Source organism: Cryptosporangium aurantiacum, from assembly GCF_900143005.1.
Lineage (GTDB): Bacteria > Actinomycetota > Actinomycetes > Mycobacteriales > Cryptosporangiaceae > Cryptosporangium > Cryptosporangium aurantiacum.
Genome location: NZ_FRCS01000005.1, coordinates 337,014 through 392,351, shown reverse-complemented (window position 1 = coordinate 392,351; position 55,338 = coordinate 337,014). Strand labels below are relative to the sequence as shown.

61 protein-coding genes (1 of these 61 cut by a window edge) are annotated in these 55,338 nt (G+C 70.0%); 38 read left to right on the top strand and 23 right to left on the bottom strand.

Features of this window, described 5'->3' with window-relative positions:
- The 8 genes from BUB75_RS19475 to efeB form a co-directional block, all read left to right on the top strand.
- Nucleotides 1–471: the 3' portion of a MerR family transcriptional regulator gene (locus BUB75_RS19475; protein WP_084741492.1), read on the top strand. It extends 54 nt beyond the left edge of the window; only the last 471 of its 525 coding nucleotides appear in the window; the start codon falls outside the window, past its left edge; it ends in the stop codon at nt 469–471.
- Nucleotides 468–1,931, top strand: a complete 1,464-nt coding sequence (ahcY, locus tag BUB75_RS19470; RefSeq protein WP_073258955.1) for an adenosylhomocysteinase — start codon at nt 468–470, stop codon at nt 1,929–1,931. Before BUB75_RS19475 ends, ahcY begins: the two co-directional genes overlap by 4 nt.
- Nucleotides 1,932–2,152: 221 nt before the next feature.
- Nucleotides 2,153–3,844 carry a DUF2142 domain-containing protein gene (locus BUB75_RS19465; protein ID WP_073258954.1) on the top strand — a complete coding sequence of 564 codons (1,692 nt, stop codon included), beginning with the start codon at nt 2,153–2,155 and terminating at the stop codon, nt 3,842–3,844.
- A 141-nt stretch (nt 3,845–3,985) separates the two neighbouring features.
- Nucleotides 3,986–5,794: a DUF2142 domain-containing protein gene (locus BUB75_RS19460; protein WP_143175304.1), complete on the top strand. Its 1,809-nt coding sequence runs from the start codon at nt 3,986–3,988 to the stop codon at nt 5,792–5,794.
- On the top strand, nt 5,791–7,062 hold the full coding sequence (locus BUB75_RS19455; protein WP_073258952.1) for an adenosylhomocysteinase: 1,272 nt from the start codon (nt 5,791–5,793) through the stop codon (nt 7,060–7,062). The genes BUB75_RS19460 and BUB75_RS19455 overlap by 4 nt, the downstream gene beginning before the upstream one ends.
- A 132-nt stretch (nt 7,063–7,194) precedes the next feature.
- Entirely contained in the window at nt 7,195–8,061 is an 867-nt protein-coding gene (gene efeU, locus BUB75_RS19450) for an iron uptake transporter permease EfeU (protein WP_218617638.1), read from the top strand.
- Between the two features lie 89 nt (nt 8,062–8,150).
- Entirely contained in the window at nt 8,151–9,293 is a 1,143-nt protein-coding gene (efeO, locus tag BUB75_RS19445; RefSeq protein WP_073258951.1) for an iron uptake system protein EfeO, read from the top strand.
- 45 nt (nt 9,294–9,338) lie between these two features.
- Complete coding sequence (gene efeB, locus BUB75_RS19440; protein WP_084741490.1) at nt 9,339–10,682, top strand: iron uptake transporter deferrochelatase/peroxidase subunit; 1,344 nt, start codon at nt 9,339–9,341, stop codon at nt 10,680–10,682.
- Here efeB and BUB75_RS19435 read toward each other — a convergent pair.
- Both BUB75_RS19435 and BUB75_RS19430 read right to left on the bottom strand, forming a co-directional pair.
- Nucleotides 10,679–11,524, bottom strand: a complete 846-nt coding sequence (locus BUB75_RS19435; RefSeq protein ID WP_073258950.1) for an RDD family protein — start codon at nt 11,522–11,524, stop codon at nt 10,679–10,681. The genes efeB and BUB75_RS19435 overlap by 4 nt on opposite strands.
- Nucleotides 11,525–11,558: 34 nt before the next feature.
- Nucleotides 11,559–12,203 (bottom strand): pentapeptide repeat-containing protein, encoded by a 645-nt coding sequence (locus tag BUB75_RS19430; RefSeq protein ID WP_073258949.1) that lies wholly within the window; start codon nt 12,201–12,203, stop codon nt 11,559–11,561.
- A gap of 51 nt (nt 12,204–12,254) precedes the next feature.
- On the opposite strand from BUB75_RS19430, the gene BUB75_RS19425 reads away from it, so the two are divergent.
- The 4 genes from BUB75_RS19425 to BUB75_RS19410 all read left to right on the top strand — a co-directional run bounded on the left by BUB75_RS19425 (nt 12,255) and on the right by BUB75_RS19410 (nt 16,008).
- The gene (locus BUB75_RS19425; RefSeq protein WP_143175303.1) at nt 12,255–13,232 is read left to right on the top strand and encodes an aminoglycoside phosphotransferase family protein; all 978 of its coding nucleotides are present in this window, start codon (nt 12,255–12,257) and stop codon (nt 13,230–13,232) included.
- A gap of 66 nt (nt 13,233–13,298) precedes the next feature.
- Nucleotides 13,299–13,682 (top strand): hypothetical protein, encoded by a 384-nt coding sequence (locus tag BUB75_RS19420; RefSeq protein WP_073258948.1) that lies wholly within the window; start codon nt 13,299–13,301, stop codon nt 13,680–13,682.
- 538 nt (nt 13,683–14,220) lie between these two features.
- The gene (gene ggh / locus BUB75_RS19415; RefSeq protein WP_425430892.1) at nt 14,221–15,576 is read left to right on the top strand and encodes a glucosylglycerate hydrolase; all 1,356 of its coding nucleotides are present in this window, start codon (nt 14,221–14,223) and stop codon (nt 15,574–15,576) included.
- Between the two features lie 111 nt (nt 15,577–15,687).
- Nucleotides 15,688–16,008 carry a hypothetical protein gene (locus tag BUB75_RS19410; RefSeq protein WP_073258947.1) on the top strand — a complete coding sequence of 107 codons (321 nt, stop codon included), beginning with the start codon at nt 15,688–15,690 and terminating at the stop codon, nt 16,006–16,008.
- 258 nt (nt 16,009–16,266) lie between these two features.
- Here BUB75_RS19410 and BUB75_RS45310 read toward each other — a convergent pair whose 3' ends face one another.
- Both BUB75_RS45310 and BUB75_RS19400 read right to left on the bottom strand, forming a co-directional pair.
- Nucleotides 16,267–16,857, bottom strand: coding sequence for a hypothetical protein (locus BUB75_RS45310; RefSeq protein ID WP_143175302.1), 591 nt, complete (start codon nt 16,855–16,857; stop codon nt 16,267–16,269).
- Between the two features lie 735 nt (nt 16,858–17,592).
- Nucleotides 17,593–18,840, bottom strand: coding sequence for an NsdA family TPR-like regulatory protein (locus BUB75_RS19400; protein WP_483863804.1), 1,248 nt, complete (start codon nt 18,838–18,840; stop codon nt 17,593–17,595).
- Between the two features lie 726 nt (nt 18,841–19,566).
- Here BUB75_RS19400 and BUB75_RS19395 point away from each other — a divergent pair.
- The 6 genes from BUB75_RS19395 to BUB75_RS19370 all read left to right on the top strand — a co-directional run bounded on the left by BUB75_RS19395 (nt 19,567) and on the right by BUB75_RS19370 (nt 23,491).
- A complete protein-coding gene (locus BUB75_RS19395) occupies nt 19,567–19,965 on the top strand; it encodes a hypothetical protein (protein WP_073258944.1) in 399 nt (132 codons plus the stop codon).
- 5 nt (nt 19,966–19,970) lie between these two features.
- On the top strand, nt 19,971–20,225 hold the full coding sequence (locus BUB75_RS47160; protein WP_218617635.1) for a helix-turn-helix domain-containing protein: 255 nt from the start codon (nt 19,971–19,973) through the stop codon (nt 20,223–20,225).
- Nucleotides 20,222–20,473 carry a hypothetical protein gene (locus BUB75_RS19385; RefSeq protein WP_073258942.1) on the top strand — a complete coding sequence of 84 codons (252 nt, stop codon included), beginning with the start codon at nt 20,222–20,224 and terminating at the stop codon, nt 20,471–20,473. The genes BUB75_RS47160 and BUB75_RS19385 overlap by 4 nt, the downstream gene beginning before the upstream one ends.
- A gap of 78 nt (nt 20,474–20,551) precedes the next feature.
- Nucleotides 20,552–22,033, top strand: a complete 1,482-nt coding sequence (locus BUB75_RS19380) for a replication initiator (RefSeq protein ID WP_425430891.1) — start codon at nt 20,552–20,554, stop codon at nt 22,031–22,033.
- Nucleotides 22,034–22,050: 17 nt separating this feature from the next.
- Entirely contained in the window at nt 22,051–22,242 is a 192-nt protein-coding gene (locus BUB75_RS19375; RefSeq protein ID WP_073258941.1) for a helix-turn-helix domain-containing protein, read from the top strand.
- 1 nt (nt 22,243) lies between these two features.
- The gene (locus tag BUB75_RS19370) at nt 22,244–23,491 is read left to right on the top strand and encodes a tyrosine-type recombinase/integrase (protein WP_073258940.1); all 1,248 of its coding nucleotides are present in this window, start codon (nt 22,244–22,246) and stop codon (nt 23,489–23,491) included.
- A 35-nt stretch (nt 23,492–23,526) separates the two neighbouring features.
- On the opposite strand, the gene BUB75_RS19365 is transcribed toward BUB75_RS19370, so the two are convergent.
- The gene (locus BUB75_RS19365) at nt 23,527–24,285 is read right to left on the bottom strand and encodes a DUF4253 domain-containing protein (protein WP_084741486.1); all 759 of its coding nucleotides are present in this window, start codon (nt 24,283–24,285) and stop codon (nt 23,527–23,529) included.
- A gap of 161 nt (nt 24,286–24,446) precedes the next feature.
- On the opposite strand from BUB75_RS19365, the gene BUB75_RS19360 reads away from it, so the two are divergent.
- From BUB75_RS19360 to BUB75_RS19350, 3 genes are all read left to right on the top strand, one after another.
- Nucleotides 24,447–25,775: a hemolysin family protein gene (locus BUB75_RS19360; protein WP_178379918.1), complete on the top strand. Its 1,329-nt coding sequence runs from the start codon at nt 24,447–24,449 to the stop codon at nt 25,773–25,775.
- A gap of 2 nt (nt 25,776–25,777) precedes the next feature.
- Complete coding sequence (locus BUB75_RS19355; protein WP_073258939.1) at nt 25,778–26,848, top strand: hemolysin family protein; 1,071 nt, start codon at nt 25,778–25,780, stop codon at nt 26,846–26,848.
- Nucleotides 26,849–26,924: 76 nt separating this feature from the next.
- Entirely contained in the window at nt 26,925–27,746 is an 822-nt protein-coding gene (locus BUB75_RS19350) for a DUF1206 domain-containing protein (RefSeq protein ID WP_073258938.1), read from the top strand.
- Here BUB75_RS19350 and BUB75_RS19345 read toward each other — a convergent pair.
- Entirely contained in the window at nt 27,743–28,519 is a 777-nt protein-coding gene (locus BUB75_RS19345; RefSeq protein WP_073258937.1) for a class F sortase, read from the bottom strand. The two genes, BUB75_RS19350 and BUB75_RS19345, sit on opposite strands and share 4 nt — an antisense overlap.
- A complete protein-coding gene (locus BUB75_RS19340) occupies nt 28,516–29,229 on the bottom strand; it encodes a DUF4142 domain-containing protein (RefSeq protein WP_073258936.1) in 714 nt (237 codons plus the stop codon). The genes BUB75_RS19345 and BUB75_RS19340 overlap by 4 nt, the downstream gene beginning before the upstream one ends.
- Before the next feature lie 154 nt (nt 29,230–29,383).
- Between BUB75_RS19340 and BUB75_RS19335 the strand changes: the two genes are divergently transcribed.
- Both BUB75_RS19335 and BUB75_RS19330 read left to right on the top strand, forming a co-directional pair.
- Nucleotides 29,384–30,946, top strand: coding sequence for a dolichyl-phosphate-mannose--protein mannosyltransferase (locus BUB75_RS19335; protein WP_218617633.1), 1,563 nt, complete (start codon nt 29,384–29,386; stop codon nt 30,944–30,946).
- Between the two features lie 136 nt (nt 30,947–31,082).
- Entirely contained in the window at nt 31,083–31,595 is a 513-nt protein-coding gene (locus tag BUB75_RS19330; protein ID WP_073258935.1) for a CGNR zinc finger domain-containing protein, read from the top strand.
- A 152-nt stretch (nt 31,596–31,747) separates the two neighbouring features.
- Here BUB75_RS19330 and BUB75_RS19325 read toward each other — a convergent pair whose 3' ends face one another.
- Entirely contained in the window at nt 31,748–32,365 is a 618-nt protein-coding gene (locus BUB75_RS19325; RefSeq protein ID WP_073258934.1) for a TIGR03086 family metal-binding protein, read from the bottom strand.
- A gap of 51 nt (nt 32,366–32,416) precedes the next feature.
- Between BUB75_RS19325 and BUB75_RS19320 the strand changes: the two genes are divergently transcribed.
- Nucleotides 32,417–32,839 carry a MarR family winged helix-turn-helix transcriptional regulator gene (locus BUB75_RS19320; RefSeq protein ID WP_073258933.1) on the top strand — a complete coding sequence of 141 codons (423 nt, stop codon included), beginning with the start codon at nt 32,417–32,419 and terminating at the stop codon, nt 32,837–32,839.
- Here BUB75_RS19320 and BUB75_RS19315 read toward each other — a convergent pair.
- Nucleotides 32,832–33,479, bottom strand: a complete 648-nt coding sequence (locus tag BUB75_RS19315) for a response regulator (RefSeq protein ID WP_073258932.1) — start codon at nt 33,477–33,479, stop codon at nt 32,832–32,834. The genes BUB75_RS19320 and BUB75_RS19315 overlap by 8 nt on opposite strands.
- Nucleotides 33,476–34,582 carry a sensor histidine kinase gene (locus BUB75_RS19310; RefSeq protein ID WP_084741484.1) on the bottom strand — a complete coding sequence of 369 codons (1,107 nt, stop codon included), beginning with the start codon at nt 34,580–34,582 and terminating at the stop codon, nt 33,476–33,478. Before BUB75_RS19310 ends, BUB75_RS19315 begins: the two co-directional genes overlap by 4 nt.
- Nucleotides 34,583–34,690: 108 nt before the next feature.
- On the opposite strand from BUB75_RS19310, the gene BUB75_RS19305 reads away from it, so the two are divergent.
- The gene (locus tag BUB75_RS19305) at nt 34,691–35,464 is read left to right on the top strand and encodes an ABC transporter ATP-binding protein (RefSeq protein WP_073258931.1); all 774 of its coding nucleotides are present in this window, start codon (nt 34,691–34,693) and stop codon (nt 35,462–35,464) included.
- On the top strand, nt 35,461–36,429 hold the full coding sequence (locus BUB75_RS19300; protein ID WP_073258930.1) for an ABC transporter permease subunit: 969 nt from the start codon (nt 35,461–35,463) through the stop codon (nt 36,427–36,429). Before BUB75_RS19305 ends, BUB75_RS19300 begins: the two co-directional genes overlap by 4 nt.
- A gap of 23 nt (nt 36,430–36,452) precedes the next feature.
- Here the strand turns inward: BUB75_RS19300 and BUB75_RS19295 are convergent, their stop codons facing one another.
- Entirely contained in the window at nt 36,453–36,839 is a 387-nt protein-coding gene (locus tag BUB75_RS19295) for a RidA family protein (RefSeq protein WP_073258929.1), read from the bottom strand.
- A 44-nt stretch (nt 36,840–36,883) separates the two neighbouring features.
- Entirely contained in the window at nt 36,884–37,456 is a 573-nt protein-coding gene (locus tag BUB75_RS19290; protein ID WP_073258928.1) for a TetR/AcrR family transcriptional regulator, read from the bottom strand.
- Between the two features lie 119 nt (nt 37,457–37,575).
- On the opposite strand from BUB75_RS19290, the gene BUB75_RS19285 reads away from it, so the two are divergent.
- Nucleotides 37,576–38,760, top strand: coding sequence for an FAD-dependent monooxygenase (locus BUB75_RS19285; RefSeq protein WP_073258927.1), 1,185 nt, complete (start codon nt 37,576–37,578; stop codon nt 38,758–38,760).
- Nucleotides 38,761–38,813: 53 nt separating this feature from the next.
- On the opposite strand, the gene BUB75_RS19280 is transcribed toward BUB75_RS19285, so the two are convergent.
- Nucleotides 38,814–39,764: an AraC family transcriptional regulator gene (locus BUB75_RS19280; RefSeq protein WP_073258926.1), complete on the bottom strand. Its 951-nt coding sequence runs from the start codon at nt 39,762–39,764 to the stop codon at nt 38,814–38,816.
- An 8-nt stretch (nt 39,765–39,772) separates the two neighbouring features.
- Here BUB75_RS19280 and BUB75_RS19275 point away from each other — a divergent pair, with 8 nt between their 5' ends.
- The 3 genes from BUB75_RS19275 to BUB75_RS47155 are packed head-to-tail and all read left to right on the top strand — an operon-like array spanning nt 39,773 to nt 41,554.
- Complete coding sequence (locus BUB75_RS19275; RefSeq protein ID WP_073259189.1) at nt 39,773–40,372, top strand: NADPH-dependent FMN reductase; 600 nt, start codon at nt 39,773–39,775, stop codon at nt 40,370–40,372.
- Nucleotides 40,373–40,379: 7 nt separating this feature from the next.
- Nucleotides 40,380–40,874: a SigE family RNA polymerase sigma factor gene (locus BUB75_RS19270; RefSeq protein WP_073258925.1), complete on the top strand. Its 495-nt coding sequence runs from the start codon at nt 40,380–40,382 to the stop codon at nt 40,872–40,874.
- A gap of 5 nt (nt 40,875–40,879) precedes the next feature.
- Complete coding sequence (locus BUB75_RS47155) at nt 40,880–41,554, top strand: hypothetical protein (protein WP_218617632.1); 675 nt, start codon at nt 40,880–40,882, stop codon at nt 41,552–41,554.
- On the opposite strand, the gene BUB75_RS19260 is transcribed toward BUB75_RS47155, so the two are convergent.
- From BUB75_RS19260 to BUB75_RS19245, 4 genes are read right to left on the bottom strand one after another with little or no spacing between them, the layout of a single operon-like run.
- Entirely contained in the window at nt 41,547–41,969 is a 423-nt protein-coding gene (locus BUB75_RS19260; RefSeq protein WP_073258923.1) for a VOC family protein, read from the bottom strand. The two genes, BUB75_RS47155 and BUB75_RS19260, sit on opposite strands and share 8 nt — an antisense overlap.
- Nucleotides 41,970–42,012: 43 nt before the next feature.
- The gene (locus BUB75_RS19255) at nt 42,013–42,771 is read right to left on the bottom strand and encodes an alpha/beta fold hydrolase (protein WP_073258922.1); all 759 of its coding nucleotides are present in this window, start codon (nt 42,769–42,771) and stop codon (nt 42,013–42,015) included.
- A 19-nt stretch (nt 42,772–42,790) separates the two neighbouring features.
- On the bottom strand, nt 42,791–43,210 hold the full coding sequence (locus BUB75_RS19250) for a hypothetical protein (RefSeq protein ID WP_073258921.1): 420 nt from the start codon (nt 43,208–43,210) through the stop codon (nt 42,791–42,793).
- Nucleotides 43,211–43,222: 12 nt separating this feature from the next.
- On the bottom strand, nt 43,223–44,242 hold the full coding sequence (locus BUB75_RS19245; RefSeq protein WP_073258920.1) for a DNA polymerase III subunit beta family protein: 1,020 nt from the start codon (nt 44,240–44,242) through the stop codon (nt 43,223–43,225).
- A gap of 128 nt (nt 44,243–44,370) precedes the next feature.
- On the opposite strand from BUB75_RS19245, the gene BUB75_RS19240 reads away from it, so the two are divergent.
- Together BUB75_RS19240 and BUB75_RS19235 are read left to right on the top strand one after the other, a co-directional pair.
- Nucleotides 44,371–45,324, top strand: coding sequence for an ATP-binding cassette domain-containing protein (locus BUB75_RS19240; protein WP_073258919.1), 954 nt, complete (start codon nt 44,371–44,373; stop codon nt 45,322–45,324).
- Nucleotides 45,321–46,109, top strand: coding sequence for an ABC transporter permease (locus tag BUB75_RS19235; protein ID WP_073258918.1), 789 nt, complete (start codon nt 45,321–45,323; stop codon nt 46,107–46,109). Before BUB75_RS19240 ends, BUB75_RS19235 begins: the two co-directional genes overlap by 4 nt.
- Nucleotides 46,110–46,112: 3 nt before the next feature.
- Here BUB75_RS19235 and BUB75_RS19230 read toward each other — a convergent pair whose 3' ends face one another.
- Nucleotides 46,113–46,799: a methyltransferase domain-containing protein gene (locus tag BUB75_RS19230; RefSeq protein WP_073258917.1), complete on the bottom strand. Its 687-nt coding sequence runs from the start codon at nt 46,797–46,799 to the stop codon at nt 46,113–46,115.
- A gap of 28 nt (nt 46,800–46,827) precedes the next feature.
- Between BUB75_RS19230 and BUB75_RS19225 the strand changes: the two genes are divergently transcribed.
- From BUB75_RS19225 to BUB75_RS46325, 4 genes are read left to right on the top strand one after another with little or no spacing between them, the layout of a single operon-like run.
- Nucleotides 46,828–47,214: a MerR family transcriptional regulator gene (locus BUB75_RS19225; RefSeq protein WP_073259188.1), complete on the top strand. Its 387-nt coding sequence runs from the start codon at nt 46,828–46,830 to the stop codon at nt 47,212–47,214.
- Nucleotides 47,215–47,263: 49 nt separating this feature from the next.
- Nucleotides 47,264–48,247, top strand: a complete 984-nt coding sequence (locus BUB75_RS19220) for an alpha/beta hydrolase fold domain-containing protein (protein ID WP_073258916.1) — start codon at nt 47,264–47,266, stop codon at nt 48,245–48,247.
- Nucleotides 48,247–49,143, top strand: coding sequence for an RNA polymerase subunit sigma-70 (locus tag BUB75_RS19215; protein WP_073258915.1), 897 nt, complete (start codon nt 48,247–48,249; stop codon nt 49,141–49,143). Before BUB75_RS19220 ends, BUB75_RS19215 begins: the two co-directional genes overlap by 1 nt.
- Before the next feature lie 57 nt (nt 49,144–49,200).
- Complete coding sequence (locus tag BUB75_RS46325; protein WP_178379917.1) at nt 49,201–49,359, top strand: hypothetical protein; 159 nt, start codon at nt 49,201–49,203, stop codon at nt 49,357–49,359.
- A gap of 173 nt (nt 49,360–49,532) precedes the next feature.
- Here BUB75_RS46325 and BUB75_RS48865 read toward each other — a convergent pair whose 3' ends face one another.
- From BUB75_RS48865 to BUB75_RS19205, 3 genes are all read right to left on the bottom strand, one after another.
- Nucleotides 49,533–49,781 carry a DUF1720 domain-containing protein gene (locus BUB75_RS48865; RefSeq protein WP_178379916.1) on the bottom strand — a complete coding sequence of 83 codons (249 nt, stop codon included), beginning with the start codon at nt 49,779–49,781 and terminating at the stop codon, nt 49,533–49,535.
- Between the two features lie 98 nt (nt 49,782–49,879).
- The gene (locus BUB75_RS19210; protein ID WP_218617630.1) at nt 49,880–50,683 is read right to left on the bottom strand and encodes a helix-turn-helix domain-containing protein; all 804 of its coding nucleotides are present in this window, start codon (nt 50,681–50,683) and stop codon (nt 49,880–49,882) included.
- A gap of 436 nt (nt 50,684–51,119) precedes the next feature.
- Nucleotides 51,120–51,440: a DUF6980 family protein gene (locus BUB75_RS19205; protein WP_073258914.1), complete on the bottom strand. Its 321-nt coding sequence runs from the start codon at nt 51,438–51,440 to the stop codon at nt 51,120–51,122.
- A gap of 122 nt (nt 51,441–51,562) precedes the next feature.
- On the opposite strand from BUB75_RS19205, the gene BUB75_RS19200 reads away from it, so the two are divergent.
- Nucleotides 51,563–52,315, top strand: coding sequence for a hypothetical protein (locus tag BUB75_RS19200; protein ID WP_073258913.1), 753 nt, complete (start codon nt 51,563–51,565; stop codon nt 52,313–52,315).
- A gap of 368 nt (nt 52,316–52,683) precedes the next feature.
- The gene (locus BUB75_RS19195; RefSeq protein WP_178379915.1) at nt 52,684–53,517 is read left to right on the top strand and encodes a CPBP family intramembrane glutamic endopeptidase; all 834 of its coding nucleotides are present in this window, start codon (nt 52,684–52,686) and stop codon (nt 53,515–53,517) included.
- A 91-nt stretch (nt 53,518–53,608) separates the two neighbouring features.
- Here BUB75_RS19195 and BUB75_RS19190 read toward each other — a convergent pair whose 3' ends face one another.
- On the bottom strand, nt 53,609–54,340 hold the full coding sequence (locus tag BUB75_RS19190; RefSeq protein ID WP_073258911.1) for a hypothetical protein: 732 nt from the start codon (nt 54,338–54,340) through the stop codon (nt 53,609–53,611).
- A 218-nt stretch (nt 54,341–54,558) separates the two neighbouring features.
- Entirely contained in the window at nt 54,559–55,269 is a 711-nt protein-coding gene (locus BUB75_RS19185) for a hypothetical protein (RefSeq protein WP_073258910.1), read from the bottom strand.
- Between the last annotated feature and the right edge of the window lie 69 nt (nt 55,270–55,338).

Here is a 55,338-nt window from a genome sequence, read left to right as displayed (position 1 = left end):
ATGCTCCGGTACATCGAACAGGTAGGGCTGGTGGCCGCGCCGCGGTCGGCCGGCGGGTACCGCCTGTACGGACCGGCTGAGCTCCAGCGCCTTCGGACGCTGCGGGAGCTTCTGCAGCAGTTCGACATCGGGCTGACCGACGTCGGCTTCGCGCTGCGGTTGCGCCGCGACGAGGAGCTTCGGGCGGCGCTGGACGAATGGTTCCAGGCCCGTCCCGCTCCCCCGGCGGATGTTCCCGCCGACGACTGGCTGCGTTGGGAGTACGACAAGCATCAGAAGCTGCTGGCCGAGATCCCGGTCGCGCAGCGCTCCCGCCCTGCCCCGGTCGACGCTCCTACGGGGGCGTATCCGATCGTAGACATCCCGGACGATACTGGGACATACCCGGTGGTGGACATCGCGGACGACGACGTCCGGAGCCGCTCCGGTCGACGTCCCGGTGCGCACCGGAACCACGAGGAGAACCGATGACAGCCGTCACCGACGCCCCTGCGGGAACCACCCCGTTCAAGGTCGCCGACCTCTCCCTGGCCGCGTTCGGCCGCAAGGAGATCCAGCTCGCCGAGCACGAGATGCCCGGGCTCATGTCGATCCGGGAGGAGTACGCCGCGGCCCAGCCGCTGCGGGGCGCCCGGGTCACCGGTTCGCTGCACATGACGATCCAGACCGCGGTGCTGATCGAGACCCTGGTCGCGCTCGGCGCCGAGGTGCGCTGGGCGTCCTGCAACATCTTCTCCACCCAGGACCACGCGGCCGCTGCGGTCGTCGTCGGCCCGAACGGCACTCCCGAGGACCCGCAGGGCGTCCCGGTCTTCGCCTGGAAGGGCGAGACGCTGGAGGAGTACTGGTGGTGCACCGAGCAGATCCTGGCCTGGCCCGGCGGTAAGGGCCCGAACATGATCCTGGACGACGGCGGCGACGTGACGCTGCTCGTCCACAAGGGCGTCGAGTTCGAGAAGGTCGGCTCCGCGCCGGACCCGGAGACCGCCGACAGCGAGGAGTTCGGCGTCATCCTGCGCCTGCTCAACCGCTCGCTCGCCGAGGACCCGCAGCGCTGGACGAACATCGCGGCGGAGATCAAGGGCGTCACCGAGGAGACCACGACCGGCGTCCACCGCCTGTACGAGTTCGCCAAGAACGGCACGCTGCTCTTCCCGGCGATCAACGTCAACGACTCGGTCACCAAGAGCAAGTTCGACAACAAGTACGGCTGCCGGCACTCGCTGATCGACGGCATCAACCGTGCCACCGACGTGCTGATCGGCGGCAAGGTCGCGGTCGTGTTCGGCTACGGCGACGTGGGCAAGGGCTGCGCCGAGTCGCTGCGCGGCCAGGGCGCCCGGGTCATCGTCACCGAGATCGACCCGATCTGCGCGCTGCAGGCCGCGATGGACGGCTACCAGGTCACGACGCTGGACGAGGTCGTCGGTTACGCCGACATCTTCATCACGACGACCGGCAACAAGGACATCATCATGGCCGCCGACATGGCCAAGATGAAGCACCAGGCGATCGTCGGCAACATCGGCCACTTCGACAACGAGATCGACATGGCCGGCCTGGCGAAGACCCCGGGCGTCGTCCGGAACAACATCAAGCCGCAGGTCGACGAGTGGGTGTTCGAGGACGGGCACTCGATCATCGTGCTGTCCGAGGGCCGCCTGCTGAACCTGGGCAACGCCACCGGTCACCCGAGCTTCGTGATGTCGAACAGCTTCGCGAACCAGACGATCGCGCAGATCGAGCTGTTCACCAAGACGTCCGAGTACGACAAGCAGGTGTACGTCCTCCCGAAGCACCTCGACGAGAAGGTGGCCCGGTTGCACTTGGCCGCTCTCGGCGTCAAGCTCACCGAGCTGAGCAAGGAGCAGGCCGACTACATCGGTGTTCCGGTGGAAGGGCCGTACAAGCCCGACCACTACCGGTACTGACCCGCAAGGCCGTCACGGACATCGATGAGTAGCGTGTCCCACCCGTGGGTAGGGGGACGCCGTCGGGGTTTCACCGTCGAACACCCGGACTGTGACCGGGGCAGCGTACGTTGCCTGCAGTCGCAACACTGACTCCGACGTTCGTCGGCCCGGGGCCGGGGCATCCGCACGCGGGTGCCCCGGCGCCGAGTAACCGGGCGGCGATGCCGCCGGGAGGTGCTGTGTCAAAAGACGGGTCCCCATCCGTCGTCGTCGCGAAGCCGTCCGCGCCGGTCGGCTGGTCGCCGAAGCTGGTCCGCCCTCTCCGCTCGCGGGCCGTCTTCCTTCTCGCGTTCGCCGCCTTCTTCCTCGTGAGCGCCGGTTGGGCCCTCGCGCTGCCCACGAACGGCACGAACGACGAGGACGAGCACATCATCCGCGCCTACGGCGCCGCCAGCGGGCAGCTGTACTCCGCGCCCGCCGCAGCGGCCCGCGGCGGCGGCGCTTGGTACAGCGTCCCCCGTAGCCTGTTGCCGGTAAACGCCGATTGTGCGCAGAAGTGGGAGCTGCCCGCCTCCTGTCTGCAGCGGCCACCGGACGACCCGAGCCGGATCGAGGTCGGCACCGCGGCCGGGCGCTACAACCCGCTGTACTACGTGCCGGTCGGGCTCCCGATGGTGCTCAGCCCGAACATGGCCGGCATCGTCCTCGGACGGTTGATCTCCGCCGGGATGGTCGCCGGAATGCTCGCGGCGTCGGTCAAGATCGCGGTCCGGCGGCGTAGCCCGCTGCTGCTGACTGCGCTCCTGGTCGCCGCCAGCCCGAACCTGCTCAATTTGGCCGGGTCGATCAACCCCAGCGGCCTGGAGCTGGCCGCGGGCGTGCTGACCTGGACCGCGCTGCTGACGCTGGTCCGCGCCAGACCGGGCGAGCTCGACGACCGATGGACCGCGCAACTGCTGCTGGCCGCCGGGCTCGGCGCCGCGACGCTGGTGTCGATCCGGACGCTCGGTCCGCTGCTGCTCGGTCTGACGGTTCTGGCGTGTGCGGCGGTGGCCCGCCCCGGCCGGAACCGCGAACTACTCGGACGCCGCGACACGCGCGCGGTCGGGATCGGCGTCTCGATCGCGGGCCTGTTCGGCATCTTGTGGACGCTGTTCTCCGGCGTCCTGCGCAATCCACCGGCGGAGACGCCACCTCCGCACCTCTCGCTCACCGAGAAGCTCGGGTACATCATGGGTGACCGGATGACCCAATGGGTGGCGCAGCTCGTCGGCCGCTTCAGTTACGGCGAGGTGGCCGCACCGAACGGCATGCTCGTCGCCTGGTACGGGCTGGCGTTGCTGATCATCGTGCCGACGCTGCTGTTCGCCACCTGGCGGCAGGCCGCGGTGCTGATCGGCATCGTGGTCGTCAGCCTGGCGCTGCTGGTCGGGTTCGAGCTGCTCTACTACCAGCAGATCGGCTGGGCCCAGCAGAGCCGTTACGTGCTGCCGTTCGGCGTCGGCGCGCTGCTGTTCGCGGGGTGCCTGCGACGCTGGGAGGGCCGCCTCGGCGAGCTAGCCACAAAACGGTTCGTAACGATCAGCGCGGTGGCGATCGGCGCGATGCACGTCTGGGCGCTGGCCGTCGTCATGACGCGGTTCCAGGTGACGCAGCGCTTCAAGGCGCTCGGCGCGCTGCACGGCGCCTGGCTGCCCGCGGTCGGGCCGCAGATTCCGCTGCTGATCGTCGCGCTCGGCGGCGCGCTCCTCGTCGCCCTCGTCGTGCTCACCCGACAGCCTCGGCCGAGTTCGGGCACCGGCCTGAGCACGGCGCTCGAGGTGCTGGTGCCGGGACGGCGCGTCCCGCGGCCCGCCAACGGCCGCCGACCCGTGGTCGCCGCGACCAGCAGCGCCAATGCGGAGGAAAAGGGCGTCGTCGCCGAGGAATGACCTGGCATTGTCCGTGAAGGATCGGTTCAGTACGCGCGTCCCACGCTGACAGGCCGCGCCGGGCGCGGCGCTGTCGCACCCGCCCACTAGTGTGTCCGAGACGAGGCGGGGCAGGGGTTCTCCGCCGGGGAGGATGAGGTCGTGGCCGGTCCCGGAGTTGCGGTGGCCGCGGCATCGGAGGCGGCCGGTCCGGGCAGCATCCGTGGCCGATGGGTACTGCTCGTCGCGGTCGTCTCGTTCTTCCTGATGGGTGCGGGCTGGGCTGCCGCGCTGCCGGTGAACGGCACGTACGACGAATCCCAGCACCTCGTACGCGCGTATGCCGTGGCCAGTGGCCAGGTGTACGCCACCCCGACGGACGCGATCCGCGGCGGCGGCGCCTGGTTCGACGTCCCCCGCAGCCTGCTGCCGGACGACATCGACTGCACGTTCAAGGATCGCGCGCCGGCCAGCTGCCAGACGCCCGCACCCGACGACGAGTCCACCGAGCGGGTGGCCAGCGCTGCCGGGCGCTACAACCCGGTGTACTACGCCGTGGTCGGCCTCCCGCTGCTGGTGTCGCCCGACCTGTCCGGCATCGTCGCGGCCCGCCTGGTGTCCGCGCTCGGCGCGGCCGTGATGCTCGGACTGGCGGTGTTCGTCGCGGTGCGGCGGCGTCGTCCGCTGCTCGTCGCCGGTCTGATCGTCGTCGCGACGCCGATGGCGATGAACCTCAACGGCGCGATCAACCCGAACGGGTGGGAGATCGCGGCGGGCGTGCTGCTCTGGACCACGCTGCTCACGCTGTTCCGGGCCCGCCCCGGTGAACTCAGTGAGCGGTTCACCCGGTTGCTGGTCATCCTCGCCGGGGTCTCCGGGTCGCTGTTGCTCGTCCTGCGGGCGCTCGGGCCGGTCCTGCTGATCCTCATCGTGTTCGCGTGCCTGCTGCTCGGGCGCCGCGCCTCGATCATGGGGCTGGTGCGCCGCCTCGACGTGTGGTGGGTCCTCGGCGTCGGCGCGGTGGTCGGCATCTACGCGATCGGCTGGATGCTGCTCTCCGGTCTGTCCGACAGCGAGGGTGCCGAGGGCAACGCGGCGTCCACGATCCCGTACTCGGACGCATTGCGGCAGCTCGCGCTCGTCCGGTCCTCGTTCTGGGTCAACCAACTGGTCGGCCAGTTCAGCTACGGCGAGACCGTGCTGCCCAGCTGGACGATCATCGCCTGGTACCTGACGGTCGGTGCGCTGGTCGGCCCGGCGCTGGCCGTGGTCAAGCGCAGGCACGCGCTGGTCCTGCTCGCGATCCTGGCGACGTCGTTCGTGGCGCTGGCCGCGCTGGAGCTGGCCTACCTGCGCAACATCGGCTGGTCGCAGCACGGGCGGTACATCGTGCCGTTCGGCGTCGGGCTGGTGCTGGGCGCGGTCTCGCTGCGGCGGGTCGAACGAACGTTCGGCGCCACGGGCGTCGGGCGGATCGTGCCGGGCATCGCGGTGATCACCGGCCTGCTGCACCTGTGGGTGCTGCTGCTCGTGCAGACCCGCTTCCAGTTCGGCCAGGGCTCCGGCTTGAACCCGTTGCGGGGCAGTTGGAAGCCGCCGCTGGGCTCGTTCGTGCCGCTGTTCGCCGAGTTGCTCGGCGTGGTGCTGCTGGTGCTGCTGGCGTTCTGGGTCGTCCGGCGGTTGCCGGTTCCGCCCGCCGACGACGCGCGGCTGAGCGCCGGTGGTGCGCTCGAGGTCGTCCCCGGCGCGGCGGTCGGCCCGGAGCCGGTGGACGGCACGGGGACGCGCGCGGACGGCCGGGCGAAGAACGGTCGGCAGCCGACGGCGGTAACGGTCGGCGCCGGCGAGGTCGGACCGACACCCACCGAGAACGCGGCCGAGGCCGTCGCGGCGCCGGTGCCGCCCGCGCAGGCCTCCCGACCCAGCGGAGCGGCCGATGCCGAGCGCTCCGACGAGGCGGTCGCGCAGTGAGCGTTCCGAGGGTCCAGTACGACGTCGCAGACCTCGGGCTCGCCGGTCACGGTCACAGCCGCATCGAGTGGGCCGACCGGTCCATGCCGGTGCTCGCGGCGATCCGCGACCGGTTCGCCGCGCAGCGTCCGTTCGACGGGGTGCGCATCGCGGCGTGCCTGAACATCACGGCGGAGACCGCGAACCTCGTCCGTACGTTGCAGGCCGGCGGCGCGGAGATCCGGCTGTGCGCGTCCAACCCGCTCTCCACCCAGGACGACACGGCGGCGGCGCTGGTCGTGGAGTACGGCGTCAGCGTTTTCGCCCGGCACCGCTCCGACTCGGTCACCTACCGGCAGCACCTGGACGCGGTGCTGGCCAGGGCGCCCGAACTCGTGCTCGACGACGCCTGTGACCTCGCCACCGCACTCCACACCGACTACCGGGACCTCGTTCCCGGCCTGCGCGGTGGCTGCGAGGAGACCACCAGCGGCGTCGTCCGGCTTCGCGCCATGGCGTCGGCCGGTGCGCTGCGGTACCCGGTCGTGGCGGTCACCGACACGCCCACCAAGAACCTGGTCGACAACCGGATCGGCACCGGCCAGTCCACGATCGACGCCCTGCTCCGCAGCACGAACACACTGCTGGCCGGCGCGAACGTGGTGGTCGCCGGCTTCGGGTACGGCGGTCAGGGCGTCGCGGCACGGCTGACCGGGCTCGGCGCGCGGGTCATCGTCACCGAGGTCGACCCCGGCCGTGCGCTCGACGCGACGCTCTCCGGCTACGCGGTGATGACGATGGCGGAGGCGGCGCCGCTCGGCGACGTGTTCATCACGGTCACCGGCAACCGCGACGTCATCCGCGCGGAGCACTTCGCGCTGATGAAGGACGGTGCCGTGCTCGCCAACGCGGGCCACTTCGACCTGGAGATCGACGTGGCGTGGCTCGCGGCGAACGCGGTCGAGCGTCGCTTGGAAGTGCGTCCGCACGTCGACGAGTACGTGCAGGCGGACGGGCGGCGGCTGCTTCTCGTCGCCGAGGGGCGGGTCGCGAACCTGGCCGGCGCGGAAGGGCACCCGGCCGCGGTGATGGACATCGCGTTCGGCATCCAGGCGCTGTCCGCGGAGTGGCTGCTGCGAAACGAGCCGGGCGCGTTGCCCGCGGCCGTTCTCGAGGTGCCGCCCGGCATCGACCGCGAGATCGCGCGTCTGAAGCTCGCCGCCCTCGATGTGACGCTGGACATCCTCACCGAGACGCAACTCGCCTACCTAACCAGCTGGTCATCCTGACCTGCGTGGATGTTGTTACTCACCGTCCACATAGTTGTGTGGGGCAAATGGTAGGGCCTACCCGGTTGCTTTGGGGTTAGGTAAGGCTTACCGTTTCCCCCGCTCATCTATGTCGGCGAAGGGGGCAGCGGGGTGTTGGATTACTTCTTCCCGAACCTGCTCATCGGTCTCCGCGAAGGACTGGAAGCCGCACTCGTCGTCAGCATTCTCGTCGCGTACCTGGTCAAGACCGACCGCCGTAACCGCCTCCCGGTCGTCTGGGCCGGCGTGGCCGCCGCGGTCGTGCTGTCTGTGGCCTTCGGCGCGCTGCTCACCTACGTCATCACCGGCCTGGACACGTTCAAGCAGCAGGAGCTCGCGGGCGGTTTCCTCTCGATCATCGCGGTCGGGCTCGTCACCTGGATGATCTTCTGGATGCGGCGGACGGCCCGTCACCTCAAGGCCGAGCTGACCGGCAAGCTGGAAGCCGCGATCGCCATGGGCGCCGGTGCGGTCGCGCTGATGGCGTTCCTCGCGGTGGCACGGGAGGGTCTCGAGACGACACTGTTCTTCTTCAGCGCAGCCCAGCAGGCCGACAGCCAACTCGGCCCGCTGCTGGGCTTCCTGGTCGGCATCGCGATCGCGGTCGCCCTGGCCTTCGCGCTCTACCAGGGCGCGGTCCGGATCAACCTCGGCACGTTCTTCACCTGGACCGGTGCGCTTCTGGTCGTCGTCGCCGCAGGCATCTTCTCGTACGGCATCCACGACCTGCAGGAAGCCGAGGTCCTACCCGGTCTGAACACGCTGGCGTTCGACGTCAGCGCCCAGATCCCGCCGGACAGCTGGTACGCCACGCTGCTCAAGGGCATCTTCAACTTCCAGCCGCAGACGACCGTGCTGCAGGCGATCGCGTGGACCGCGTATCTCGTCCCCGTGTTGACGTTTTTTCTCTGGCCCACCAGGGAGAGCGCCGCGCCCCCGGCCGCGCCCGAAGAGTCGGCGACGCGCGCCGGTATCTGAGCGCTCCTCGTCCGGCCGCAGGCCGGGCACCCGATTCCCCGTCGGCAGGCGCCCGATCGCGTGCCGGTACGAACAGGAGAACACCCCACATGCGGACTTCCAGACCCTCCACCGTGTTGGTCCTCGCGCTCGCAGGCGTCACGTTGCTCGGCGCGGCCGGATGCGGCTCCTCGGACGACGACGCGGGGGACGCGGGCGGGGGCCCCGTCGCGGTGGCCGCCACCGACACGACCTGCAAGCTCGACCGGACCGATCTCGACGCGGGCACCAACACGTTCGAGATCAAGAACACCGGCTCCAAGGTCACCGAGTTCTACGTGTACGCCGAGGGTGACCGCATCATGGGCGAGGTCGAGAACATCGGGCCCGGCCTGTCGCGCAAGCTGATCGTCGAGCTCCCCGCCGGCAGCTACGAGGGCGCGTGCAAGCCCGGTATGAAGGGCGACGGCATCCGCACGGCGCTGAAGGTGACCGGTGCGGCCGAATCGCTGTCCACCGACGATCAGCTCGCCGCGGCTGCCCAGAGTTACCAGCGGTACGTGAAGAGCCAGACCGGCGCGCTGATCACCAAGACCACCGAGTTCGTCAACGCGGTCAAGGCCAACGACATCGAGAAGGCCAAGACGCTGTTCCCGATCGCGCGGACGTACTGGGAGCGGATCGAGCCGGTCGCGGAGAGCTTCGGCGACCTCGACCCGAAGATCGACGCCAGGGAGAACGACGTCGAGCCGGGCACCGAGTGGACCGGTTACCACCGGATCGAGAAGGACCTCTGGATCACCAAGGACGTCTCCAAGGACGGCGCGCTCGCCGACCAGCTGCTGAAGGACGTCCAGGAGGTCGTCGACAAGGCGAACACCGTGCAGCTCTCGCCGCTGCAGCTGGCCAACGGTGCCAAGGAGCTGATGGACGAGGTCGCGACCGGCAAGATCACCGGCGAGGAGGACCGCTACTCGCACACCGACCTCTGGGACTTCCAGGCGAACGTGGAGGGCTCGAAGGCGGCGATCGCGGCACTGCGTCCGACGCTGGACGATCGGAACCCCGAACTGGCGAAGAAGCTCGACGCGCAGTTCGAGGCCGTGCAGAAGCTGCTCGACGCACAGGCGACCGACGATGGCTTCAAGCTCTACACCGAACTCACCCAGGCCGAGATCAGGCAGTTCGCGGCGGCGGTCGACGCGCTGAGCGAGCCGCTGAGCCAGGTGGCGGCGGTCGTCGCGCAGAAGTAGCCGAGCGAGGGCGCCCGGTGCGCCCCGGACCGAGGGAGGCTGAGCATGGCACGGACCACCGAGGACGGCACCGCGGCACCGGCCGAGGCTCCGCCGTCGCAGGCCACACCCGTCGAGGCCGGCCCGGGGCGCGGGTTCTCGCGGCGGCGGCTGCTGGGGGCCAGCGCCGCCGGTCTGGCGGGGTTGGGGGCTGCGGCGGCCGGCGGTTACGTCGTGGCGGACGCGCGGTCCGGGGCGGGTGCCGGCGGCGGTGACGCCGCCGCCGCCGTTCCGTTCCACGGTGCTCACCAGGCCGGCATCGTCACACCGGCGCAGGACCGGCTGCACTTCGTCAGCTTCGACATCACGACCACGAACCGCGCGGACCTGGTCGACCTGCTGCGCGAGTGGACGAAGGCCGCCGCGCGAATGACGGCGGGAGAGGCGGCCGGGGACACCGGCGCGGTGAACGGACCGATCGAGGCGCCGCCGGAGGACACCGGCGAGGCGCTCGGGCTGCCCGCGTCGCAGCTGACGTTGACGATCGGCTTCGGCCCGTCGATGTTCGACGCCCGGTTCGGCCTGGCGGCGAAACGCCCACCCGCGCTGGTCGACCTGCCCGCGTTCCCCGGCGACGCGCTGGACGAGGCGCGCTCCGGCGGTGACCTCGCGATCCAGGCGTGCGCGCACGACCCGCAAGTGGCGGTGCACGCGGTGCGGAACCTGGCTCGGATCGGCTTCGGCGCGGTGGCGGTGCGGTGGTCGCAGCTCGGCTTCGGCCGGACGTCGTCCACCTCACGGGACCAGGCCACCCCGCGAAACCTGTTCGGCTTCAAGGACGGCACCCGCAACCTCAAGGCCGAGGAGAAGACGCTGCTCGACGAGCAGCTCTGGGCCGCCGCGGGTGACGGAGCACCGTGGATGGCAGGCGGGTCGTACCTGGTCGCGCGCCGGATGCGGATGCACATCGAGACCTGGGATCGGACGCCGTTGTCCGAGCAGCAGGCGATCTTCGGCCGGTTCAAGGGCAGCGGCGCACCGACGACGAGCGAGAACGCCGACGGCAACGAGTTCGACGACTTCGAGTTCGACACGGTCACCGGGGCGTCCGAGCCGGTGATCGCGCTGGACGCGCACACCAGGCTGGCTCATCCGGACTTCAACGACGGGGCGCGGCTGCTACGGCGCGGGTACAACTTCGTGGACGGCTCCGACGGGCTCGGACGCCTGGACGCCGGCCTGTTCTTCCTGGCCTACCAGCGGGACCCGCGGAAACAGTTCATCCCGATCCAGCGGAACCTGGCCCGGACCGACGCGATGAACGAGTACGTGAAGCACGTCGGGAGTGCGGTGTTCGCCTGTCCGCCGGGTGTCACGAAGGACGGCTACTGGGGCGACACGCTGCTCTAAGGCTTCCAGGCGCCCTCGGCGGAAGGCGGCAGCGCGGGGGCGCCCAGTGCGACGATCGCGCGGCGGGCGGCGAGGCGCTCGGCTTCGCGTCGCCGACGCTCGGCGAGGACCGCGGTGAGGTAGGCCCACGGCGGCGTCCCCGGCGGGGGAGGGGGCGTCGTGCTGCGGTATACCTCATCGGCCAGTCGCCGCCCGAGCGAGACGCGGGCGTCGGCGCGCATGCCGTTGGCGCGGGTGAGGAACTGGCGGAGCGCCATCGCGAGGCCGTCGTCGATGCCGGCCAGGTCGAGGTCACGGGCCCAGTACGCCAGCTCCGGCGGCATGAAGATCGGCTGGCGGCTGAGGTCGGGCAGTCGCTCGACCAGGACGATCGTGCCCGCCGCGAGGTCGCCGAGCCGTTTGCCCCTGGCCGAGAACAGCATGCACGTCGAGCCGAAGATCCAGGTCAACGGCGGGAGCAGCAGACCGGGCCACTCGATCGCGGCGCCGATCAGCCCGCGGGTCAACGCGTGCCGGAACCGGATCGGACCGCCGTCGTCGCGGACCACCCGGAGCCCGAGCGCGAACTTCCCCGGGCTCCGGCCGCGGGTGAACGTCTCGAACGCGACCGGCCAGACCACGAACGTGAAAACCAGCATGAGGATCGACAGCGTGGCGGAGATCGCGAAGTTCGCGCGCACGCTGAACGCGCTGAGCAGGACGCTGAGCGACATCAGGATCAGGATCTGGATCGTCGCGTCGATCGCGATCGCGGTGGCCCGGGTGGCGAGCCGGGCGACCGGCAGCTCGAGCTCGACGGCCTCGCCGATGATCAGCCGCTGCCGATCCACTGCCTGAGTCACCCGGTTAGCGTCGCATACCGTCGCACGGCGCGCGTTAGCCGAGGGTGAAGCCGAGTTCGGTGGCCAGGACGTCGGCCAGGGCGATGGCTTGGTCGGTCGTGATCACGGCGCCGCGCAGCGTCTGCAGGCCCCTGGCGCCCGCCAGCCGTGACGTCCGCAGGTCGCACTTGCGCGCCGCGTCGGCGCCGAACTCGGCGCCGTTGAGGTCGCAGTCGTCGAAGACGACGCCGGAGAGGTCACCGCGCAGCGTGGTCCCGGAGAACGTGCAGTCCCGGAACACGACCGATCCCTTGCCCCGGCGCAGGAACAGGCTGCCGTCGTCCCAGCGGCACCCGCTGATCAGCACGTCCTCGACGAACGACCCGATCAGGCGCCAGCCGACCAGCCGCGAGTCGGTGATCGCCAGCCGCCGCGCCGAGACGCCCTCCCACCGCGCGCCCGCGAGGTCGGAGCGCTCGATCCGGACGTCGCTCACGTCGAGCGGCTCGAACCGGGTTCCGGAGAAGTCGGCGCCCTCGGCTCGGACGGTCGCGATCTCACCGCGGCCCGCGATACCGACGTACGAGCCGGTCAGCAGGTTGCGGTAGAGGTCGATCTCGTCGTCGAGCGGGCCGTCGAACGGCTCGAGGAGGTCGTCGTCCAACTGCGGCGGGCGAGGGGCGGTCCCGGTCGGTGGCACCCGAGAACCGTAACTCACACGCGGGTGACGATGCCCGGCCACAATGGGCCGGTGAGCGTTCCCACGACCGGGCCGGGGCGCCGCAGTCGTCCCCGCCCCACCTGGGCCGAGCTACCCGATTCCGTGCGCGACGGGGTCGAGCGTGCGCTCGGCGCCCGGGTCGTCTCGGCACAGAGCGCGCCGCTCGGGCTGACCCCCGGGCTGGCGTCCCGGATCGAGCTGGACGACGGGCGGCGTGCGTTCCTGAAGGCGGCAGGCGTCCACCGAGGCGCCGACACGGTGGCGAAGCTGCGCCGCGAGGCGCAGGTGATGGACGCGCTGCCGCCGGGCGCCCTGGCTCCGCGCTTGCTCGGCGTTTACGACGACGGGCGTTGGGCGGCGGTGGCCTGCACGGACGTCGGCGGCCGCCCGCCCGCGTCGCCGTGGACGCGACCGGAGCTCGACCGGGTGCTGGCCGCGCTCTCCGCCTGCGTCGTGGCCACGACCCCGAGCCCGCTGCCCGGCCCGCGGTTCGTCGCCGACTGGGCCGACGACCTGACCAGTTGGCGTCGGCTGGCCCGCGACCCGTCGGCGCCGGCCGCGTTGCGTGCGGTGCTGCCCGCCGACCTCGATTGGGTGCCGCGTGACCTCGACCGTCTGGCGCGGCTGGAGGCCGGGTGGTCGGTCCGCGCGGACGGGGACACGCTGCTCCACGGCGACCTGAGGGCGGACAACATCCTGCTCACCGACGAGCAGGTCTGGTTCGTCGACTGGCCGTCGGCCTGCGTCGGCGCGCCCTGGCTCGACCTGCTGTTCCTGCTGCCGGGCGCTGCGGTGACGCCCGGCGCGGTCGACCCGGAGGACGTCGTCCGCACCCACCCGCTGACCAGGGACGTCGCACCGGAGACGATCACCGCGACGGTGGCTGCGATCGCGGGCTTCCTGCTCACGGTCAGCCTCGAACCGCCACCGTGGTACGCGCCGGAGGTCCGTCTGTTCCAGCGCGCCGAGGCGGCTGCGGCCCTCCGCTGGCTCGCTCGGCGCCGCTAGTTGCAGGACCGTTGCGGTCGGCCGGGGTTCTCTCTGGTCCACCGGGCGGCAACCGATAGACATGGCATGACCACGGACCTCAGACACGGGCTGCTCCAGCGGCCGGGAACGTTGCTGTTGTTCGTCCTGCTGGCCGATACATACGCATACTTTGTCTCGGATGCGGGTAGCTCCGCCGTAGGGCTGTTGGTCTATCTGCTGCAGGCTTTCCTGCTCTACCGGGTCTGGCGCGGTGCCAACTTGGTGCCGGTGATGCTCCTGCTCGTGATCGCCGGCTACGAGGCCTACTGCGTCAAGCAGGTGGTGGACGCCGGTATCGGCGGTGACCACCGCACTTGGGTGCTCGCCCACGTGTTCGCGATCATGGTCACGGTCGCGGTCCTGTTCAGTGCCCCGGTCCGGCAGCGGCGGGCGCCGCTGCGCGGGGTGCGCCGGATCGGATCAGAGTGATCTCCGCCACCTCCGTGCCACGGCGGCGCTATCGGCGGTCGTTCGGTGCCACCCGGGCGTCCTGCGGTGATGACCAGCCGGACGAACCGGTGACGGCGAACGGCTGAGCCGGTTCGACCTGCCGACGGACCGGGACGGCATACCGCCAGATCATCAAACTCTGTAACGTTCTTGTTGCTCGACCGCGAACACCACGTGTCAACCAGGTGGCCCGCAGGTCGACGCAAGGGAGTGGTTCCATCCGCAGCCGGCTACCGCCGGACGAGCCCCCCGAAATCCGGCCATGGCGTCGCTGGCGACGCCCGCTGCCCCGTGCCTGTTGCGCCCTACGCGCTGCGGGCCGGCCGGGATGCCCACCACGAGCGACGTCGCGTTGGAGACTGTCATGACCGCCGGTCCCTGGGACCAGCCTGCCCTGTTGCCTGTCCGTAGCCGTCGCGAGCGTGGAGCGGATCCCGCTACCGGCCGAGTGAGCGGGGCAACCGACACCATCGACGCACTCGGCGTAGCGGACGCCGCGATCCCGCCCGCGGCGAGAATCGTCCGCAGGGCCGCGCGCCGGTCCTACGACGTCGCCGACCTCGCGATGGGCGCCGCTGACGTCCTGCGCAGCAATGACATCGGCACGATGGTCACTGCCGCGCCCGCGCTCTACCCGCACATGTGGAGCTGGGACGCCGCGTTCATCTCGATCGGCCTCGCGCACCTCGGTGTCGAGCGCGCCGGGCAGGAGATCCGGACGCTGCTCGCCGCCCAGTGGGCCGACGGCATGATCCCGCACATCGTCTACGGCGACCGGGGCGGTTACTTTCCCGGCCCCGGGCGCTGGGGCACCGCCGAGCTGTCCGCGTCCGCGCCGCAGGCGCCGCTGACGTCCGGCATCTGCCAGCCGCCGGTGCACGCGATCGCGGTCGGCCGGATCCTCGACGTCGCCCGCCGCGGCACCGACGCCGACCGTGCCGCGGGCGAGCAGCTGGTTCGCGACTCGTGGGCCGCGCTCTACCGTTGGCACGCCTGGCTGGCGCAGTACCGCGACCCGGACGGCACCGGCCTGATCGCGGTCGTGCACGGCTGGGAGTCCGGAATGGACAACTCGCCCCGCTGGGACGGTCCGTACTCGGCCGTCATCCCCGGCCCGGACCTGCCGTCGTACGTCCGCCTCGACCGCGAGCTGGTCCGGGACGGTGCCGAGCGACCGACCGATCTCGAGTACGACCGGTACCTCTGGCTGATCGAGGAGATGCGCCGGGCGTCCTACGACCCGGTGAAGGTGTACGAGACGTGCAGCTTCCTGGTCGCCGACGTGTTCGTCAGCGCGATCTTCGCGGTCGCCTCGGACGTGCTCGCCGACCTCGGCGACGAGTTCGGTGCGCCGGCCGAGCACGTGGCCGACCTGCGGAGGTGGGCGGCGCGGTCGCGTGCGGCGGTCGCTGCCTCGCGTTCGCCCGAGACCGGCCTCGCGCGGGACTACGACCGACGTGCCGGGGCTTGGATCGACGTCGAAACCCTCGCCGGTTTCGCGCCGTTGATCTGTGGCGGTCTTGATGCGGACGCCGAGCGCGCACTGATCGAGACGCTGCACGGGCCGCACTGGGCCGGTCACCCGGACCTCGTCGCGAAGGTGCCGCCGACGGTTTCTCCGGACTCGGTGGGTTTCAAGTCGCGCGAGTACTGGCGCGGGCCGCAGTGGCCGGTGGTCTCCTGGCTGTTCGGGTGGGCGCACGCCCGTCACGGCCACACCGCACAAGCCGAGGCGCTCCGGGCGGAGACGCTCTCGCTGGTCGGCGACGGCGCGTTCTCCGAGTACTACGAGCCGGTGACCGGCGAGGCCCTAGGTTCCCGCCGCCAGTCCTGGACCGCCGCGGTCATCCTCGACTGGTGCACGGCCCGCTGAGAACGACGCTCAGCGGGCTCCAGGTTCGGACAACTGCGATGGCTTCGCCATCGTGGGATGGGAACTGCACGGCAGCCGAGCCGGGTTGGCGTGGCGTGCGTCTACAGAAGCATGGACGTAGCTAGCCGCCTCTACGCCCCTGATCCGACGAACCAACCGTCCGACACGCTCACCACGTACCTGCCGCCCGGATGGATGACGATCCGGGTCGCCCACCAGCGCTGGCTGATCTACGGCCCGCACCCGGACCGCGGACCCTCGCGCGGTTCCGCGGTGCTGGTCGGCGAGCTCACCTGGTTGCACTCCGACGAGTGGCGGGTGCTGCCGGTCGGTGAGATCCTCCCCTGGGACCGGACCTTCCCCAACGTCCTCGCCGCCCTCGACCCGCTGATGACCTGGTGGAACCTCCGCCGCCGCCGCGCCGCGAGCTAGCCGGGTCAGTCCCACCAGAAGTACCAGAATTGCGAACGATGAGAGCTGTACTGGACGTACGTTCGAGACTGGACTTCTGACCTGCGATGCGAGTGATGGTTGATGGTGGTCGTCGGTGGTGCTGGGTGGACGTCCGGCGGCCTGACGACGGCCTGGCGTCGGCGTGATCGGTATACATCTTGGCCAGGCGCCACCAGCTTTGGGAATTGCCTGAAGTGCTACAGGTGGTGCTGGTCTAGTAGGCCAAGCTGCTGAGAGTTAGTCCGGATGCGGTTTGGGCTCGGCTCGCTGACTTGTGCTGGCCGTATCTTCGGGCATAGAACGGGCACGACTGTTACCTGGATGTTCGATCCCGGGGGCGGGCCAAAAGATGTGGCTTCGTCGCCACTCCTCGACTTCTGACCGTTTAGCTGTTTTGGTCAGCCAAGAATGAAAGTCTGAGATATCACGAGAGAGTTTATTATCGAGTGGTAATAACTGTCGCTCGAATGCTTGGACGTACCACCAGTCGAATATCTCGCCGAAGAGTGGAGGTATTTCTTTCCGGATGACTCGCCGGTGTTGGACTACGATCCAAAGTCGTTGGTAGAAGAGAATTATTTTCCAAATATCATGCAGTTCCGGGGTTCCAATGTACTTGTCTGTCAGCTCGCGCAGTGATTTTTCGGGATGTTTCTCTAGAAGCCGACCTGCGGAGTACCGTACTTCGACCATGTCTGCACTGTTGAATTCACGGTGTAGGTCGAGAGTGAAGTAGAGTTTTTGCTGGTGGCGACTAATGAGCCATGTGAGGCTGGCGCCCACTAATGTTCCGAATAGTGCGGAAGAGACGGTAACCCAGACGTTCATTCGCGCTCCCTTCTGGTCGGCAAAGTCTTCGCCTATTCATTCTCTGGCTAGACGCAGCCCAGCGGGACGATTTCCCATCGCGTCTGCCGTCGACCCGCCCGCAGGGGAGCGGGCCGACGGCCCGGCGCGCCACCTGTCAACGCATGCTTGACACTGCCCGCTGGAGGCTGGCGCGCCGGGGTGGCGGTCTGCTCGGGTCTCCCGGGTCGTCGGTAGACGGGATCGCCCTGCCAGAGATCCCCGCCGGAGGCAGATCTTCGTCTTTGCTCTCGGCGGCCCTGGGTTCCGCACCCAGCCGAGCGGTGCCGGCCGGGCGTCAGCAGGAGGCCGGCGCCGCGTCCCTCGGCGGCGGGTGCGGCGGCCCGCTCAGGGCCGCCCTTGAAGACGTATAGAAAGTTCTCACAGCTTCTGACCTGCACGGCTTCTGGATGAGCCCCTGAATTCAGGTGCCGACTTGGGTTTACTCAGTCCTGTCAGGCGCCACAATGGGAGCGTGTCAGATGAGCCCGTGGCGCCCGATCCAGGGGCGGAGTGGTGGACTACCGCCGACGTAGCGGCGTACCTCGGTGTGCAGTCAGCCACCGTGACGAACTACCGGAAGCGCGAGCAGATGCCTGCACCGGACAAGACGGTCGGACGCACTCACGTATGGAGCCCGAGCCGAATCGTGGAGTGGCATGACTCGCGTCCTCGGCCGGGCATTGGTGGACGGCCGTCTAGTGGGTCTGGCCGTGGTCAGGCGACAGAGACTGCGCGAAGCTCTTCGAGGTAGTCGGCTGCTGCCTGCGTGCCCTGGTAGCGAGTCCGCATAAGCGTGGCGAGCTCTCGGCTGCACATCACGAGCGAAGGCAACGACTTGCGTTCGCCCCGCAGCGCTCGTCGCCCGTAGTTGACCGCCGACTCGACGTCGCCATCCCGGGCAGCGGCCACTCCGAGAGTGATCTCGGCTTCCGCCACGCGCATGGGCTTCCGGTGCGTTCCATCGACGTTTGTCGAGTTCCGGATGACCTCGTCGGCGTACATCGTGGCCAGCCGATCCTCGCCAACGATGCGGTAGCAGTCCATCGCGTAGAAGTCGAACTTGGACGGATCTACAACGAAGTGGTGATCGGTGTCCTCGGGCTCGGGCATCACTTCGAGGAGGGAGCGGCCCCGATCGAGCGCCAGCTCCATCTGTCGCCGGTCGCCCATCCTTGCCCACGCCTTCGCCTGCTGTGCTGCCAGTTGGACGGTCACGCCTGAGTGTTCTGCCACGGCTCGACCGGCCTGGGCTGCCGCAACCGCGCCCTCGTAGTTTCCCTGCGTGAGGGCGTACCAGGCGCGCATTTCTTGCGCCCACCCGATCACCTCGGAGTTGTCGGCTTCTTCTCCGAGGGAGAGAGCGGCCTTGCGAGTTACCTCGGCTTGGCCACGCTTGCCCATGTCGTACTCGACGCAGCCGAGCAGTAGAGCAACCTGACCGGCGAGAGATAGGACCTCCTGGTGCTGAGCGAGGGTCAGCCGACCGTCCAGTAGTCGGGTGATCCGGCTGAGCCAGGATCGACCTTCCACCTGCAGCTGCGGTGATGCGGCATGAGGGTACTCGCAGCACAAACGATCGGCCGTAATCCGTAGAGCATCCAGCGTGGCGGGGGAGACGTCGGACGCGCGAATGCGAGCGAGGATTTCGACTGTGTCCATACCCGTGACGGCGATAACGCTTTCTTCGGTCTGCCTGCGGTTTTCGGTCGGGAAAAGCGCCGCTGTAACGGTGCCGAATGACTTCGCGATCAGCTTCATGTGCAGGTCGTCAGGCTTCACCTCGCCCGCCTCCCACCGTTTCCAGTAACGGCGAAGGCTCTCGTTTCCTACGAGTGGCTTGTCGGAGTGAGCACGCATAGCGCGTATGGCATCGGCCTGACTCCAATTCCTGGCCAGGCGCTCTGCTCGGATCCTGCGAGCCCAGAGGGGTCGTTCGTCGTCTCGCGTCACGTCGCCTCCCATGTGTCAAGTATCCGTGTCGAACGGGGTGACAGGGAGGGGACAGAGTCCTGTCCCCCTGCTGACACCTGTTACTTGTCCCCGAGCCGCGCGATGGTTGACCCGGCGCCATAGGCGTCCAGCAACAGCGAGTCAAGCACTGCGAAACTCGTTGCTGCTGAGTACCATCTGAGATGGTACTCGCTACCGAAAGGTGGCCCCAGCGGGCTGGTCCCCCGCTGAGGCCGGTGCATCGATCTACTCCTGCGAAGGGATCCAACGATGCCTGTTCAGCGTATCCCTGTCCCTGCTCACGGCACTGTCTCTGCCGGAACCGTTCCGGTGACTGAGGTTCGCACGCATCCCTCAACGCAACCGAACACTCGGTCCACCTCAACCGGCCTTCTGGAGCGGCGGCCTGCCGCACCCACCGTGCCCGTCAACGAGCGTCCTACGCACACCCCCACCGCATCGCCCACCTACGTTTTCGCCGCACCCACCATCGCACCGGCTGACACCAAGCCTCCTCGGCTCAACATGGCCGGGTTCTGCCTCTACTGCTCCGAGCGAAACTGCGAGGCTCCGTCCTGCACGCTCGCGTACGAACGATCCACGTGGATCGTCTGCACCTCCTGCGGGGGCGCGGGCTACCAGGACGACGGATCGTCTTGCGACTGCGTGTCCGGGCTTCGCCCCGGACGACCGGCGAGCAGCGCCACAGCTCCGGCCGACTACGAACAAGCCCTCTCCATGGCGCTTCGTCCGGAACGCCTGGGCCGCCGGTACTGGCTGCTCTACCTCGAACTGCGCGAACGCCACGAGCGCGAGATTGACGACTTCCTCTGCGAGGTCGAGGAAGACAAGCGCGCCGAACAGAAGCGGCGCGGCACCCGCCTGCGCTGGGACTTCAAAGGGCTCCGTGACGCCCAAGGACTGACTCAGCTGGCCCTGGTTAAGCGCATGCTGCAGCTGGCCGCCGAACGCGGCATCAGCATGCCGGACGAAGACAACCTGAAGGTCTACGTCTCCCGCTGGGAGAACAAGCACACCCGTCCGACCCGGCCGGAGTACATCGAGCTGCTGGAAGCGATCCTGCTTCCCGACGCCTCGGCACCCCGGCCTGCCCTGCGGGCCGTCCCGGCGGAGTGACCGCCGTGACCACCTCAACCCTGTTCCGCCCGGTCGCTACCCGACCGGTCCAGGTGGTGTCCTTCGGCACCACGATCACCCGGCTCCGCCGCCGTAGCGGCATGAGCCAGATCGCCTGCGCGGAACTGGTCGGCCGGACTCCGGACTGGCTGTCCAAGGTCGAAAACGACCGCATCCCCGTCGATCGTCTGACGGTTCTCAAGGAACTCGCTCGCGTCCTGGACGTGGACGTCTTCCAGCTCATCGAGGCGGCGCTATGACCGCCCGGCCCACGGCCTACCGGCCGTACCAGTGGCGCGAACACCGGCTGTCCCGAGGCTGGGAACCGGACGAGTTCATCGCGCACCTGCGCACCGAAGCAGCCCGGCTCGGGCTGACGCTGCCGCATACCTGGCAGCTGCTCCACGCGGTCTTCCTCTGGGAGAACCACCGCGAGCCGGTCCCGGTCTGCTGGGACCGGCTGATCCACCGCGTCTTCGACACCCCGGCCGAGCGTCAGGCGGCCTGAGTGACCCTCGAAGCGCAGCACCACACCGCACCACGGCGGCCGGTCCCGGGCTCACACCCGGGGCTGGTCCCCGCCTCAATTCAGCGTCAAGGAGCCGTTGACACCCGAACGCCGTTCACGGTTCCTGGCTCCACCCGGCTTCCCAAGTCGGCCACGAGGGCGGAGCACGCGTTTCAGCGGGCCTCGGAACCGGAGTACGACGCGTGGATCAGCCACGTCCGCCCGGCCGCTGCCTGCTCCCACCCGGTCCGGCTGGCCGGAGAGGTCGCGACCTTCGACACCCGCACCGGTGCACTCCTGTCCTCCGTGCAGACAGCCGATCTGCCCGACGGCGAGATCTACAAGCCCTGCGGCAACCGCCGAACCGAGGTCTGCCCGTCCTGCGCGGAGACCTACCGTGGCGACGCCTACCAGCTCATCCGTACCGGCCTCGTCGGCGGACGCGGCGTCCCCGAGTCGGTCAACCGGCACCCGGCCGTGTTCCTCACCCTGACCGCTCCGAGCTTCGGCCTGGTCCACACCCGGCGAACCGGCAAGGACAACCGCGCTCTGCGGTGCCGCCCCCGACGCATCCCGGAGCTGTGCCCGCACGGGGTCGACCTGCGCTGCGACCGCATCCACGATGCCGACGAGCGCGCGCTCGGCCTGCCCCTGTGCCTGGACTGCTACGACCACGACCACCAGGTCGTCTGGAACCACCACGCGTCTGAGCTGTGGCGGCGTACGACGATCGCGCTCAACCGCGAACTCCGCCGGATCGCCCGGTCCCGGGGGATCTCCCCGCGGCTGATCCGCCTCGCGTACGGCAAGGTCGCTGAGTTCCAGCGGCGCGGCGTGGTCCACTTCCACGTCATTGTGCGCCTGGACGGTGTCGACCCGCTCGACAAGGACGCGATCCTTCCCCCGCCGGCCGAACTTGGCCTCACCGATCTAGCCGGCGGAATCGCGCACGCCCACCACGTAGCCGGCCTTTTCACCGAACCCCACCCGGCCAACCCCAACGGGTGGCCCATCGCCTGGGGCGAACAAGTCGACGCCCGGCCTCTGCGTCTGGACGGTGGGGACGCGATCACGGACGGCATGGTCGCCGGGTACCTGGCCAAGTACGCCACCAAGAGCACCGAGACGACCGGGCACCTGTCCCGGCGGCTGACCACGGACACGATCGACCTGCATGCCGACCCGGCCGGAACCCACGTCGAACGCCTCGTCGACGCCTGCTGGACCCTCGGCGGTCCACGGGGCTGGGGACTGCTGCGTCGGTGGGCGCACATGCTCGGCTTCGGCGGTCACTTCCTCACCAAATCCCGCCGCTACTCCGTGACGTTCCGCGTGCTCCGTGAACGCCGCATCATCTGGGCACGCACACAGGCGGCCGAGCTCGCCGACGAGCACCAGCTGGAGACCACGCTCGTCGTCGGCCTCCTCCAGTACGCCGGATCGGGCTGGCGCACTACCGGTGACGCGATGCTCGCCAACACCGCTGCCGCTCAAGCCCGTGAGTACGCCCGGATCGCCCGAGAGGAGATCGCCCACGAAGATGCCGCCACCTCGGCCTGACCGGAAGGAGTACCCACATGACCAGCATCGATCCCACCGCAGAACGACTGTGGACTATCCAGGACGTGTCCACCTACCTGGGTGTTCCCGTCGAGACCCTGCGCTGGTGGCGCAAGAACAAGGCCGGACCTCCCTGCCGTAAGGCCGGACGTCACCTCCGCTACAACCCAGCCGACGTCCGGGCCTGGTTCGACGAGCAGGCGGCCTGACATGGGACACATTGAGGACCGCTGGTACCAGCCCCAGCGCGACGAGAACGGCAAGCCGGTTCTCAGCGATAGGGGCAAGCCCGTCATGGAACCGACGTTGCTGCACGGACGGGGGATGCGTTACCGCGTTCGCTACATCGCGCCGGACGGACGGGAACGCAGCAAGTCGTTTCCCGATCGTGAGAAGAGGGCCGCTGAAGCATTCCTAGTCACCACCGAGACGAGCAAGCTGCATGGCGCCTACGTCGATCCGCGCGCAGGCCGGATCACCTTCCGGAGCTACGCCGACGGCTGGCTAGCGGACCAGACCTTCGAGGAGACCACCCGGGAATCAGTCGAGCAGCGATTCCGCACCCACCTGCACCCGTACTTCGGTGACCGCTCCCTCGTGCAGATCGAGCCGTCCACCGTGCGGGCGTGGGATCGGGGACTCCAGACGAAGAAGGTCGCCCCGGCTTACCGCCGAGTGTTGTTCGCGCTGCTGTCCACCGTCCTGTCGGCGGCGGTAGACGACGAACGGATCGTGAAGAACCCCTGCTCGGCGAAGTCGGTGAAATCGCCGAAGGTCCCGGTCCGTCGGATCGTTCCGTGGCCCGTTGAGCAGGTCATCGCGATGCGAGCTGCCCTGCCCGAGCGGTACCGGATCGCGGTGGATCTGGCAGCTGGTTGCGGGCTACGGCAGGGAGAGGTCTTCGGGCTCGGCGTCGACCAGGTCGACTTCCTCCGGGGCGTCATCCATGTCGTGAGGGCCGTCCGCACCATCCGGGGCAAGCTCGCCTACGGGCCGCCGAAAGGCGACAAGGTCCGGGACGTCCCGTTGCCCGACAGCGTTGCCGAACGGCTGGCCGCGCACATCGTTCGCTGTCCGCCACTCGATGTCACGATGCCCTGGCGCACCCTCGACGGTGACCCGCTGACCGTTCCTCTCCTCCTGCACACCCGGGAGTTCCGGGCATGCAACCGGAACCACTTCAACCGGCACGTCTGGGCCAACGCTCGAACCAAGATCGGCGTGGCTGCCGACTACCACAACGGCATGCATGCGCTCCGGCATTTCTACGCCTCGGTGCTGCTCGACGCCGGGGAGAGCATCAAGGCCCTCTCGGAGTACCTCGGTCACGCCGACCCCGGTTTCACGCTCCGTACCTACACGCATCTCATGCCCGCGAGCGAAGCCCGGACGCGGGCCGCTGTCGACAAGGTGTTCCAGGCCGGTGAGTTGCCCGGTGACGGCCTAGCGACGGCCTGAGCACGAACGCGATGAAGAAACCCCAGGTCAGGGCGCTAGTCCCACCAGAAGTACCAGCTGGGGCTGCGGACCTGGCCGGCGGCGAGCGCGGGTAAGGAACCCACCCCCTGGTCGACCGCGTCCGGGCAGTACGCGTACTGCTCGATCGCACTCTCCGCGGCCGCCCGGGGATCCATCGGCGGCGTCGGCACCAGCAGTTCGAGCATGTCGAACGAGAGCGTCACCAGCTGCGCGCCATGCATGTCGTGCCACCGCTTGAGGATCGCGACGTGGTCCGCGGCGTCCACGTCGCAGTTCACCGCGCCCTGCCAGGACAGCAGCCCGGGCACCTCGTAGCCTGCCCTGGCGGGAATGAGCGCCACCAGGGTCTCCTGCTTGTCCCAGACGAATTCTGGCTCCGGGCTCGGCTGGACGTCGAGATCCGGGTTCAGGAAGACCTCTTCGACGGACATCGTGTCCTGGGCGGCGGCCAGCTCCGCGAGGCGGCGGCCGGCGTCCAAGGCCAGGCCGCGCTCGACGGCGGTCGGGTCGCAGTCGTTCTCGGCCATGAACGCGAGGTCAGCGGTTTCGTCGCCGGGGCCGACCAGGAACGGGTAGAGGCCGGTGCGCTCGTGGAGCCGGCGCAGGCGTAGCCAGTGGTCGAAGCCCTCGCCGGTATCGACGGGGTACGACCACACCGGTACCCCCGTCCCGGTGCGGAACAGCAGGTCGAGTCCAGGGAGTGCGACGCCGAGCCGGACGAATACGTCCTGCGGGTTGCCCCCTCGATCCGAGAACGAACTGACAGCGGCCACCTCGCCAGTCTCTCAGGCCGGATGGCATGTCGGCAGGCTAGGGCGGCCACGGACTGTCCCGCCCCGTCCCGCGTGTGAGCTCGGGGCCGTGCGGCAACATCCCTTCCCATGAGTTCTGTCGCTGCCCACCCGCAGCTTTCTCGATTCCGACGGCGTGTCCGGTGACCGCGGCCGCACTCGTCGCGGTTCTGGTCTTCCTCGCCGCAAACGCGGTCTTCGTCGCGGCGGAATTCTCGCTCACCAGCGTTGATCGGCCCCGCGTCCAGCGGCTCGCGGACAGCGGCAACGACCGGGCCGCGGGGGTGCTGGCGGCGCTCCGGTCGCTCTCGTTCCAGCTGTCGGGCTCGCAGCTGGGGATCACGGTTTCCTCGCTGGTACTCGGTTACCTCGCCGAGCCCTCGATCGGGCGCCTGCTCGACCCGGCGTTCGAGGCCGCGGGGCTGTCGGAGAGCGTCGCGAACACGGCGTCCTATGTGGTGGCCCTCATCCTGGCGACGGCGGTCCAAACGGTGTTCGGCGAGCTGGTGCCGAAGAACGCCGCGGTCGCCGAGCCACTGCGGACCGCGTACGTCGTCGCGCCGATCCAGCGGGCGTTCAGCTCCGCGTGCAAGCCGCTCATCCTGCTGCTGAACGGTTCCGCGAACTGGGTGATCCGCAAACTGGGCATCGAACCGCAGGATGAACTCGGTGCCGGCCGGTCCCGGGCGGAGCTGGGCAGCCTCATCCGGGCGTCGGCGGAGCAGGGCGCGCTGGCGGAAGGCACGGCCCGGTTGGTTCGCCGCTCGCTCGCGTTCGACGACCGCACGGTGGCCGACGTGCTCACCCCGCGCACCAAGGTACGAGCCCTGGCGGCGCACAGCTCGGTCGCGGATCTGGCCACCCAGTCCCGCCGCACCGGCTTCTCGCGCTTTCCCGTGTTCGAGCACCAGCTCGACAACCTGCTGGGCGTCGTCCATGTGAAGGCTGTTTTTCGTTTTCCGGACGAGGAGCGGGCCCGCACGTCGATCCGGGAGGTGATCGAGCCGCTCGGCGTTCTGCCGGAGACCCTGGAGCTGGACGAGGCGCTCGGGCAGCTCCGCCGGGAGCCGCTGCAGATGTCCGCGGTCATCGACGAGTACGGCGGGCTGGCCGGCGTGGTGACGCTGGAGGACCTGATCGAGGAGCTGGTCGGCGAGGTGCGGGACGAGCACGACCGCCCGCCGGAGCCCGACATCGTTCCGCTCGGCCGCGACGAGTGGCGGGTCTCCGGGCTGCTGCGTGACGACGCGGCTGCGACGCGCCTCTGCTTCAACGTGCCGTCCGGGCCGTACGAGACGCTGGCCGGGCTGTTCCTCGACCGCGCGGGCAAGGTCCCCGAGGTCGGCGACGCGGTCAGGGTCGAGGACGCGATCGACCCCGCCGAGTGGGAGCTGACCGTCGAGCAGATGGACGCCCACCGGATCGCGTCGATGCGCCTGGTCCGGACCGAGCTCGAGCCGAGGGATGAGTAACCATGGACCTCGGCTTCGTACTGCTGGCGTTCGTCCTGCTGCTGGGCAACGCGTTCTTCGTCGGCGCTGAGTTCGCGCTGGTCACCACCCGCCGGGATCAGCTCGAACCGCGAGTCGCGCGCGGCTCCCGAGCGGCGAGGACCGCGCTGTACGGCGTGGAGCACCTCTCGCTGATGCTCGCCGGTGCGCAGCTGGGCATCTCGCTCTGCTCGCTCGGGCTCGGTGCGGTCGGCGAGCCCGCGGTCGCGCACCTGATCGAGGGGCCGCTGAAGCTGGTCCACGTCCCCGAGGGCCTGCTGCACCCGATCGCGTTCGTGCTCGCGCTGACGATCGTCTCGTACCTGCACCTGGTGCTCGGCGAGCTGGTGCCGAAGAACATCTCGCTGGCGGGACCGGTGCGGGCCGCGCTGCTTCTCGGCCCGCCGATGGTCACCTGGTGCCGGATCACCAAACCGGCCGTGGTCAGCCTGAACGCCACCGCGAACGGCATCCTGCGGCTGTTCGGCATCACCCCCCGGGACGACCTGAACACGGTCTACACCGGCGAGGAGATGACCGAGCTGGTCGCGGAGTCACGCGCCGAGGGGTTCCTGGACGCCGACGCGGAGCGGCGTCTGACCCGCGCGCTCTCCACCGAGGCCCGCACCGCCGGTGACGTGGCCCTGGCCGGCGACGGGCTCCAGGTCGTGCCGGACGGTGCGACCGTGCGCGAGGTCGAGCGGCTGGTGGCGTCGTCGGGGTACTCGCGGTTCCCGGTCCGGGGACCCGACGGTTTCAGCGGCTACGTGCACGCGAAGGACCTGTTGGAAGCCTCCCCGGACGAACTGGACGGGCCGCTGCCGGCGCGGTTGATCCGCACGATGCCGGACGTCGAGCACGACGCGCCGCTCGCCGACGCGGTCGAGGTCCTAAGGCGGAGCGGGGCACATCTCGGGCTGGTGACCGAGTCCCACGGGGTGGCCGTCGTCGCGCTGGAGGACCTGCTCGAGGAACTGGTGGGTCAACTGAACGAGACCCCGCCGATCTCCGACCGGAGCGCTCCTGGTTTGGCAGCGGCTCCGAACGGCGACTGAGGAGGCAGGACATCCGGCCGCGGACCATGGTCGGCCGGACGTCATCCACCGCACAGCAACACCACGGAGGCCAACGATGACGAGCACGGTGAGCGGGGCCAGTAACACTGCGCGCCGCGCCGCCCGCAGCGACACGATCACTCGCATCGGCCGCGTCGGATTGATCGCGTACGGGGTGGTGAACCTGCTCATCGCGTTCCTGGCGATCAAGGTGGCGACCGGCGAGTCGGGCGGCGAAGAGGCCAACAAGAACGGCGCGCTGAGCCAGGTCGCGGAGACCCCGTTCGGTCAGGCGCTGCTCTGGATCATCACGATCGGGCTGGTCGCGCTGACGGTCTGGCAGATCGCCGAGGCGATCTGGGGCCACGCCTCGGCCGGTGACCGCCGGACGATCAAGCGGCTGACCAGCGCAGGCGAGGCGGCCCTGTTCGGCTTCCTCGCGTTCACCGCGGGCAAGTTCGCGATGGGCACCCCGCAGCACGGCAGCAAGACCGAGTCGTTGACCGGCAAGCTGCTCGAGCAGCCGTTCGGCCGCGCGCTGGTCGTGGTGCTGGGTCTGGCGATCATCGGTATCGCGGCGTTCGTCGTCCGGCGCGGCTGGGCGAAGCGGTTCCGCGACGACCTCGACCTCTCGCACGCCGACGCCCGGGCGCGGCGCACCGCCGAGCGTCTCGGCCAGGTGGGTTACATGGCGGTCGGCGTCGCGTACGGCGTCGTCGGTGCTCTGGTCGTGACCGCGGCGGTCACGTTCGACAAGGAGAAGGCGTCCGGCCTCGACGGCGCGATGAAGACGATCTCCGATCAGCCGTACGGTGCGCTGCTGCTCTGGCTCGTGGCGCTGGGCTTCATCTGCTACGGCGTCTACTGCTTCTTCGACGCTCGGTACCGGAAGAGCTAACCGGTAGCCGGCGACGCGTACACAACGACATTCGCCTCGTACGACTGGGTTTCCCGGTCGTACGGGGCGGTGCACGTTATGAGCACGAGCCGTTCGGGAACCCCCTGCGCGAACACGTCACCGGGGAGCGTGGCCTTCTTGTAGACCCGGCGGGCCGCGACCCGGTAGGCCCGACGTCCGGACGTGCTGTCGACCCAGATCAAGTCGCCGACCGAGAGCGATCCGATCTTGTAGAGCGCCCCACGGCCGCGCTCCCGGTCGTCCACATGACCGGCGAGGATCACCGAGCCGAACCCGGCCCCCGGCCCCGCACCCGCCGACCACCAGCCGACCCGGCGTGGGTCGTCGGGCAGGGTTAGCCCGCCGACCGGGTCGAGTTTCTCCGACTCGACGGTCGCGTCGACGCCGAGCACCGGGATCACCAGCCGCTTGGGACGGGCGACGTCGGGGGCGGGCGGCACCGTGAGCGACGGCGCAGGCGACCGGGTCGAGGCACGGGTGGTGGGTGCCCGTGACGGCTTGCGCGACGGCGCCGTGGGCGCGGTCGCGGCGGCAGCCCGTGGGCTCTCGCCAGGGACGACACCCACCTCGCTGGGTAATTCCGGGCCGGGCGGAGGCGTCAGCGCGTAGATCGCGGCGGCGGCCAGGCAGACGACGCCGCTGGCCAGACCGGTGTACGCCGGCCAACGGCTGGAGCGGTTCGGGGTGGGGATCCGGAACTTACGACGGCTCGGCAGGAGGAACCGCCGAGCCGGGACTGGCCCGTCGTTCATGCCTCGGAGTGTCCACTCTCACCGCGGACGGCCACGAGGCGGCGTCGCCAGAGCCACGCCGACCCGAGCAGGAACGCCAGCCCGGCCACGGTCAGCGTCGCGGCGATCACCGGCCGGTCGCCGGACGAGATGCCGCGCCCACCGTCGACCTGACCCGGCGCCGCACCCAGCCCGGGCGCGGAGTCGTCGAGCAACTGGGCGTGCTGGGCGACGACCGGTGAGGTCTGCCGGGCGAGCTGTTTCACCTCGCCGTTCTGGCCGCCGGTCAGCTCGGCCTCCACCAGCCGCCGGAGCGACGCCTGGGCCTGACGCTGCGTGGTGACCCAGAGCCCGTCGAACGCCGCGCCGCTGGTCTGCTCGTAGCGGCTGAGCATCGCCTGCTGGGTGGCGTCCGGGCGGGCGGGCAGATCGACGCCGAGCTTCTTCGCGACCGGCCGGAGCGCGTTGTCCAGCCGGGAGTGATCAGCGATCCAGCGGTTCGCCATGTCCCGCGTCTCGGCTTCGGTGGCCTTGCGGATCGCGATCCGGCCCGCGGCGATCGCGGTGAGATGAGCCTGGTGCGCGCCGCGAAGGAAAGATTGGTCCTGCGCGTTCACGCCGGGCGCTGGTGCGGCGGTGGCCGGCGTGCGGAGCCCGCCGACGATCAGGACGACGACGACGGAGAGCAACGCCGCTAAGCGGCCACCGGTGGAAACGACCCTCAGCCGCATGGCATCGTCCTTCCGGGCTCACGCCTGGTCCACCGAGAAGGTACCGGATACCTCCCAGTGACCCTACCGCTGCGTTGGGTTCAACACGCTGTGTGTTACCCGCGCTCTTCGGTCCATACGCGTCCCGGTCGTGCTTACGGCCTACGATCGGCGGGTGGCCGTGACCGAACCGTTGTCTCCGTCGTCTCCCGTGGATCTCGCCGAGACGCCGGGCGCTCGACCGTCCTTGCGCCGCCGGCTCACCACCGGGCTGCCGACCGACCGCGTGTCGTCATGGCTGTGGACCGGGTCGGTCGCACTGCTCGCGCTGGTGTTGCGGCTGGTCGGCCTGTCCACACCGGGCGACAAGATCTTCGACGAGGTCTACTACGCCAAGGAGGCCCACGACCTCCTGCAGTTCGGCGTCGAGCGGGACAAGGAAGGCACCGGCCCCGGTTACGTCGTCCATCCGCCGCTCGGCAAGTGGCTGATCGCGGGGGGCGAGCAGGTCTTCGGTTACAACGCGCTCGGCTGGCGGATCTCCGCAGCGGTGATCGGCGCACTCTCGGTGTTGCTGCTCGCCCGAATCGCGCGGCGCCTGTTCGGGTCGACGCTGCTCGGTTGTATCGCGGGTCTGCTGCTCGCCCTCGACGGCCTGCACTTCGTGATGAGCCGGGTCGCGCTCCTCGACATCTACCTGATGTTCTTCCTGCTGCTGGCGTTCGCCTTCGCGCTGCTCGACCGGGATTCGACCCGCGCCTGGCTGTTGCGCCGAGCCGAAGCCGGCGAGGACCTAGCGGCCGGAATCGGCTACCGGGTGCCCTGGTGGCGGTTCGCGACCGCGGTGAGCGCGGGGTGCGCGCTCGGCGTCAAGTGGAGCGCGAGCTGGTACATCATCGCGCTCGCCGGGCTGACGTTCTGGTGGACGGTGCAGGCCAGGCGCAGCGCGGGTGTGCGGCGTCCGATCCGGGACGCGCTGGCACGGGAGACCGGCTGGCTGGTCCTCTCCGGCGTCGTCATCCTCGCCGTTTATCTGTCGACGTGGACCGGGTGGTTCCTGTCCGACGACGGCTGGAACCGCGACGGCAACCCGTGGCCAGGGCCGTGGTTCCTGCCGTCGGCGCTCGGAAATCTGTGGGAGTACCACGTCCACGCGTACGACTTCCACACCGGACTGCACGCCAAGCACGACTACCAGTCCACGCCGTGGAGCTGGCTGCTCCTCGGCCGTCCGGTCGCGTACTACTACTCGAGCGACCCGGGATGCGGCACCGACAACTGCTCGGCCGAGGTGCTCGCGCTCGGCACGCCGCTGCTGTGGTGGTCGTTCATCCCGGCGCTGGTGATGGTCACGTGGCGCTGGCTGGCGCGGCGTGACTGGCGGGCGGGGACGATCCTGCTGATGAGCATCGGCGCAGGCATCCTGCCGTGGACGCTCTACCCGACCCGCACGATGTTCTACTTCTACACGCTGCCCGCGCTGCCGTTCCTGGTGCTCGCGGTGACGCTGGCGCTGGGCATGGTGCTCGGGCCGGGGCTACGGCGGGACGCCGATCCGCTGATACCGGCGACCGACGTGGTGGCCGACCGCGACCGAAGGCTGGTCGGTGCGGTCGCGGTCGCGGCCTACGTCCTGGTGATCGCGGCGACGTTCGCGTACTTCTATCCGATCTACACCGGTGAACAGATGACGTACGACAACTGGCACTCCCGGATGTGGTTCGACTCCTGGATCTGAGGGCCGGACGCGTGACGGGTGACGCGCCACCGCCCGCACGCACAGCGCTCGTAGTGGATCCGGCCTTCGCTCGTCGAGTGACTGGACATGGTTCGCCAGCGGTGTTCCATGCGTTCGAGCATGCTGTAATGGCCTTGTGCACATCAACCCTTACGGCGAGGATCCGGTGCGGTTCGCGGTCGAGCTCGCCGCCGACCCGCCGGCAACGGCCGAGGAACTGACGGTCCGTTGCCGGGCGGCCGGCGTCGAGGTGCCCGACCGCGAGATCGACCTGGACGACGTGCGGAGCTTCCTCGTCGAGTGGCTCGGTGTGGTCGACGCACCGGACGACGTGACGCGCGCCGACCGCCTGAACGAGTTGCTGGCGGCCGCCTCGGCATACCCCCGGCTGACCAACCACGACGGCGACGGCTGGCACGTCCACTACCGGGCGCCGGACCTCCCGCTCGCCGGCGTGCTGCGGGCGCTGATCAGCGTCGGCACCGCGCTGCACCTGACCGGACGGGGGATGCATCGGCTGGGACGCTGCGCGGTCGACGAGTGTCGGCGTCCGTTCGCGGACGTCAGCCGCACCGGGCGCCAGCGCTACTGCTCCCCGGCGTGTGCCAACAAGGACGCCGTCCGAAGGCACCGCGCCCGGACGCGGTAAGCCGCGCGCCGCGCCAGCCCGCAGGGCCGCGCCGGGCCGCGGGGCCGCGCCGCGCCGAGCCGCGCTGGCCGGGCCGCGCTGGCCGGGCCGCGCTGGCCGGGCCGCGCTGGCCGGGCCGCGTGAGGCGGGCCGCGCGGGGCGGGGCCGGCCGGTTAGGCGTGGGGGGCGGTTGGGCGCCACTCCGGGGAGCGGCCCAGGGCCGTCAGGACGCGTTCCAGCGGCGACGCGTCCGCCGGTGCCGGTAGGGCTGGTGCGAACGGGCTGCCCGGTGCGCGCTGCTCGGCGTCGTTCGGGATCGCGAGGACGAGCGGGAGTAGCGCGTTCACCAGCGCGTCGTCCGGGGCGAACGGCCGACCCAGCGTGGCCGCGACGTCCCACGCGTGGACCAGGTAGTCCACCGCGTGGAAGTTGACCGCGGCGACGGCCGGGAACGGTTCGGACTGGAACTCCGGCAGGTGCACGGGGCGATCCGGGGCTTCCAGTGCGGCGAACGCGGCGAGTACGTCGTCCGCCGCCGAGCGATAGCGCTGCACGACGTCGTCGCCGATCGACGGAACCGCCCACTGGGTCAGGTCGGCCCCATGGCCCGCGGCAGCCGCGGCGAAGCCGCGATGCTGCGCGATCAGGTGGCCCAGCAGGTCGGCCAAACTCCAGCCGACGCACGGCGTCGGCCGCCCGAGGTCCCCGGTGGTCACCGCGTCGACCTGCTCGACGCTGTAGCGCACGGCGCGGGCATCGATGTCTCGAACGATCTCCCAATCAATAAGCATCAGCTTACGATGTGCTCATGCTTATGATTTGTCAACGGGTATCTTCTCGGCATGACCCGACCGGATCTGGCCGCGATGATGGGCCCGATCGGGCGAGTGCTCGTCGCGTTGGAGCGGCCGATCCTGCAGGAGCACCAGCTCTCGATGTGGGGCTACACCGTGCTGCTGAGCCTCGACGACCAGCCGGTACGGACGCAGGCCGCGCTGGCCGAGGCGATCGGCGCCGACAAGACCCGGCTGATCGCGGTGCTCGACCAGCTCCAGGCCGACGGGCTGATCGAGCGGGGCCCCGCCCCGGACGACCGGCGCGCTCGCGTCCTCTCGATCACCCCGAAGGGCCGGCAGCTCCGCGACGCGGTGCAGGCCGCGATCCAGCGCGAGGAGGAGCAGCTCCTGGCGGTGCTGCCGCCGGCGCAGCGAGAGGCGTTCGTCGCCGCGCTGCAAACGCTGCACGCGGCCGTGCGAGCTAGCTGACCAGCTGGTTCTCCCACGCCCAGGCGGCGATCTCGACCCGGTTGCGGACGTCGAGTTTGGCCTGGATCCCGGAGACGTGGCTCTTTACCGTGCTGAGCGAGATGAACAGCTCGGCGGCGATCTCCCGGTTGGTGCGGCCGCGGGCGACGGCGCGGACCACCTCCAGCTCGCGGTCGGTCAGCGGCCGGGCGAGCGGGGCGCGGGCCGGTGCGACGCCGTTGACGTGACGCAGCAGCCGCACCGTGACCGACGGCGACACCAGCGCGTCCCCGGCGTGCGCGGCCCGGACCGCCTCCACGAGCAGCGCCGGACCGGCGTCCTTGAGCAGGAAACCGACCGCGCCCGCCCGCAGCGCGCCGTAGACGTACTCGTCCAGGTCGAACGTCGTGACGACGACGACCCGCAGCGGGTCGCGGACGCCCGGCCCGGCCAGCGCACGGGTGACCTCCAACCCGTCGAGCCGCGGCATCCGGATGTCGACCAGGCAGACGTCCGGCCGCAGTTCCCTGGCCAGCGCGACCGCCTCGGCGCCGTCGACGGCCTCGGCCACGACCGTGAGGTCGGGCTGGTCCTCCAGGATCAGACGCAGGCCGCCGCGGACCATCGCCTGGTCGTCGGCGAGCAGCACGCGGATCGTCACAACGGCACCGGCAGGTTCGCGCGGACGGCCCAGCCGGAGCCGTCGCGCGGACCCGCGGAGAGCGTGCCGCCGAGCGACTCGACGCGTTCGCGCATGCCGGCGAGGCCGTACCCCGGGCGGTGGTAACGCGTTGCGCCGTACGGTGCGTCGTCGGTGACTTCGACGATGAGCTGCCGGTCCTCGGTGGTGATCCGGACGCCGACCGACCGGGCGTTCGGGGCATGCCGCGACACGTTCGTCAGCGCCTCCTGGACGATCCGGTACGCGGTGCTGGCGACCTCCGGTGGGCGGCCGGGAAGCTCGTCGGGCACCTGCCGTTCGACTATCGACCCGTGCCGGGACTCGAACCGGTCGAGCAGTGCGGTGAGGTCCTCCGAGCCGGCGGTGGTCGGAGCGGCGTCCGACGTGTTGCGCAGCACCCCGACGACCCGTCGCATCGCGGCCAACGCCTCGGAGCCCGCTTCCTCGATCTCGGCGAGCGACGGGCCGAGCGGTGCCAGCGCGTCGTTCCGGCGGGTGGCGAGCTGAGCCGCCTGCGCCTGGACGACGATCCCGGTGACGTGATGCGCGACCACGTCGTGCAGTTCGCGAGCCAACTCCAGGCGTTCCTCCCGGCGGATCGCCTCCAGCGTGGCGCGGCGACGATCGTCCGCGGCGCGCAGCGCGAACCCGATCCCGACCGCCGCGACCCAGCCGAGAGCGTTGAGCACCGGCATGGCCCCCACACCGCCCGCCGCGATGCTGCCACCGACGACGGCCAGGCCTCCCAGCGCCACCGCTCCCGCCGAGCCGCTCGGAAGCGTCCGTACGGCGTCCGCCACCAGCACCCCCAGCGCCAGCACGGCCACCGGCCCCGGCTCCCGGGGTAACTCGGCCGCCCAAGCGACCAGGATCGCCACCGCCGCGACGGCCAGCCCGGCACCGGCCGCTGCCCGGAGATGCCGCCGTCGGACCATCGCGCACCCGGCCAGCGCCGCCCCGGCCGCAGCGTCGAAGACCCAGTAGGTCCCACCCCAGCTGACGCCGATCGCCACGGCCGTGTAGACCGCCAGGACCACGAATGCGACGCCGAGGGACGCTTCGCTCCAGGGTGGATTCCGCACTCCGTGAGGTTACGAAATCGTCGTCGGGGCCGAACCGGTCAAAAGTACGACCGGAACCGGTCATCGGCAGGGTGCCCCGGACCTGGGCCACCCCGGACGCTTCCACCCATGACATCCACACCCGTGCTCGAGGCCGATGGCCTGGGCAAACGTTACGGCCGCCGCACCGCGTTGGCCGACTGTGACCTCCACGTACCGCCCGGCCGGATCGTCGGCCTAGTCGGTCCGAACGGCGCAGGCAAGTCGACGCTGCTCCAGCTGGTGTGCGGGCTGATCGCACCATCGTCCGGCACGCTGCGGGTCTTCGGCACCCGCCCGGCCGCCGACGCCCGGCACCTGGCGCGGGTGGGCTTCGTCGCTCAGGACGCCCCGGTCTACCGGGACCTCACGGTCGCCGACCACCTGCGGCTCGGCGCCCGTCTCAACCCGCGGTGGGACGCACCCCTCGCCCGTCGGCGGCTCGCGGAGGCCGGGGTGGCGTCCGACCAGAAAGCCGGTCGGCTCTCCGGCGGCCAGCGCGCCGGCCTCGTGCTGACGCTGGCTGCGGCGAAGCGTCCGGAGTTGCTCGTTCTCGACGAGCCGGCGGCGGCGCTCGACCCGCTGGCCCGATCCGAGTTCCTGCAGAACCTGCGGGAGTCGATCGCCGAGCTCGGCGGGACCGCCGTGCTCTCCTCCCACCTGCTCTCCGACGTCGAGCGGGTCTGCGACCACCTGATCGTGCTCGGCGGCGCGCGAGTCCAGATCGCCGGGGACGTCCAGGACCTGCTCGCCGCCCACCATCGAGTCGGCGGCACGATCGTCCGGACATCGTCACCACCGCCCGGGGCGCTCCCCGTGACGCTGGAAGACCTCGTCCTGAGCTACCTCGGGGGCGCGCGATGACGTGGCTCAGTTGGCGGCAGTTCCGCGCGCAGGCGGTGGTCGCGGGCCTCGTGCTCGGCGCGCTCGCGGTCTACCTGGTCGTGGTGGCCTACCAGATCCGGCACAGCGCGTACGTCCGGTGCGAATCCGGCTGCGAGGGCCTGGCGGAGTCGTTCGAGCACCGGTTCGCGAACCGGCTGTACTTCCTCGACGCCGGGCTGCTCGTGCTCCCGGCGCTGGTGGGTGCGTTCTGGGGCGCGCCGCTGGTCGCCCGGGAGCTGGAGGCGGGCACACATCGGCTGGTGTGGAACCAGAGCATCACCCGGCAGCGCTGGCTGGCGGTCAAGCTGCTCGTCGTCGGCGCGGCGACCGCAGTGGTCGCGGGCCTGTTCAGCGCGCTGCTCACCTGGGCGGCGAGCCCGTACGACGCGGTGGCCGCCGACCGGTTCACCGCGTTGCTGTTCGGCACCCGGAACGTCGCGCCGGTCGGGTACGCGGTGTTCGCGTTCGTCCTCGGCGCGGTGCTCGGACTGCTTCTGCGGCGCACGTTGCCGGCGATGGCGCTGACCGTGGTGCTGGTGGTCGTGGCCCAGATCGTCACGCCGACTCTCGTCCGCCCGCAGCTACGGCCGCCGGTGACCGCGTCGCAGCCGATGACCGCGGAGGCGATCGGGGGCCTGCGGTTCCTCGGAGCCGACGCCGCGATCAGCGGCGTCCGGATCCCGGGCGCGATGGTGGTCTCCACCACGAAGCTGCTGGGCGCCGACGGCCGCGTCGTCGACCTCGACCGTTACCGCGCCTGCGTCGACCGGTCGCCGGAGAGCGCACCGGCCTGTTTGGAAGCGCTCGACCTGCACGTCGAGGTCTCGTATCACCCGGCCGACCGGTATTGGACGTTCCAGTGGCTCGAGCTCGGTCTGCTGCTCGGCCTCTCCGGGTTACTCGCCGGGGTCGCCCTGTGGGGCGTGCGGCGCAGGTCGCTTTGAGCCGGTCCGATCCCGAGCGAGGCTCAGGTGCGACGCCGGGCGTCGACCTCGATCTCGATCCTCATCCGTGGGTCGGCGAGGCCGGTGACGAGCATCGTGGCGGCCGGGCGGACGTCGCCGAACGTCCGGCGCAGCACCGGCCAGCAGGGCTCGAAGTCGGCGCGGTCGGGCAGCAGATACCGGACCCGGACGACGTCGGCGAACGTGCACCGCGCTTCGGCGAGCGCGGCGCCGATGTTGCGCAGGCACTGCTCGGCCTGCTCCACGACGTCGTCCGCGATCGTCATCGTCGAGTAGTCGAAGCCGGTGGTGCCCGAGACGTAGACGTGGTCACCGTCGACCACCGCCCGGGCGTAGCCGATCTGTTCCTCGAAGGTCGAACCGCTGAGAATCGTGAGCCGCTCCGTCATGGGCGGAACCTAAGACACGTGCGGCGGCGAGCGCGCGCGAATATTCAGCCGTTGTTCTCGATCAATGCGGCGATCGAGCGGAGGCCCGCGACGAGCTCGGCGGCGGACGGCGCCTTGCTCGGGTCGGCGAGCCACTGGATCATCACCCCGGACATCAGGGCCATGTGCACCGACCCGACGCTGCGCACCGCCTGTTCGTCGACGCCGTCCGCGGGCGTGCCGGTCAACGCGGCGGTCACCCCGCGACGCCCCTCCTGCACCGCGGCGCCGATCTGCGCCGCCAGCTCCGGCGAGCGACCGGCCTGGGCGAACGCCTCGATGCTGGCCAGCCAGAGCGACCGGTCGCGGGTGAACGACTCGATCAGCTGCGACCAGAGCCCCTCGTAGTCGTCGGAGGGGGACGAGGCGAGGGCCAGCCCGGCTGCCGTTCCCAGCTCGTCCATCGACTCGACCATCGCCGCGTTCAGCAGCGCCTCGCGCGAGCCGAAGTGGTAGCCGATCGCGGCCATGCTCACGCCACCGGCGGCTGCGGTGATGTCGCGGACGGTGGTCGCTGCGTAGCCCTTGTCGCGCAGGCACTGCTTCGCGCCGGCGAGAAGCGCTTCCCGGTTGCCCATGGACGTCGACCTTACTCGATCGGTCGTCTTAGGCGGATGCATTAGGCGTACGTCTTGCGCATCCGCCCAAATCCGCTCTACCGTCGGATCGGACCTGATCGGACGACCGAGGAGTTCTCATGCACGTCCTCATTTCCGGCGCGAGCATCGCCGGCCCCGCCCTCGCCTACTGGCTCGGTCGGCACGGCATCGACGCCACGGTGGTGGAGCGGGCTCCCGCCCTACGACGCGGCGGCGCGGCGGTCGACTTCCGCGGTGATGTCCACCTGACCGTGCTGCGCCGCATGGGTCTGCTGGAGGAGCTGAAGAGCCTCGACCCCGGGATGGAGGAGATGGTCATCGTCGACGCCGACGGGCGGCCGGTCGTCAGCCTGCCCGCGCACCTGATGAGCGGCGACGTCGAGGTCGAGCGCGGTGACCTGGCCGAAGTCCTGTACCGGGCCTCGCGCGGGTCGGCCGAGTACGTCTTCGGCGACTGGATCACGAGCCTGACCCAGACCGCGGACGGCGTCGACGTCACGTTCGCGAACCGGGAACCGGGAACGTACGACCTGGTCGTGGGCGCGGACGGGCTGCACTCGGGCGTGCGGCGCCTGGCCTGGGGGCCGGAGGCCGACTACCGCTGGGACACCGGGTACTACTTCGCGACGTTTTCCGCGCCGAACAACCTCGGGCTCGATCACTCCGGGCGGCTCTTCAACGTGCCGGGCAAACTCGTGTCGGTCGGCCACACGGACAAGGGGAGTGGCGCGATGCTGGCCTTCGCGTCCGAGCCGCTGGACTACGACCATCGCGACGTCGAGCAGCAGCGCCGGATCGTCGCCGAACGGTTCGCCGGGCTGGGCTGGGAGGTCCCGGCACTGCTGGACGCCGCCCGCACGGCACCGGACTTCTACTTCGACTCGCTGAGCCAGATCCACCTCGACCGCTGGTCGAACGGACGGATCGCGCTGCTCGGCGACGCCGCCTGGGCGCCGTCGCTCGGTGGGCTGGGCAACGGGCTGGCCGTGGTCGGCGCGTACGTGCTCGCCGGCGAGCTGGCGGGCGCGACCGATCACAGCGCGGCGTTCGCCCGGTTCGAGCAGGTCATGCGCCCGTACGTCGAGGGTTGCCAGAAGCAGGGGCGCGGCGCTGGTCCGTTCCTCGCGCCACCGACCGCGGCCAAGATCAAGACCCGCAACCGCGCCTACCGGATGCTGAACTGGCGTCCGCTGGCCGGCTTCTTCAACCGGATGACGACGAAGGCCGCCGCCGCGCTGGACCTGCCGGAGTACCCCGTGGCCTACGAGCGGGCGGCCTCATGAGCATCCACCATGGATTTCGGCAGCAGCAGGAACTGCACGGTGGGCGACCACGATCAAGGAGACCCGCGCAGGACGCGGTAGCGACCCGGCGAGGTTCCGTACTCGCGCCGGAACGCGTTCGCGAACGCGTACTCCGACGTGTAGCCGATCTGCCTACTGACCACGGCGAGCGGTGCGTCGGAGCGTCGGAGCAGGTCGGCGGCGAGCGTCATCCGCCACCACGTGAGGTACCCGAGCGGCCCCTGGCCGACCAGCCGCTTGAACCGGCGGGCGAACGCGGCTCGGGACGCCCCGGCGAGCCCTCCGAGCTCGCGGACCGTCCACGGCTTCGCCGGCTCGTCGTGCATCGCTCGGAGCGCGGGCCCGACGATCGGATCGGCCAGTGCGCTGCCCCAGCCAGCCGCCGGATCGTCGTCCAACCGGGCCCGGAGCAGATGCACCAGCAGCAGGTCGAGGAGCGCGGTGATCGCCGCGGACGAGCCGGCCCGCGGAGCGTCGAGTTCCGTGGCCAGCAGGTCCACGGTGGCTCGCAGACCGGGATGCCGTCCGAGCTGGGCCGGGAGGTGGATCACGTCGGGCAGGTCCCGGAGCAGGGGGTGCGGTCGTTCCCGCGCGAAACGGTAGAGGCCGCACAGCATCACGGTCACCGGGCCGCCGGGGCCCTCGTGGTCGGGGCTTTCCTGGTCGGGGCCGACGTGGACGGTGGCCTGCGCGGTCGGGCGGGTGTCGTCCGGCAGCACGTAGGCCATCGGTAGGAGTGGCGCGTCCGGATGGCCTGCCATGCCGTGCGCGTGGCCGTGCGGGAAGAGCACGACGTCGCCGACGCCGACCGCGACCGGTTCGGCTCCCGGGCCGATCAACCACGCCGAGCCTTCGAGGACGACGTGGAACCCGGCGCCCGGCACCGACGGGAAGCGACGCCCCCACGGCGCCCGGAACTCCACCCGATACGAGGTCGGGTGACCGGTGCGGGCAGCGCCGACGGCATCGCTCAGGACATCCACAGCACAACCTGCGCGTCGCGATCGTCGTCGGGAGCGTCCGGCCCGGCAGGGCCGGACTGGCGGTGGGCCAGTGGGTCCACGATCTCGCGGAACGACACGGCGGGGCCGACTACGAACTGATCGACCTGAAGGACATCGACCTGCCGCTGCTGGACGAAGAGCAGGCACCGATGCTCGGGAACTACGACCGACCGCACACCCGCCGCTGGGCCGAACTGATCACGCGATTCGACGGCTTCGTATTCGTGACGGCCGAGTACAACCACGGAATGCCGGCGTCGCTGAAGAACGCGATCGACTTCCTCTACGCGGAGTGGACGGACAAGGCGGCCGCGTTCGTCAGCTACGGGAGCGAGGGGGAAACGCGCGCGGTCGAGCAGCTCCGCTCGGTCATGGCGCAGATCCGGATCGCGGACGTCGGCACCAGCGTGACGCTCACGCTCGCGCACGATTTCGAGAACTACACCCGGTTCCGGCCGCAGCCGTTCCGCGAGGAGACGGTGCGCACGATGCTGTCGGACCTGGTCGAGTGGAGCACGGCGCTGCGGACGGTCCGGGACCGACGGAATTCTCCGAGCGTGCAACAAACCGGAGCGTTCGCGGTGTAGTCAAGGCGTGGATGGGTTCCCGGCGGGCAGCGTCGACTTCGAGGCGTACGTCCGTGCCAGTGGTGCCCGTCTGCTGCGGCTCGGGCACGCGCTGACGCTAGACCGGGCGGCCGCCGAGGACCTGGTGCAGGAGACGCTGATCCGGGTCGGGCTGGCCTGGCCGCGCATCCGGCAGGACGGCAACCCGGTCGGGTACGCCCAGCGCACGATGGTCAACCTGTTCCTGAACCGGCGGCGCCGGAAGTCCGACATCCCGGTCGAGCAGGTGCCCGACGCCGGTCGTGAGGACGACGCGCTGGCGGCTGTCGACTCCGCGGCGGTGGTGCGGCAGGTGCTCGCCGGGCTGCCGCCGAAGCAGCGCGCGGCGGTCGTGCTGCGCTACGTCGCCGACCTGCCCGACGAGGAGATCGGCCGCCTCCTCGACTGCACACCGCAGACCGTGCGATCGCAGGTGTCCCGGGGGCTGGCCGCGCTCCGTCGGCAGCTGGCCGCAGAGAGGTGAACGCCGTGCCTGAGGAACCGCAGGAGCTTCTGGCCGAGGCCGGCTGGGACATCCCGCTGACTGAGGAGTTCGTCGTCGGAGTGCGGCGGGGCGTGCGGCGACGGCGGGCCCTGCGACGCGCCGCGGCGGGTGGAGCGCTGGCGGCCGCGGTCGGCGTCGTCCTGCTGGTGATCAACGTCGTCTTCGCGGGCGGGACCGACACGGTTGTCGTCGCACCGCCCGCGGAAGACCGGCTGGACGGATTCGTGATCGGCTACGTGCCGGAAGGCGCTCGCGCGGTTCCCCCGGACAGCTCGTCCACCTGCGCCGTCTCCGCACGTCCGTACGACTGCCCGACCGCGGGGGCGGGAGATCCGACTGCCACGATGACCGCGCGCCGTTTCGACCGGGGCGTCGGCATGTGGTTGTGGATCACCGTGCTCCGGCCGCAGGCCACGACCCCGACGGTCGACCGGGCGCAGATCACCGAGTGGCTGGTCGGGTGGGAGTCCTACCGCAGGACTCCGGTCCGGGCATTCGACGTGCCGGCCGGACGGGTGCAGTTGTTCGCCGATGTCGGCTCCGAAGGCACCGTTCACACGGCCGTGATCACCACCGACGACGGCGTGGTGATCACGATCAGCGGCGCCATGGACGTGCCGGTCGACGAGCTGACCGCGATCGCCGAGAACATCAGCTGACGCAGAACTCGTTGCCCTCGGGGTCATGCATCACGACCCAGTAGTCGGTGTCATCGGGATGCATCCGGTGTGCGACCGTGGCGCCTCGCTCGACCAGTTCGGCGACCGTGGCTTCCACGATCGCGATCCGGCGGTCGATCGGCAGCGTGTCGTCCCGCTCGGTCGGGTAGAGGTCGAGGTGCAGCCGGTTCTTGCCCGCCTTGGACTCGGGCACCCGCTGGAACCAGATCGGGGGCTTCCGTCCGGCCGGGTCGAAGATGCGGTCGTCCGCGGTGGCCGGTAGGGCATGGTAGTGGGCGTTCCATGTGGTGTCCGGCTCGCTCGGCGGCGTGGCCTGGTAACCCAGCGCCGGCGCCCAGAACCGGGCGAGGAGTGCGGGATCGTGCGCGTCGATCGTCAACTGCCAGAACGTCATGGCCGGACACCGTAGCGGGCCACCTCGCTTCGACCGTGCTGCATTAACGCAGGAAGTCCGCCACCACGGGGGCGAGGACGGTCGCGGGGACGCTGTGCCACTCTCCGGGCAGGCTGCGGTGGACGGCGTTGGGCAACAGGTCGGCTGCGGTCGCCGCCATTCCGGCGAGGTCGGCGCTGGTGGAGACGCTGTCGATCACCAGCGTGGGCGTCAGGACGCGGTCGAGCACGTTCGTGTCGGTGGCCTCGCTCAGCGCGCTGTCGTACGCCAGCGTGTGCGCCACCGACACCATCGCGTCCCAGTGCGGTGTGCCCCGCATGCCCGGGAGCATGTCGGCGGGCACACCGATGCTCGTCAGGAACAACTCGACCGCCTCCGCGCCCGCCAGCGCCTGCAGCCTGCTGGTGAAGGCTCGCTGTTCGGTCGAGTCCGCTGCGGGGTCCAGCGACGGCTCCAGCAGGACGAGCCGTCGGACGGAAAGTCCGGCCGCCGCGGCGTGTAACCCGACCAAGCACCCGGACGAGTAGCCGTAGACACCCGCCGGCGCACCGGCTTCGTCGAGGAGAGCGCCGAGATCCTCGACCTCGCGCGCCGGAGCGTACGGCGGTGTGTCGGTGCTCTCGCCGCGTCCGCGCCGGTCGTACCGGTAGACGGTGAAGTCGGGTGCCAGGAGATCGGCCAGCTCACCGAGGGAACTGTTCGCGCGGAAGTGCCCGGCGGCGTCCACCAGAACGACGGGACGCCCGGCGCCGACACGTTCGTAGGCGATGCGTGTGCCGTCGCGCGAGGTCACGTGAGCCATGGTCTGGAATGTAGCGATCCTAGGGCGCTGTCGTGCGCAGACCGTCGGCGATCGCCTGCCGGACGGCGTCCCCGTACTCGTCCGGCGGGAGGTCGCCGATCCGGGAGCTCGCGAGCACGTAGTGCTCGTACGCACGATCCTCTCGGCCGAGCTGCTGGTACGCGTGGGCGATGTTGCCGTGCAGGGACGGATAGAACGCGCGCACCCGGTCGTCACCCACGAGCTCGGCCCGGCGCAAGCACTCCTCGTTCCACCGCAGGCTGTCCTCCGGCGTCGACTGCTGCCGGGCGAGGTAGTGCGCCGCGATGCAGGCCTCGTAGTCGTCGGCCGCGACGTGATACGCCTGCTCGTAGTGGGTGCGGGCGTCGGCCGTCCGGCCGTCGGCCTCTGCCAGCATGCCCTCGCTGCACAGGTGGACGACGGGGTTCTGCGGATCCATGGGCACGGCCTCTCAGACGCGAACGGGCATGACGAGCGTGGTGAACGTGCCCTGGTCGGCGGAGCGCACGACAACGGGCTCGACCGGTGACGCGACCTCCAGCAACACGTCCGGGCCGACACCGGCCTCCAGCGCGGGCAGCAGGACGCGGGGGTCGAACGCGAGTTGCAGGGGCGGTCCGGTACAGACGGCCGGCACCAGACGGTCGGCCACCGCCAGGTGCTGCTCGTCGGTGCACAGCACCACGTGGGCGGCGTCAGCGGCCGCAGCGATCGCCGCGCAGATCACCTGGCGACCGGCGATGACCCGGTGTCGGACGGGCGGCAGGGCGTCCAGCACTATGCGGTAGGCCGGGTACTCCGCGTCGAGCACCGGCAGGTCCCGGTCCTGCGCCCGCACGCCCGACGCACCGATCTCCAGGACGACCTCCGGCTGCCGGACCGCCCAGCCGGCCAACTCGACCAGGCCCGCGTGCTCCAGCACCGCTCGGACGGCTCCTTCGGAGGGCGTCCGGGGGTGTAGCACCCGAACGGCCAGCCGGTACTGGTCGGTGGCCACCAGCCGGACTTCCGTCCCGTCGATCTCCAGCAGGACGCCACGGAGGACCGGATGGATCGACGTCGTGTCGGCGGACGGCGTCACCTGGCGGATCGCGCTGGCGAGCTCCGGCCCACCGACCGACGCGCGGGGCGCAGCGCCGGCGCCGGCTCCGGCGCCCCGGAGGAGTTGGTCTGCCTGATCGGCGGCGGTCCGGGCGCGGCGGGCGTACGCGGCCAGCACCGCTCGCGCCTCGTCCTCGCTTCCGTCGAGGACGACCAGCGTGTCGATCAGCGGCAGTCCGGCCTCGCGGAGCTGCCGGATCCGCACCGCACGGGACGTCTGCTCCGGCGCGTAGTAGCGGTAGCCGGTAGCGGGGTCGACCTCGATGGGGTGCAGTACGCCGCAGTCGTCGTAGAAGCGCAGTGCGCTCGGCGCCAGTCCGACGCGACGGGCGAAGCTTCCGATGCTCAGCAGTGGCTCGATCTCCGGCATGGTCCGGATTCTGGACGTTCGAGCAGCTCGAAGGTCAAGCAGGCGCTCCAGGAAACTCTTTACGCTGTACGGAGAGAGGTTATACTTGGCTCATCCAACTCCGTACGCAGTAAGGAGATGTGAGCGCGATGACGACGAACGATCTCGCGGTCCTCGTCGAAGGGCTTACCAAGCGGTTCGGGGCGAGCGTCGCCCTCGACGGGTTCGATCTCGCGGTGCCGGCCGGCACCGTGCACGGCCTGCTCGGTCCGAACGGTGCGGGTAAGAGCACCGCGGTACGCATCCTCGCCACGCTTCTGCGTCCGGATGAGGGTCTCGCGCGGGTCGCGGGTTTCGACGTCCGGCAAGCTCCCGACCAGGTCCGTAGCCGGATCGGCCTGGTCGGGCAGCAGGCCGGCGTCGACGAGCAGCTCAGCGGGCGGCAGAACCTGGAGATCTTCGGCCGCCTCTACCACCTGGGCGCCTCCGCGGCCCGGAGCCGGGCGGACGAACTGCTGGAGCGGTTCGACCTCGCCGAGGCGGGTCGCAAGCCGGTCGCGAGTTACTCCGGGGGCATGCGCCGACGCCTCGACCTCGCGGCGAGCTTCCTAATCGAACCGGTCGTGCTCTTCCTCGACGAGCCCACCACCGGCCTCGACCCCCGGGCGCGCAACGAGGTGTGGCGAGTCGTCCGGTCGCTGGTGGCGAACGGCACGACGATCGTGCTCACCACGCAGTACCTGGAGGAAGCCGACCAGCTCGCACACAACATCACGGTGATCGACCACGGCCGCGCGATCGCGTCCGGGACGGCTGACGAGCTCAAAGGACGGCTCGGCGACGACCACATCGACGTCGTCCTGCAAACACCGGATCAACTCGACGCCGCCACCGAACTGCTCGCTCGCGTCGGCGTCGGACAGCCGCGTTCGGACGCGGACCACCTCCGGGTGAGCGTCGCGGTGACGGATCGCGTCGCCGCGCTCTCGGAAGCGGTCCGCGTCCTGAGCGAGCACGGTCTCGCGGCGGCAGACATCGCCATCCGGAAACCCACTCTGGACGAGGTCTTCCTGTCCCTGACCGCGGAAGGACGTGCCCGATGACCACGGCCTACTGGATCGCTGCCGACAGCATGACGCTCACGCGGCGGGCGGTTCTGCACTGGAGGCACCAACCCGCGCAGCTGCTCCTCGGCCTGCTGTTCCCGGTCATGGTGCTGCTGATGTTCGCGTACCTCTTCGGTGGCGCGATGGTGGTGCCCGGTGGTGGGGACTACCAGGATTTCCTGCTGCCCGGGATGTTCGCCCTGACGATGGCCTTCGGCCTGGAGTCCACCTTCACTGCGGTGAGTTCGGACGCTACGCGCGGCGTCACCGACCGGCTGCGGACGATGCCGATCTCCGCCGCAGCGGTCGTGACCGGTCGGAGCGCGGCCGACATGCTCAACGCCGCGGTGGGACTGGCCGTCATGGTGCTCTGTGGGTTGGCCATCGGTTGGCGCTGGCACCGCGGCATCGGCGACGCACTGCTGGCCATCGCGCTCTTGCTCCTGCTGCGGTATGCGCTGCTGTGGGTCGGCATCTGGCTGGCGCTGGTGGCCGGCCGTCCGGAGACCCTCATGGCGCTGCAGATCCTGGTCTGGCCGCTCGGCTTCCTCTCCAGCGTCTTCATCGCCCCGGAAACGATGCCCGGCTGGCTGGGCACCCTGGCGGAAGCCAACCCGCTGTCGGCGACGGCCACGGCGACCCGCGAGCTGTTCGGCAACCCCGGCTGGGAAGGGCAGAGCTGGCTGTCCGAACACGCGATGCTGCTGGCGATCGGGTGGTCCGTGCTGCTGCTCGCGGTCTTCGTGCCGCTGTCCGCGCGTCGCTATCGGCGTCTGACCTGACGGTCAGGCGGCGCGGGTCCCGGCGGCGAGAATGATCGGGACCGCGACGAACAACCGGTCGTCGCGTGCTCTGGCGGCTTGGGCCTCGAGCCAGGCGCCTTCTCCGAGCGTGGCGAGCACCGGTATCCCGGTGAGGTCGGTCCACACGATCGTGTGGACTTCGACCGTGACGTCGACAAATCCGTTGTCCAGCAGGAGATTCCGGTACCGGCGGGCGACCCGCGGGCTGGCCATCCCGTCCGCGCGAGCGTGGACCAGCCTGCGGGTGAGCTCGGGATCGTCGGAGTCGATCACGAACGTGTCCCAGTCCTGACCGGCGAGCACCGCGCGGCCGTTCCTGGCCAGGACCCGGCGGGCCTCGGCGACGGCCCGGTCGGGCTCGGCGAGCGTGTGCAGGACCTTGTCGGCGCGGTAGCCGGTGACCGAGCCGTCGTCGAGAGGCAGCGCGGTGGCGTCGGCAACGTGGAACTCGGCCGCGGGCCAGCGCTCGACGGCGACCTCGATCATGGCGGGATCCAGGTCGATGCCGATGGCGGTCACCCCGCGGGCGGCCAGCTCGCCGACGGCCCGGCCGGATCCGCAGCCGACGTCGACGACGGTGTCGCCGAGCGCTTGATAGGTGTGTTCCCGCAGGCTACGCGCCCAGGGCAGGTCGTCGAAAGCGTCGAGGAGCGTGAGCAACGTGGACATGGACCTCAGCGTGCGACTTAATGTCGACATGAAGTCAATCGGCGAGGTGGCGGCTCAGTTCGGGCTGCCGACGCACGTCCTGCGGCACTGGGAGGCGGAGGGCCTGCTGACGCCGGCCCGCGCGGGCGACCGTCGCCGCTACACCGACGCGGACCTGTACCGGGTGGCGGCGATCCTGATCTCGAAGGAGGCGGGTTTCGGGCTCGCGGACATCCGGACGATGCTCGCCGTCCGGTCCGCCCCGGCCCGCCACGAGGTGATGGCCCGCCACCGCGACCGGTTGCTGGCGCGGATCGCCAGGGCCCAGGCCGCGCTCGACATGCTGGAAGGTGGCCTGGAATGCCCGCACGACGACCTCATGACGTGCCCGCATTTCCAGGGGCATCTGGCTGATCGACTGCACGTGGAGGTATGACCTCGCCGTCACCCGATTCCTTCGCCACCTCGCGGCGGTCTATTCCGGTATGACGACGGACCTCAACCGGCTGCTCTGGCAGGAACGCGCAGCCGGCGACTCGACCCGGCCGTGGGAGTCCCTGACGACCGAGCCCGACGGAATCCGGGCGGAGGCGGTGCGGCTGCCGAGCGGCCCAGGCCTGTGGCTACGGCCGCCCGGCGGCACCGACGACCAGGTGTTGCTCGCCATCCACGGCGGTGGTTTCGTCAGCGGCTCGATCGCCACCCATCGGCGGATGTTCGGCCACCTCGCGCTGGCCTCCGGCATGACGACGCTGGTCGTGGAGTACGGGCTGGTTCCCGAGCACGTGTATCCCGCCCAATTGGACCAGGTCAGCAGCGCCTACCGGACGCTGACCGGGCGGCAGGTCGCCGTGGTCGGCGACTCGTGCGGCGGCACGCTGGCGCTCGGAATCGCGTTGCGTGCACGGCCGGCGGCGCTGGTGCTGTTCTCGCCGTGGGTCGACTTCTCGGCCGGCGGGGCCAGTTACGACGCCGGTACCGACCCGTTCTTCACCCGGGAGCTGACCCGTGGCCTCGCCACGGCCTACCTGGCCGGCGCCTACCTGGCCGAGGCCGACCGGGAGGCGACTGACCTGGCCGGGGCTGACCGGGCCGGGGCTGACCGGGAGGCGACTGACCTGGCCGGGGCTGACCGGGCCGGGGCTGACCGGGCCGGGGCTGACCGGGTGGGCGCCTTTTCGAACGGCGCCAATCTGACCGCCGCAGACCCGTCCGGCGCCGCCCGCGGCGAGCCGGCTGCGGACCTGGCCCGCGCCGATCTCGATCGGTTGCCGCCGACGTACGTGCAGGTCGGCGGAGACGAGGCGCTGCTCGACGACGCCCGGCTGCTGGCGCGTCGGGCGCCGGCCGTCGAGCTGGAGGTGTTCCCCGGGCAGTTGCACACCTTCCAGATGGCGGCCGGCCGATCGCCGGTCGCCGACGACGCGATCGGGAAGGCAGGGTCGTGGCTGCGCCGCACACTGGGCTAATGACGGGTGGCTTCGAGGAGTCGACCGAGCCGTTGCGGCGCGAGCTGACCGCGCACTGCTACCGGATGCTCGGCTCCTGGGACGAGGCAGAAGACGCCGTGCAGGACACCTACCTGCGGGCCTGGCGCGGCTGGACGGCGTTCGGTCACCGGGCGTCGGTGCGGACCTGGCTGCACCGGATCGCCACCAACGTCGCGCTCTCCGCGCTTGACAGTCGGAAACGGCGGGCGCTGCCCTCCGGCCTCGGTGGCCCGCAGGAGCCGGACCAGCCGGAGTTCCTGCCGCCCGAAGCCTGGATCCAGCCGTACGCCGACGACCGCGACGACCTGCGGCTGGCGTTCGTCGCCGGGCTCCAAGCGCTGACGCCCGGCCAGCGGGCCGTCCTCCTGCTGCGCGACGTGCTCGCGTTCCCCGCGGCGGACGTCGCGGAGATGCTCGACGTCACGCAGGCCGCAGTGAAAAGCACCCTGCAGCGGGCCCGCGCACGGCTGGCCCGCTCCGCGCCCACTCCCGACGACGTCGTCGAGCCGCGAAGCCCCGCGGCGCAGCGTCAACTGGAGGCTTACCTGGTCGCGTTCCAGAAGGCCGACGTCGCCGCGCTCACCGCGGTCCTCCGCCGAGACGCGGCCCTCGAGCTGGTTCCGGGGACGCGCTGGTACGACGGCATCCGGGCCTGCGTCCCGGTGCTGACCGAGGCCGTGGGCGAACCCGGCGACTGGCGGATGGAGCCGACAATTGCCAACGGGCAGCCCGCAGCCGGTGCGTATCTTCGCGGGGAGCCGTGGGGTCTCGCGGTGTTGGATTGCCGGGTGGACGGCATCGCGGCGATCACGGTCTTCGGCGACCCGACGCTGGTTCCCCGCTTCTCAGATCCGCGTGGCGCTGATACGCGCTAACTCGACCGCATGCGGCTTGGTGTGAAGTTGCCGGGTTGCCGCTCCTAGCCTGCCGGTATGACTGACTCGGAGACGGTGATCGTCGTTCGCCTCGACAGTGCACGGGCAGAGGCGCTTCGCCGCTGGGCGGACATCGGGCAGCGGAGCCTGGAAGCCACGGTGCTGGTGGCCATCGACGAGTATCTCTGGATTCCGGACAACGAGTACTCGCGGTAAGGCGCCGCTCGATGCCCCGCCCTGCCCGGCCGCTACCGAGCCCTTCCTCGGGGGCGCCACGAAGACAGCGCCTACCGTCGGGCCGGACTCCTGGTGGCCGCCCGGAATGATGGGGCCGAGGGCTCGCCAGGACGAGCCCCCGACCGCATCGTTCGGCCGAGCCCCGCGCCGCATCAGCGCGCCGCACTTGAGCGCCGCACCAGCGCGCCGCGGGAGGCGCGCCGAGGGAGGCGCGCCGCGCCTGTGCGCTGCGCCTGTGCGCTGCGCCTGTGCGCTGCGCCTGTGCGCTGCGCCTGTGCGCTGCGCCTGTGCGCTGCGCCTGTGCGCTGCGCCTGTGCGCTGCGCCTGTGCGCTGCGCCTGTGCGCTGCGCCTGTGCGCTGCGCCTGCGCGAGGCGAGTCGGCGCCCGTTCGGGCGGGTCAACCCACCCAGCGCGCTCGGGCGGCAGCGAGAACCCAGTCGAACGCGGGCATGGCGGACGGACCCTCATCCCGGCCGTGGAGAACGGCGATGAGCTGCCATTAGCGCTCCACTCGCGCGTCGGCGACGACCTCCAGCCAGCGGCGCAGCTCCTGCTGGCGAGCGGACGGCAAGTCGGGATCGATGATCCGTTCGAGCAGCGCCTGGCCGTCGGCCGAAGCCGGTGCTGTTCCCTCGGCCAAGGCTCGATTCGCCACCGTGAGGATCACCGACCGCGATTCGTAGCCTTCAATCCAACTGACTGCCGAGCCGGAAGCCGCGATCCGCTTGATCCGCTGGCGGAAGTCGTCGTCGGCGACCAGTTCGGCCAGCTCGACCCAGGCAGCAACCTGAGCGGCCGTCGGGTCGTCCTGCAGCTCATCGGGCAGCTCGCGCATCCAGTCGACGACCACTTTCGCGTCGTCGCCGAGGTCGACTCCGGCGAAGGTGCCGTCGACAAACTCGTCGATGATGCGCTGCCGTTCGTTCGCGGACAGCCGCGTGAGCCTTTGCATGAGCAGTGTCTCCTCTGTCGTGGCGCCTTGTTCCGCGATAACCCGGAGCAAGGCGCGGCGCAGTCGGAGGGCACGGATCTCAGCGTCCAGGGCTCGCACCTGCACCGCGGCCACGTCTGCCACGCTGACCTGGCGAGCCAGGACGTCGCGGACGTCGTCGAGGCCGATGCCCAGTTCGCGCAGCATCTGGACGAGATCGAGGCGCTCGGCAGCGGCGGCGTCGAACAAGCGGTAACCACCGGCTGTGCGTTCGGTAGCCGGTACCAGACCACACTCGGACCAGAACCGGATCGTGTGCACCGGCAGGCCCGTGCGCCGCGACAGCTGGCCGATCTCCGTGCCTTCGTTCACGGGGACGAGCCTGCACTCTGAAGTCGCTTGAGACTCAACCCAATGGCAGAACCGGAGGCCTTCAGAGGGCGTTCCGTGAGTGCTTGTCCGGATCGGTCCGCCACGACCGGCTCAACACCGCCGCGAACCATCCGGTGACGGCCCACCGCGCAGATTCAGCCCATCAGCCAGAGCGAACTCAAATCACCGGCCCTGCCAGGCTGTATAGCCTCGGCGCTCAGGGAACGCACCGCAAGCCACTCGATCTTGTATCCGAACCCTGCGCCCGTTTCCATCATCCGAAAGCTATACCGCTGCCGATCACGGAGTTGCCGTGGCCTGGGCCATCCGGCCAGCGCCAATCCACACCCCGGCAACCGCACATCCCATGCCTGCTGTCGGGCTTGATCCCTCGTCACACCGATCCGGACAAGCACTTACGGAACGTCCTCGCACCTCAGCTGGCACGCCGCCACCGATCGTCCTCGAACTCGACCGGCATCTCGGCAGACCACGGTTCGATGCCTCGTTGTTCCAGGGCGTCGAACCAGCGCTCCCGGCAAGAGTCGGGGAGGCGGGTGCCGCACCAGGGACAGAACTGGATCAGGAGCACTGACCTGCCGCCGTTATGAACGATGAGGCCGTACTCGTCGAAGCGAAGGTCGTAGTCGATCAGTGCGTCCGAGCATTCGAACGGGTCGTCGTGCTGGTCGCACTCCCAGGCGAGCTGTTCCGCCATGGTCGGACAGCAGCGGCCGTCCGCGTTCGTTGCAGGCATGACCCGGGCGAACCCCCTAGTCGGCGTCGCGTCCGCTAAATCACACTCCGAGCTGCAGCGCAGAGGCTAACCGGGTCGATGCATGCCGCTACGGTCGACCCCTAGGAATCCGACAGTCGGGCGTGGTGACGATGGTGACGGCTGTTCGGCAGACCCGGCTCTTGGCGGTCGTCGCCGGGCTCGTGGTCTTCGGCCTGGTGCTCAGCACGTCATTTCTGGCCGACGAACTGTCCCTGTGGCTCGCCTTGCTGCCGTTCGTTGTCGCGGCCGCGCTTGTTTGGGGATGGTGGAACCTCACCGAGCGTCAGAGCCGAAACGCTCCGAAGACCTTTCTCCTCGGCACGTTCCGCCAGCGGCCGGCGTTTGCGACAGCGAATTCGATCCTGTCCATGCAGCCGCTCCCGATGTTCCTCGTCGGGACCCAGCTCGTGACCATGGAGTCACTAGACTGGTCATTCAGGTGGTTCTCCGCAGTTTTCGCGCTGCTCATCCTCGGCCCGTGGATCGCGAGCATCGTGCAGCCTTCGGGCCTTCGGCTCACGTCGGAAGCCATAATCTGCCGTTGGATCCTTCGACGTCGGGTGATCCCGTGGAGCACGCTCTATCCCGGCGAGGGATCCGTCCACCAGGACAGAGTCGGCGGCGTGTGGGTACTGGCCGACCACACCGTTCCGCAGCACAGGAGCGATCGCATCCCCGGCCGCCCGCAGGGTCCGCGCGGTTATCACTGGATCAGAACCTCGGCGTCCAGCCGAACCGTGATTGATCCGACCTTCCTCGAGCGAGCGATTGCCTACTACCACCTCGATCCCGGAGAGCGCGCCCTGATCGGCACCGCCGATGGGCTCCGGGCGTTGCGCGCGGACGAGAAGTAGCTACTCGGCCCGGCGGACGACGACGACTGCACCGAACACCTGGTGGCTCTGAGCGCTTCGCCGACCTGCTGCGGCGCCTCGGCGAGTAACGCGCGGTTCCGCACCACCGAGCGGGCGTTAGTTATCGCGGTACGCCGTTGGTGGTCTGGTGGAGGTCCGCGTCGATCGTCGCGGCGCTGAGCTGGCCCGACCCACTCGGGTCGCTCTGAAGTACTGCCGGTGGTTACCCGTTGAGGTTGACGCGCGAGCAGCCCCGCGCCGCCCAGACTCTCTGTGCACGCGACAGAACTCGCGAATCCCGCGACCTCGCGCGCATGACTGCCGCCGACTGAGATGGACGCTCGATGACCGAGTTGCACCAACCCGGCATGGATGCCGGGGCGCCGGGCGAGTCCGCGCTGGCCTCCCACCAACCCGTCGAACGTGGACTGCTCCGCCGGCGGTTACTGGAATTCGCGGCCGTGTGTCTGGTAGTGACCTGGGTTCCCTGGGCGCTGTTGGGAGCGCTGGGGATGAACATCGAGGAAGGCTTTGGGCTGCTGGTGTTCGCCCTCGCGGCGAGCGGCCCATCTCTGGCCGCGCTGATCATGTGGTTGCGGCGTCGCGGGGAATCGCGTCCAGGACCTCGCACGCGCTGGTCACTCGGCGCGCCAGTGGCGGCGGTGCTGCTGGGTGGGATCGCACCGGTAGGTGCGGCGTTCCTGGTGAATCTGAACGATCTGTCGGCGATCCCGGATCACGCCGCTTCGGTCGTCGCTGATGTCGGCGGGCCGCTGATCGCGCTGGTTTACACGTTGCTCGCCGGCCCGATAGCGGAAGAGTTCGGCTGGCGGGGCTACGTACAGCCACGCCTGCGGCAGGTCTACAGCCGGGTCGCGACCACAGCGGTGCTGGGAGCCGCCTGGGGCCTCTGGCACGTCCCGCTGTTCTTTCTGCCCGGCACCGGGCAGCACGACGACGACCTGTTCACCCAGCACGGATTGGTGTTTTTCCTGAGCCTCTTCCCGCTCACCTACCTCATGCTCTTCGTCACCGAACGCCTGCGCGGCGGCGTCCTCGCGGCGATTTTGATGCACGCCGCCTGGAACCTCAGCGACGAGCTCGCGCCGATTTCGGGCAACGGCGGCCTGTGGCTGAAGTTCCTCATTCTGCTGACCACCGCGGCAGTGGTCGCTCTTCGGTGGCACCGCAGGCTTCCGTGAAGAACTAACGCGGTGGTGCGGCCAGCAGGAGTTGGCGTGCGACCGCTCCGCGAGCAAGGGTGATCGGCCGACCTACGGTCATCGAGCGCTCTCATTCCCAGCCGGCGAACCGCTCCGTCAGGGCGGTGCGCGCTTCGTCATCCGTTTGTTCCTCGTATAGGTAGATCTCGCCTTTGAACGCGAACCGCCCAGCGGCAAGCTCGGCTTCGTCGTCGTTTTCCAGGAAACCGTCATCCCAGTCGTCGAGAAGATCCAGCCTGTAACGTCGCTTGGTCTCTGACCAGCGCCGAACCCGCAGGGGGCTCACGCGCTGCCTCCACATCAGCTGCTGGGTGTCCAGGGCGAGATAGCCGAACAGGACGCCGTCTTTCGTCATCAAGCGCCCGACCGTCAAGTCCGCCGGAGTTGCCTCCACAGGGCCGGTCCGCCTCTGCAGGTTCACGGTCTGCCCGTCAATGTCGAGCCTGAGAATGCGTCGCTGGCGTCGCAGCCATCGGGATGTCAGCACGGACTCCACGCCGTCTCCGCGGAAGTACCTGGCGGCGACCTCGGTGATGTCGCGGAGTGCTTCTTCCTGGTCGGCAGACGTGTAGTCCGTGCGCACCCACTGCCAGTCGTCGAAGTCGCAGAGAAAGGCCCCGGTCCCGGTGGTCCAAAAGGTCGCGCCGGTGCGGTCTCGTGCCGGCCCGAAGTTAGCTCCGGGGCGGATGGTTACGTGGAGTACCTTGTCGCGCTCGCTGCTGTCGATCTCTAGTCCGCGGTACTGGGCTTCGCGGGCTGTGATCTCCAGGATCGCTGCATAAGTCAGACCGTTGTCTCGCATCTCAGAACCAGTGTCAACGCTGCCTGGTGACGAGGCCCGTCCTCTGACGGCGTGTTCGCGACTCCGCCGCGATTACCCGGCTCAGCGAGAGAGGCTAGAGAGGCGCCGAGCGCGCGAGCGGGCTCCAACTAGCGGGAGCGAGGCAGGGCGGGCGGCCCGTCGGTGCCGGGCCTCCCCAGGGTCGAACGTAGAACGTCAGTGCGCCGCGCCTGGGACCTTCACCGGAGTCGGGGAAGAGTCGCCGACAGTTGGGCGTGGCCTTCGGGCGTGCCGATGCCGTCTCGGGCCTCGGGGTGCTCGCGGTAGTAGTGAATCGCGTGGGCGAGGAAGCACGGATCAACGAACATCCATCGTGCCTCCACTCTGAACCACCCCGGCGCGGCAACTCCGGGCACCGGCGGTAGCGCGGGCTGAACCCTGAGCCAGATCGTTCGGGCGTTCTGCGGTGGGAGTGGTGGACCGCCTGGCGCCAAGGCATCCCAGGCCAGGGCGCGGATCAGGCCCTGAACGGGGCCGTTCGACCATCGGACCGCGAGGCCGTCCGTGCTGAGCGTGAGGAAGGGTCTGCGGAACAGCGTGAGCCACACGGCGCAGCCGAATATGCCGCCTGCGAACAGCGCGGACGCACCGATGAGAGCGGCGCGGACCCCTGGGCTGACGAATGGATCCGGATCGAAGGTCAGGAACCCGGCGGCGATGCCGGTGAACATCGGTAGTAGGGCATGGTCTATCGGCCGCGTGGCTGCGAGGAAGACTGGTCGCCCCCGATGGTGGCCGAGAAGGAACGCGCTCGGCCGCCGCCGCGAGACGCGCCAGAACGCCGCGACATGCAACGCGACGAAGAGCAGCCCTACTCCGTAGCCGGCGAGTGCGCGTTGGGTCAGCTGCAGCCCGCTCTCTTTGAGTGCAATGATCACGACCAGCGTCACCGCGCTGAGGGCAACTGCTGCGACGCGACTACTCCGATGGATTCTGGCCACATCACCCGGCCCAACCCA

Coding starts and splice junctions, on each gene's coding strand:
- BUB75_RS19225 (WP_073259188.1), top strand. CDS start 46,828: ATGAAGTCAATCGGCGAGGTGGCGGCTCAGTTCGGGCTGCCGACGCAC.
- efeB (WP_084741490.1), top strand. CDS start 9,339: ATGGCACGGACCACCGAGGACGGCACCGCGGCACCGGCCGAGGCTCCG.
- BUB75_RS19340 (WP_073258936.1), bottom strand. CDS start 29,229: ATGCGGCTGAGGGTCGTTTCCACCGGTGGCCGCTTAGCGGCGTTGCTC.
- ahcY (WP_073258955.1), top strand. CDS start 468: ATGACAGCCGTCACCGACGCCCCTGCGGGAACCACCCCGTTCAAGGTC.
- BUB75_RS19325 (WP_073258934.1), bottom strand. CDS start 32,365: ATGCTTATTGATTGGGAGATCGTTCGAGACATCGATGCCCGCGCCGTG.
- BUB75_RS19370 (WP_073258940.1), top strand. CDS start 22,244: ATGGGACACATTGAGGACCGCTGGTACCAGCCCCAGCGCGACGAGAAC.
- BUB75_RS19375 (WP_073258941.1), top strand. CDS start 22,051: ATGACCAGCATCGATCCCACCGCAGAACGACTGTGGACTATCCAGGAC.
- BUB75_RS19245 (WP_073258920.1), bottom strand. CDS start 44,242: ATGCCGGAGATCGAGCCACTGCTGAGCATCGGAAGCTTCGCCCGTCGC.
- BUB75_RS19290 (WP_073258928.1), bottom strand. CDS start 37,456: ATGGGCAACCGGGAAGCGCTTCTCGCCGGCGCGAAGCAGTGCCTGCGC.
- BUB75_RS19250 (WP_073258921.1), bottom strand. CDS start 43,210: ATGGATCCGCAGAACCCCGTCGTCCACCTGTGCAGCGAGGGCATGCTG.
- BUB75_RS19215 (WP_073258915.1), top strand. CDS start 48,247: ATGACGGGTGGCTTCGAGGAGTCGACCGAGCCGTTGCGGCGCGAGCTG.
- BUB75_RS19220 (WP_073258916.1), top strand. CDS start 47,264: ATGACGACGGACCTCAACCGGCTGCTCTGGCAGGAACGCGCAGCCGGC.
- BUB75_RS19230 (WP_073258917.1), bottom strand. CDS start 46,799: ATGTCCACGTTGCTCACGCTCCTCGACGCTTTCGACGACCTGCCCTGG.
- BUB75_RS19205 (WP_073258914.1), bottom strand. CDS start 51,440: ATGCCTGCAACGAACGCGGACGGCCGCTGCTGTCCGACCATGGCGGAA.
- BUB75_RS19300 (WP_073258930.1), top strand. CDS start 35,461: ATGACGTGGCTCAGTTGGCGGCAGTTCCGCGCGCAGGCGGTGGTCGCG.
- BUB75_RS19410 (WP_073258947.1), top strand. CDS start 15,688: ATGGACGTAGCTAGCCGCCTCTACGCCCCTGATCCGACGAACCAACCG.
- BUB75_RS19350 (WP_073258938.1), top strand. CDS start 26,925: ATGACGAGCACGGTGAGCGGGGCCAGTAACACTGCGCGCCGCGCCGCC.
- BUB75_RS19305 (WP_073258931.1), top strand. CDS start 34,691: ATGACATCCACACCCGTGCTCGAGGCCGATGGCCTGGGCAAACGTTAC.
- BUB75_RS19420 (WP_073258948.1), top strand. CDS start 13,299: ATGACCACGGACCTCAGACACGGGCTGCTCCAGCGGCCGGGAACGTTG.
- BUB75_RS46325 (WP_178379917.1), top strand. CDS start 49,201: ATGACTGACTCGGAGACGGTGATCGTCGTTCGCCTCGACAGTGCACGG.
- BUB75_RS19260 (WP_073258923.1), bottom strand. CDS start 41,969: ATGACGTTCTGGCAGTTGACGATCGACGCGCACGATCCCGCACTCCTC.
- BUB75_RS19235 (WP_073258918.1), top strand. CDS start 45,321: ATGACCACGGCCTACTGGATCGCTGCCGACAGCATGACGCTCACGCGG.
- BUB75_RS19345 (WP_073258937.1), bottom strand. CDS start 28,519: ATGAACGACGGGCCAGTCCCGGCTCGGCGGTTCCTCCTGCCGAGCCGT.
- efeO (WP_073258951.1), top strand. CDS start 8,151: ATGCGGACTTCCAGACCCTCCACCGTGTTGGTCCTCGCGCTCGCAGGC.
- BUB75_RS19195 (WP_178379915.1), top strand. CDS start 52,684: ATGGATGCCGGGGCGCCGGGCGAGTCCGCGCTGGCCTCCCACCAACCC.
- BUB75_RS19320 (WP_073258933.1), top strand. CDS start 32,417: ATGACCCGACCGGATCTGGCCGCGATGATGGGCCCGATCGGGCGAGTG.
- BUB75_RS19240 (WP_073258919.1), top strand. CDS start 44,371: ATGACGACGAACGATCTCGCGGTCCTCGTCGAAGGGCTTACCAAGCGG.
- BUB75_RS19255 (WP_073258922.1), bottom strand. CDS start 42,771: ATGGCTCACGTGACCTCGCGCGACGGCACACGCATCGCCTACGAACGT.
- BUB75_RS19355 (WP_073258939.1), top strand. CDS start 25,778: ATGGACCTCGGCTTCGTACTGCTGGCGTTCGTCCTGCTGCTGGGCAAC.
- BUB75_RS45310 (WP_143175302.1), bottom strand. CDS start 16,857: ATGAACGTCTGGGTTACCGTCTCTTCCGCACTATTCGGAACATTAGTG.
- BUB75_RS19295 (WP_073258929.1), bottom strand. CDS start 36,839: ATGACGGAGCGGCTCACGATTCTCAGCGGTTCGACCTTCGAGGAACAG.
- BUB75_RS19285 (WP_073258927.1), top strand. CDS start 37,576: ATGCACGTCCTCATTTCCGGCGCGAGCATCGCCGGCCCCGCCCTCGCC.
- BUB75_RS19190 (WP_073258911.1), bottom strand. CDS start 54,340: ATGCGAGACAACGGTCTGACTTATGCAGCGATCCTGGAGATCACAGCC.
- BUB75_RS19395 (WP_073258944.1), top strand. CDS start 19,567: ATGGCGCTTCGTCCGGAACGCCTGGGCCGCCGGTACTGGCTGCTCTAC.
- BUB75_RS19400 (WP_483863804.1), bottom strand. CDS start 18,840: ATGGGAGGCGACGTGACGCGAGACGACGAACGACCCCTCTGGGCTCGC.
- BUB75_RS19385 (WP_073258942.1), top strand. CDS start 20,222: ATGACCGCCCGGCCCACGGCCTACCGGCCGTACCAGTGGCGCGAACAC.